This is a genomic window from Bradyrhizobium sp. Mp27 (genome assembly GCF_029953005.1).
GTDB lineage: Bacteria > Pseudomonadota > Alphaproteobacteria > Rhizobiales > Xanthobacteraceae > Bradyrhizobium > Bradyrhizobium barranii.
Window position 1 is genome coordinate 1 of record NZ_JASAUS010000074.1, and the last position, 42720, is coordinate 42720.

Annotated in this window: 48 protein-coding genes and 1 riboswitch; of the genes, 25 read left to right on the plus strand and 23 right to left on the minus strand. The window is 65.1% G+C overall.

Annotation, left to right across the window (positions count from 1 at the left end; translation table 11 throughout):
* Window positions 1–301: 301 nt before the first annotated feature.
* The 3 genes from QJT78_RS29890 to QJT78_RS29900 are packed head-to-tail and all read right to left on the minus strand — an operon-like array spanning window position 302 to window position 2979.
* Window positions 302–1690 (minus strand): ATP-binding protein, encoded by a 1389-nt coding sequence (locus QJT78_RS29890; protein ID WP_028151545.1) that lies wholly within the window; start codon window positions 1688–1690, stop codon window positions 302–304.
* Window positions 1691–1708: 18 nt separating this feature from the next.
* Window positions 1709–2440 (minus strand): response regulator transcription factor, encoded by a 732-nt coding sequence (locus QJT78_RS29895; RefSeq protein WP_028151546.1) that lies wholly within the window; start codon window positions 2438–2440, stop codon window positions 1709–1711.
* Complete coding sequence (locus QJT78_RS29900) at window positions 2437–2979, minus strand: MarR family transcriptional regulator (protein ID WP_028151547.1); 543 nt, start codon at window positions 2977–2979, stop codon at window positions 2437–2439. The genes QJT78_RS29895 and QJT78_RS29900 overlap by 4 nt, the downstream gene beginning before the upstream one ends.
* Window positions 2980–3315: 336 nt before the next feature.
* Here QJT78_RS29900 and QJT78_RS29905 point away from each other — a divergent pair, with 336 nt between their 5' ends.
* From QJT78_RS29905 to QJT78_RS29925, 5 genes are all read left to right on the plus strand, one after another.
* Window positions 3316–4398, plus strand: a complete 1083-nt coding sequence (locus tag QJT78_RS29905; RefSeq protein WP_028151548.1) for a branched-chain amino acid aminotransferase — start codon at window positions 3316–3318, stop codon at window positions 4396–4398.
* Between the two features lie 151 nt (window positions 4399–4549).
* A complete protein-coding gene (locus tag QJT78_RS29910) occupies window positions 4550–5074 on the plus strand; it encodes a DUF2314 domain-containing protein (RefSeq protein ID WP_028151549.1) in 525 nt (174 codons plus the stop codon).
* Between the two features lie 178 nt (window positions 5075–5252).
* Window positions 5253–6773 carry a histidine--tRNA ligase gene (gene hisS / locus QJT78_RS29915; RefSeq protein WP_028151550.1) on the plus strand — a complete coding sequence of 507 codons (1521 nt, stop codon included), beginning with the start codon at window positions 5253–5255 and terminating at the stop codon, window positions 6771–6773.
* A gap of 55 nt (window positions 6774–6828) precedes the next feature.
* Complete coding sequence (locus tag QJT78_RS29920) at window positions 6829–7077, plus strand: tautomerase family protein (protein WP_071909549.1); 249 nt, start codon at window positions 6829–6831, stop codon at window positions 7075–7077.
* Between the two features lie 169 nt (window positions 7078–7246).
* On the plus strand, window positions 7247–7651 hold the full coding sequence (locus tag QJT78_RS29925) for a hotdog domain-containing protein (protein WP_028151551.1): 405 nt from the start codon (window positions 7247–7249) through the stop codon (window positions 7649–7651).
* 136 nt (window positions 7652–7787) lie between these two features.
* On the opposite strand, the gene proC is transcribed toward QJT78_RS29925, so the two are convergent.
* Window positions 7788–8624, minus strand: coding sequence for a pyrroline-5-carboxylate reductase (gene proC, locus QJT78_RS29930; RefSeq protein WP_028151552.1), 837 nt, complete (start codon window positions 8622–8624; stop codon window positions 7788–7790).
* A 193-nt stretch (window positions 8625–8817) separates the two neighbouring features.
* A complete protein-coding gene (locus QJT78_RS29935; RefSeq protein WP_028151553.1) occupies window positions 8818–9318 on the minus strand; it encodes a YbjN domain-containing protein in 501 nt (166 codons plus the stop codon).
* Window positions 9319–9705: 387 nt separating this feature from the next.
* Window positions 9706–9881, plus strand: a riboswitch (FMN riboswitch).
* A gap of 74 nt (window positions 9882–9955) precedes the next feature.
* Between QJT78_RS29935 and QJT78_RS29940 the strand changes: the two genes are divergently transcribed.
* From QJT78_RS29940 to QJT78_RS29980, 9 genes are all read left to right on the plus strand, one after another.
* The gene (locus QJT78_RS29940) at window positions 9956–10513 is read left to right on the plus strand and encodes a 6,7-dimethyl-8-ribityllumazine synthase (RefSeq protein WP_014491991.1); all 558 of its coding nucleotides are present in this window, start codon (window positions 9956–9958) and stop codon (window positions 10511–10513) included.
* 101 nt (window positions 10514–10614) lie between these two features.
* Window positions 10615–11817 carry an MHYT domain-containing protein gene (locus QJT78_RS29945; RefSeq protein ID WP_028151554.1) on the plus strand — a complete coding sequence of 401 codons (1203 nt, stop codon included), beginning with the start codon at window positions 10615–10617 and terminating at the stop codon, window positions 11815–11817.
* A 345-nt stretch (window positions 11818–12162) separates the two neighbouring features.
* Entirely contained in the window at window positions 12163–13026 is an 864-nt protein-coding gene (locus QJT78_RS29950) for a xanthine dehydrogenase family protein subunit M (RefSeq protein ID WP_028151555.1), read from the plus strand.
* 13 nt (window positions 13027–13039) lie between these two features.
* A complete protein-coding gene (locus tag QJT78_RS29955) occupies window positions 13040–13540 on the plus strand; it encodes a (2Fe-2S)-binding protein (RefSeq protein WP_038943922.1) in 501 nt (166 codons plus the stop codon).
* Complete coding sequence (locus QJT78_RS29960; protein ID WP_038943923.1) at window positions 13537–15957, plus strand: aerobic carbon-monoxide dehydrogenase large subunit; 2421 nt, start codon at window positions 13537–13539, stop codon at window positions 15955–15957. The genes QJT78_RS29955 and QJT78_RS29960 overlap by 4 nt, the downstream gene beginning before the upstream one ends.
* A 2-nt stretch (window positions 15958–15959) precedes the next feature.
* Window positions 15960–16826 carry a MoxR family ATPase gene (locus QJT78_RS29965; protein ID WP_028151556.1) on the plus strand — a complete coding sequence of 289 codons (867 nt, stop codon included), beginning with the start codon at window positions 15960–15962 and terminating at the stop codon, window positions 16824–16826.
* Window positions 16823–18031, plus strand: a complete 1209-nt coding sequence (locus QJT78_RS29970) for a VWA domain-containing protein (RefSeq protein WP_028151557.1) — start codon at window positions 16823–16825, stop codon at window positions 18029–18031. The genes QJT78_RS29965 and QJT78_RS29970 overlap by 4 nt, the downstream gene beginning before the upstream one ends.
* A gap of 11 nt (window positions 18032–18042) precedes the next feature.
* Window positions 18043–18882, plus strand: a complete 840-nt coding sequence (locus QJT78_RS29975) for an XdhC/CoxI family protein (RefSeq protein ID WP_028151558.1) — start codon at window positions 18043–18045, stop codon at window positions 18880–18882.
* Between the two features lie 10 nt (window positions 18883–18892).
* Window positions 18893–19351 carry a carbon monoxide dehydrogenase subunit G gene (locus QJT78_RS29980; RefSeq protein WP_028151559.1) on the plus strand — a complete coding sequence of 153 codons (459 nt, stop codon included), beginning with the start codon at window positions 18893–18895 and terminating at the stop codon, window positions 19349–19351.
* Window positions 19352–19501: 150 nt separating this feature from the next.
* On the opposite strand, the gene QJT78_RS29985 is transcribed toward QJT78_RS29980, so the two are convergent.
* The 4 genes from QJT78_RS29985 to QJT78_RS30000 form a co-directional block, all read right to left on the minus strand.
* Complete coding sequence (locus QJT78_RS29985; RefSeq protein ID WP_038943925.1) at window positions 19502–20536, minus strand: ATP-grasp domain-containing protein; 1035 nt, start codon at window positions 20534–20536, stop codon at window positions 19502–19504.
* Window positions 20533–21561: a putative zinc-binding metallopeptidase gene (locus QJT78_RS29990; protein ID WP_028151561.1), complete on the minus strand. Its 1029-nt coding sequence runs from the start codon at window positions 21559–21561 to the stop codon at window positions 20533–20535. The genes QJT78_RS29985 and QJT78_RS29990 overlap by 4 nt, the downstream gene beginning before the upstream one ends.
* 260 nt (window positions 21562–21821) lie before the next feature.
* Window positions 21822–22775, minus strand: a complete 954-nt coding sequence (locus tag QJT78_RS29995) for a ribose-phosphate pyrophosphokinase (protein ID WP_028151562.1) — start codon at window positions 22773–22775, stop codon at window positions 21822–21824.
* 193 nt (window positions 22776–22968) lie between these two features.
* Window positions 22969–23583 (minus strand): hypothetical protein, encoded by a 615-nt coding sequence (locus QJT78_RS30000; protein WP_028151563.1) that lies wholly within the window; start codon window positions 23581–23583, stop codon window positions 22969–22971.
* 87 nt (window positions 23584–23670) lie between these two features.
* Here QJT78_RS30000 and QJT78_RS30005 point away from each other — a divergent pair, with 87 nt between their 5' ends.
* Window positions 23671–24243, plus strand: coding sequence for a hypothetical protein (locus QJT78_RS30005; RefSeq protein WP_038976096.1), 573 nt, complete (start codon window positions 23671–23673; stop codon window positions 24241–24243).
* Window positions 24244–24291: 48 nt separating this feature from the next.
* Here QJT78_RS30005 and pgeF read toward each other — a convergent pair whose 3' ends face one another.
* The 4 genes from pgeF to QJT78_RS30025 are packed head-to-tail and all read right to left on the minus strand — an operon-like array spanning window position 24292 to window position 27787.
* A complete protein-coding gene (gene pgeF, locus QJT78_RS30010) occupies window positions 24292–25059 on the minus strand; it encodes a peptidoglycan editing factor PgeF (protein ID WP_028151565.1) in 768 nt (255 codons plus the stop codon).
* A complete protein-coding gene (locus QJT78_RS30015) occupies window positions 25056–26174 on the minus strand; it encodes an SAM-dependent methyltransferase (RefSeq protein WP_028151566.1) in 1119 nt (372 codons plus the stop codon). The genes pgeF and QJT78_RS30015 overlap by 4 nt, the downstream gene beginning before the upstream one ends.
* Window positions 26175–26195: 21 nt before the next feature.
* Complete coding sequence (gene lgt / locus QJT78_RS30020; protein ID WP_028151567.1) at window positions 26196–27041, minus strand: prolipoprotein diacylglyceryl transferase; 846 nt, start codon at window positions 27039–27041, stop codon at window positions 26196–26198.
* 14 nt (window positions 27042–27055) lie between these two features.
* A complete protein-coding gene (locus tag QJT78_RS30025) occupies window positions 27056–27787 on the minus strand; it encodes a dienelactone hydrolase family protein (RefSeq protein WP_028151568.1) in 732 nt (243 codons plus the stop codon).
* Between the two features lie 167 nt (window positions 27788–27954).
* On the opposite strand from QJT78_RS30025, the gene QJT78_RS30030 reads away from it, so the two are divergent.
* From QJT78_RS30030 to ychF, 4 genes are all read left to right on the plus strand, one after another.
* A complete protein-coding gene (locus QJT78_RS30030; protein ID WP_028151569.1) occupies window positions 27955–28206 on the plus strand; it encodes an accessory factor UbiK family protein in 252 nt (83 codons plus the stop codon).
* A gap of 260 nt (window positions 28207–28466) precedes the next feature.
* Complete coding sequence (locus QJT78_RS30035) at window positions 28467–29183, plus strand: 50S ribosomal protein L25/general stress protein Ctc (RefSeq protein WP_028151570.1); 717 nt, start codon at window positions 28467–28469, stop codon at window positions 29181–29183.
* A gap of 61 nt (window positions 29184–29244) precedes the next feature.
* Window positions 29245–29850 carry an aminoacyl-tRNA hydrolase gene (gene pth / locus QJT78_RS30040; RefSeq protein ID WP_038943927.1) on the plus strand — a complete coding sequence of 202 codons (606 nt, stop codon included), beginning with the start codon at window positions 29245–29247 and terminating at the stop codon, window positions 29848–29850.
* A 54-nt stretch (window positions 29851–29904) separates the two neighbouring features.
* Complete coding sequence (gene ychF / locus QJT78_RS30045) at window positions 29905–31002, plus strand: redox-regulated ATPase YchF (RefSeq protein WP_028151572.1); 1098 nt, start codon at window positions 29905–29907, stop codon at window positions 31000–31002.
* Window positions 31003–31116: 114 nt separating this feature from the next.
* Here ychF and QJT78_RS30050 read toward each other — a convergent pair whose 3' ends face one another.
* On the minus strand, window positions 31117–31416 hold the full coding sequence (locus tag QJT78_RS30050) for a DUF4282 domain-containing protein (protein ID WP_028151573.1): 300 nt from the start codon (window positions 31414–31416) through the stop codon (window positions 31117–31119).
* Window positions 31417–31597: 181 nt separating this feature from the next.
* Between QJT78_RS30050 and QJT78_RS30055 the strand changes: the two genes are divergently transcribed.
* The 3 genes from QJT78_RS30055 (at window position 31598) to QJT78_RS30065 (ending at window position 32875) form a co-directional block, all read left to right on the plus strand.
* A complete protein-coding gene (locus tag QJT78_RS30055) occupies window positions 31598–32050 on the plus strand; it encodes a MaoC family dehydratase (RefSeq protein ID WP_028151574.1) in 453 nt (150 codons plus the stop codon).
* A complete protein-coding gene (locus tag QJT78_RS30060) occupies window positions 32050–32529 on the plus strand; it encodes a MaoC family dehydratase (protein ID WP_028151575.1) in 480 nt (159 codons plus the stop codon). The genes QJT78_RS30055 and QJT78_RS30060 overlap by 1 nt, the downstream gene beginning before the upstream one ends.
* A 199-nt stretch (window positions 32530–32728) precedes the next feature.
* Window positions 32729–32875, plus strand: coding sequence for a hypothetical protein (locus tag QJT78_RS30065; RefSeq protein ID WP_014492017.1), 147 nt, complete (start codon window positions 32729–32731; stop codon window positions 32873–32875).
* 42 nt (window positions 32876–32917) lie between these two features.
* On the opposite strand, the gene QJT78_RS30070 is transcribed toward QJT78_RS30065, so the two are convergent.
* The 5 genes from QJT78_RS30070 to QJT78_RS30090 form a co-directional block, all read right to left on the minus strand.
* Window positions 32918–33055 carry a hypothetical protein gene (locus QJT78_RS30070; RefSeq protein WP_014492018.1) on the minus strand — a complete coding sequence of 46 codons (138 nt, stop codon included), beginning with the start codon at window positions 33053–33055 and terminating at the stop codon, window positions 32918–32920.
* A 319-nt stretch (window positions 33056–33374) separates the two neighbouring features.
* Window positions 33375–33797, minus strand: a complete 423-nt coding sequence (locus QJT78_RS30075) for a hypothetical protein (RefSeq protein ID WP_014492019.1) — start codon at window positions 33795–33797, stop codon at window positions 33375–33377.
* A gap of 213 nt (window positions 33798–34010) precedes the next feature.
* Entirely contained in the window at window positions 34011–34934 is a 924-nt protein-coding gene (locus QJT78_RS30080; RefSeq protein WP_028151576.1) for a hypothetical protein, read from the minus strand.
* Window positions 34935–35317: 383 nt separating this feature from the next.
* Complete coding sequence (locus tag QJT78_RS30085; RefSeq protein ID WP_028151577.1) at window positions 35318–35758, minus strand: nuclear transport factor 2 family protein; 441 nt, start codon at window positions 35756–35758, stop codon at window positions 35318–35320.
* Between the two features lie 237 nt (window positions 35759–35995).
* Window positions 35996–36448 (minus strand): nuclear transport factor 2 family protein, encoded by a 453-nt coding sequence (locus QJT78_RS30090; protein WP_028151578.1) that lies wholly within the window; start codon window positions 36446–36448, stop codon window positions 35996–35998.
* A 293-nt stretch (window positions 36449–36741) separates the two neighbouring features.
* Between QJT78_RS30090 and QJT78_RS30095 the strand changes: the two genes are divergently transcribed.
* The 3 genes from QJT78_RS30095 (at window position 36742) to QJT78_RS30105 (ending at window position 37738) form a co-directional block, all read left to right on the plus strand.
* Window positions 36742–36981 (plus strand): hypothetical protein, encoded by a 240-nt coding sequence (locus QJT78_RS30095; protein WP_038943930.1) that lies wholly within the window; start codon window positions 36742–36744, stop codon window positions 36979–36981.
* 82 nt (window positions 36982–37063) lie between these two features.
* Window positions 37064–37243, plus strand: a complete 180-nt coding sequence (locus tag QJT78_RS30100) for a hypothetical protein (protein WP_028151580.1) — start codon at window positions 37064–37066, stop codon at window positions 37241–37243.
* A gap of 117 nt (window positions 37244–37360) precedes the next feature.
* Window positions 37361–37738 (plus strand): hypothetical protein, encoded by a 378-nt coding sequence (locus tag QJT78_RS30105; RefSeq protein WP_038943931.1) that lies wholly within the window; start codon window positions 37361–37363, stop codon window positions 37736–37738.
* A gap of 85 nt (window positions 37739–37823) precedes the next feature.
* Here the strand turns inward: QJT78_RS30105 and uvrB are convergent, their stop codons facing one another.
* From uvrB to QJT78_RS30125, 4 genes are all read right to left on the minus strand, one after another.
* A complete protein-coding gene (gene uvrB / locus QJT78_RS30110) occupies window positions 37824–40784 on the minus strand; it encodes an excinuclease ABC subunit UvrB (protein ID WP_080587016.1) in 2961 nt (986 codons plus the stop codon).
* A 92-nt stretch (window positions 40785–40876) separates the two neighbouring features.
* The gene (locus QJT78_RS30115) at window positions 40877–41107 is read right to left on the minus strand and encodes a hypothetical protein (RefSeq protein WP_028151582.1); all 231 of its coding nucleotides are present in this window, start codon (window positions 41105–41107) and stop codon (window positions 40877–40879) included.
* Window positions 41108–41161: 54 nt separating this feature from the next.
* The gene (locus QJT78_RS30120; protein WP_028151583.1) at window positions 41162–41389 is read right to left on the minus strand and encodes a hypothetical protein; all 228 of its coding nucleotides are present in this window, start codon (window positions 41387–41389) and stop codon (window positions 41162–41164) included.
* Between the two features lie 124 nt (window positions 41390–41513).
* Window positions 41514–42431 carry a LysR substrate-binding domain-containing protein gene (locus QJT78_RS30125; protein WP_028151584.1) on the minus strand — a complete coding sequence of 306 codons (918 nt, stop codon included), beginning with the start codon at window positions 42429–42431 and terminating at the stop codon, window positions 41514–41516.
* Between the last annotated feature and the right edge of the window lie 289 nt (window positions 42432–42720).

The window sequence follows — 42720 nt, forward strand, 5'->3', positions numbered from 1 at the left end:
GCGATGATATCCATGGTCACCCTTCCTTGCCTAATCGGGCTTCGCACTTTGCGGCCCAGGCGACTGTTCGGGTTCAATGGACTAACGGACGGGGCACCTCTCTCACCCACGCCCTGCAACGACCTGGGGGTTTGCGGGCTCCCGTCCGTCACCGCAACGTCTACAATAGCTGACCTGCGGCGCTTCGACTTACAAGGGGTATCTCTCCGCGCGTGACTCTCTCACTTCTGAATTCGCGGAAACAACCCCTCATCCGGCGCTACGCGCCACCTTCTCCCGCAAGGGGAGAAGGGAAGAGCAGCTACACCGGAATCCGGACGCTCGCCCTTAATCCCCCCATCGGGCTGTCGCCGAGGGTGATGTCGCCGCCATGTGAGCGTGCGATGTCGCGGGCGATGGCCAGCCCCAAGCCGGTGCCGCCTTCGTCCTGGTTGCGGGCGTTGTCGAGCCGCAGGAACGGCTTGAACACCTCTTCGCGCAAGTGCGCGGGAATGCCGGGGCCGTCGTCCTCGACCGTGACAGTCAAATAACGGTGATCGCGCTGGCCGTTGATGGCGATGCTCTTGCCGTAGCGCGCCGCGTTGGTGACGAGGTTGGCGAGGCAGCGCTTGAACGAGGCCGGCTTCACGGTCACCACGGGCAGGCCGTGGAACGCGACGGTCGCGGTGTGGCCGTGGCGCTCGGCGTCGCTGCGCAGCTCCTCGAGCGCCTGCGCCATGTCGGTCGGCTGCGACTGCTCGCCGGAATCGCCGCGGGCAAACGCAAGGTAGTCCTCCAGCATCATCGACATCTCGTCGACGTCCTTGCGCATGCCCTCGAGCTCTGGGTTGTCGCCGATCAGCGCCAGCTCGAGCTTGAACCGGGTCAGGATGGTGCGCAGATCGTGGCTGACGCCGGCAAGCATCGCGGTGCGCTGCTCCATCGTGCGCTCGATGCGTGACTTCATCTCGAGGAAGGCGACCGCCGCGCGCCGTACCTCGCGCGCGCCGCGCGGCCGGAAGTTCGGCGCCTCGCGGCCCTTGCCGAAACTCTCGGCGGCGTCCGCCAGCCGCAGGATCGGCTTGATCTGGTTGCGCAGGAACAGCACCGCGACGATCAGGAGGATCGAGGAGGTGCCGACCATCCAGAACAGGAAGATCTCCGAGTTCGAGGCATAGGCGGCGCTACGCTGCGCGAACACGCGCATCACGGCATCGTCGAGCTGGATCCGGATCTCGACGAGGTTGGAGCGGCCGACGGTGTCGATCCAGAACGAGCGTCCGATCTGGCGACCGAGCTGCACCGACAGCGTCTGGTCGAGCAGCGAGAAGAACGGCTTCGGCCCCGGCGGCGGCATGTCGCCGGCGGGGAGGAAGTCGACGACGAGGCCGAGGCGCTGCTGGGCGATGCGGCGGATCTCGTTGCGGTCCTTGTCCTGCGGATAGCCCTTGTAGACGTCGATCAGCGCGGCGATGTCCTGCACGACGGCAGCCGACAGGCGGCGCGTCACCGTGTTCCAGTGCCGCTCCATGAACACGAAGGCGACGACCGATTGCAGGATCACCATCGGCACGATCATGATGAGCAGCGCGCGCGCATACAGGCCGGTCGGCATCCAGCCCTTGAACGCGTTGCCCATCCAGCCATTGGCGGCGGAGACGCGGCCGGCGGCGCTCTTCAACAGCGTCAGGCCGGTATCGATCGTGCTCATCGGTCGCGCTTCACTGCTCTATGGCGAGGCCACCAGGCGGTAGCCGATACCGCGCACCGCCTGGAGGAACAGCGGATTGGCGGGATCGGTCTCGATCTTGCGCCTGAGGCGATTGATCTGCACGTCGACGGCGCGCTCGTTGACGCTGCCATTGCCGGTGAGCGCGCTGCGCGGCACGGTCTCGCCCGGCGTTTCCGAGAGAATCCGCAACATCTCGCGTTCGCGGTCGGTGAGGTGAATGACCTCCTCGCCCTGGCGCAGCTCGCCGCGATCGAGATGGTAGACGTAAGGGCCGAACGCGATCTTCTCCACCGCGGCGGTTTGCGGCGGCGGTGCGGCGCGCTTGAGGATGTTGTTGATGCGCAGCGCAAGCTCGCGCGGCTCGAACGGTTTTGCCACGTAATCGTCGGCGCCGATCTGCAGGCCTTCGATGCGGGCTTCGGCCTCGTGCCGCGCTGTCAGCATCACGATCGGCACCGAGGAGGAGGTCCGGATGAAGCGGGCGAGGTCGAAGCCGGTCTCGCCGGGCATCATGACGTCGAGGATCAGGAGATCGAAATGCAGGCCCATGAGCTTCGAGCGTGCATCGCCGGCGCTTGCGGCGGTGGTGACGCGATAGCCTTCGCTGGCGAGGAAGCGCGACAATAGATCGCGGATGCGGCGGTCGTCGTCGACCAGCAGCAGATGCGGCGCATCGTCGGCCGGTTCTGCCGGCGGGCGGGCGAGCGTGGCAGCCAACGGCACGTTCACTCCTTTCCGTCCTGATTGACGTTGGCGAAGATCGTCTCCAGCACCTTGTCCGGATCGTCGCGGTCGATCATCGCGCGCAGGAAACGCTTGACGGTCTCGGCATCCTGCGGCGCCAGCTCGGCGAGCGCCTTGGTGATCCGCGTGGTCTGGAGCCCGGCGAGCTTCTGCACCAGCGCCTCGCCCTTCGGCGTCGCGTAGAGCAGGCGCTGGCGGCGGTCATTGTCGCCGGTCTTCTGTACGATATAGCCCTCGTCCAGGAGCTGCTTGAGCACGCGGCCGAGCGACTGCTTGGTGATGCGCAGGACATCGAGAAGGTCGGCGACCTTGAGGCCGGGATAGCGATAGACGAAATGCATGACCCGGTGGTGGGCCCGGCCGAAGCCGAAAGCCTCCAGCTCCTGGTCGGGATCGCCGACGAAATCACGATAGGCGAAGAACAGCAGTTCGATGATATCCCAGCGCAAATTGCCTCCATCGCCTGCGGCCGGCCGCGGCTCGGCTGCGTCTTGAGAGGGAGTTGCGAAATTTATGTCAGGCATATTGACGTATCTTGGGTTCAATGTTACAAAACGATCAGCCCGCACGAAATTTTAGATCGCTTCGCGTCGGGTGGCAGTTCTAGGAGCGGCCGGAGAGAGCCAGACAGGCGGCGACGGCCGAAGCAGATCTACCGTGCGATTGTCGAGCGGCATTTCGGCAAAACATACTGGACTTCCGCGTTCCGCAAAAGCATGTCCTCGGCGACATGCTGGCCACGGAAACCGGCCGTAACAAGGCTGGCGGCGGTCCAGCCACAACCTAATCAAGCCAGCCGGGCCCAAACAGGGCAGGCGGGCGCCAAAACAGCGCCGCTACCGGCAGCGGGAGGCAAGGACATGAGTATGAAATTCGACATCCAGCCCGCATCCAATCCGACATCCGAGAAGGACCGCGTCGCCAAGCTGGTGGATCCGGGCTTCGGGCGGGTCTTCACCGATCACATGGCGATCGTCCGCTACAACCAGGCCAAGGGCGGCTGGTACGAAGCACGCGTCGAGGCGCGCGCCAACTTTCAGCTCGATCCGGCCGGCGCGGTCCTGCACTACGCGCAGGAAATCTTCGAAGGCCTCAAGGCCTACAAGCGTGACGACGGTGGTGTGAACCTGTTCCGCCCCGACGCCAATGCGCGCCGCTTCAAGGACTCCGCCGACCGCATGGCGATGGCGCAGCTGCCCGAGGACGTCTTCATCGAGGCGGTCGAGCAGGTCGTGCGCATCGACCGCGCCTGGATGCCGGGCGGCGAGGGCAGCCTCTATCTGCGCCCCTTCATGATCGCGAGCGAGACCTTCCTCGGCGTCAAGCCGTCGTCCGAATACATCTTCGCGGTGATCGCTTCGCCGGTCGGCTCCTATTTCAAGGGCGGACCTGCGCCGGTCTCGATTTGGGTCTCGGAGAACTACACCCGCGCCGCGATCGGCGGCACCGGCGCCGTCAAGTGCGGCGGCAATTACGCGGCCAGCCTGCGTGCGCAGGCCGAAGCGATCCAGCACGGTTGCGATCAGGTCGTCTTCCTCGACGCGGTCGAGCGCCGCTATATCGAGGAGCTCGGCGGCATGAACGTCTTCTTCGTGTTCGAGGACGGCTCGCTCTCGACGCCGCCGCTCGGCACGATCCTGCCCGGCATCACCCGCGACTCCATCATCGCGCTCGCGAAGGATGCCGGCAAGACGGTGCGCGAGGAGCCGTACTCGCTCGACCAGTGGCGCAAGGATGCGGCGAGCGGCAAGCTGAAGGAAGCGTTCGCCTGCGGCACCGCTGCCGTGATCTCGCCGATCGGCAAGGTGCGCTCAGTGAGCGGCGATTTCGAGATCGGCGGCGGCGCCGCCGGCCCCGTCGCCATGGGCCTGCGCAAGCAGCTCATCGACATCCAGTACGGCCGCACCAACGATCCGCACAACTGGATCAAAAAGGTGTTTTGATCGACATACTCGCTGCGCTCTTCCTCTCCCCTTGCTCCCACAAGGGGAGAGGGCAGAAGCGCAACGTTGTGTGGCTTATTGCGCACTGAACGCGCTGCTGCCGACACGCGACAAAGCCAGGAGACATCGAAGCATCCTGGACATCGCGAACATGGCAACACAACTCTCCCAGCCCCTGAAATGGGTCGTTCTCGCCGCAATCACCGGCGTCAGCGTTTTCGGCATTCTGACCATCGGGCCTGTGCCGGAGGTCGTAGCGCAAGACCGCTCACCGATCGTCGACGTGCGCACCACCGATCCCGAGATGAACACCGCGATCGCGCGCGCCCGCGGTACGCTCCCCACCTTCTGGGCGTCCTATGACGCGCCAAAGCCGTCGGAGACCGGGCACGCCTTGAAGGTGCGCTTTTCGACCCGCAGGGGCGGAGAGCATATCTGGATCGGCGACGTGAAGAAGCTGCCGAACGGCACCTATTCGGGCCTCTTCGCCAACGAGCCGCGCGATCTGCCGGGCAAGCGGGCCGGCGACGCGGTCAAGTTCAGCGAAGCGGACATTTCAGACTGGATGTTCATGCGCAACGGCAAGATCGTCGGCGGCGAAACCATCAAGCCGACGCTGAAGTCGCTGCCAAAGGCGGATGCGGATGCCCTGCGGGCCCGGATGGAGCAGCCGTAGAGGAAGGTAATGGGGCTCGGCCCCTAACCGCACACTCCGTCATGCCCGGGCTTGTCCCGGGCATCCACGTCTTTGGCGCCATCACCGTGGCACGTGGATGGCCGGGACAAGCCCGGCCATGACGAGTTCTGCGGATAGCCCGGTTGCCGCTTTGCGCGTCGGCTGGTAAACGCCGCGCATGGCCGAGAAACCCAAAAAACCCCAGAAACTGAAGGCGCGCCTGCCGCGCGGGCTCGAGGATCGCGATCCCGCCGCGATCCGGGCGACGCGCGAGATGGTCGAGAAGATCCGCGCCGTCTACGAGCTCTACGGGTTCGAGCCCGTGGAAACGCCGGCGATGGAATACACCGATGCGCTCGGCAAGTTCCTGCCCGACCAGGATCGTCCGAACGAGGGCGTGTTCTCGTTCCAGGACGACGACGAGCAGTGGATCAGCTTGCGCTACGATTTGACCGCGCCGCTCGCGCGTTACGTCGGCGAGCGCTACGGCACCGACGGTCTGGTCCTGCCCTACCGCAGCTACCGCGTCGGCTACGTGTTCCGCAACGAGAAGCCCGGCCCCGGCCGCTTCCGCCAGTTCATGCAGTTCGACGCCGACACGGTCGGCTCGGCGACGCCGGCGGCGGATGCCGAGATCTGCATGATGGCCGCGGACACGATGGAGGCGCTCGGCATTGCGCGCGGCTCCTATGTCGTGAAGGTCAACAACCGCAAAGTGCTCGACGGCGTGCTCGAAGCCATCGGGCTCGGCGGCGACGAGAACGCAGGCCGCAGGCTGACCGTGCTGCGCGCCATCGACAAGCTCGACAAGTTTTCCGCCGACGAAGTGCGCAAGCTGCTTGGCCCCGGACGCTGGGATGGCGGCGAAGAGGGCAAGGGCGACTTCACGAAGGGCGCCAATCTGAGCCCGGCAGAGGCTGACGTTGTTCTTGCCATCACCAAGCCGCGCGACGATTGGAAAGAGGCCGTCGCCGCGGCAGAGACTTATCTCGCCAAGAGCGAGGTCGGTCAGGCCGGCGTAAGCGAGCTGGAAGAAATTGCAAAACTGGTGACGGCGTCGGGTTACGGCGCAGATCGCATCAAGATCGATCCGTCCGTCGTGCGCGGCCTCGAATATTACACCGGCCCCGTTTACGAGGTTGAGCTGCTGCTCGAGACCAAGGACGAGAAGGGCCGCCCGGTGCGGTTCGGTTCGGTCGGCGGCGGCGGACGCTATGATGGTCTCGTCTCGCGCTTCCGCGGTGAGCCGGTGCCGGCGACCGGTTTCTCGATCGGCGTCTCGCGCCTCCAGGCCGCGCTGACGCTGCTCGGCAAGCTCGACACGCGGCCCGAGTTCGGCCCCGTCGTCGTCACCGTGTTCGATCGCGACCGCGTTGCCGACTACCAGAAGATGGTGGCGTCCCTGCGCGGTGCCGGCATCCGTGCCGAGCTCTATCTCGGCAATCCCAAGAACATGGGCAACCAGCTCAAATATGCCGACCGCCGCAACTCACCTTGCGTGATCATCCAGGGCTCGGATGAAAAGGCGCGCGGCGAGCTGCAGATCAAGGATCTGATCGAAGGCGCCAAGGCCGCCGCCGCGATCGCCTCCAACCAGGAGTGGCGCGAGAGCCGCCCGGCGCAGTTCTCGTGCAGCGAAGCCGACCTCGTCGCAAAGGTGCGCGAAGTCCTGGGCCGCCATGACGTAAAGTGGGGATAGCCATTCCGGAAGGCCGTCACGCCCGGGCTTGTCCCGGGCATCCACGTCTTGTTTGATGGCGACCGTCAATGGCCGGTGTTCGGCCGCAAGGGAGAGAACGATGCCTGAGATTACCGTCAGCATGGCCGAAGGCCGCACCGACGAGCAGAAGGCCGGCATGATGCGCGACATCACCCAGGCCCTGGTGAAGAATCTCGGCGTCGATGCCGATGCCGTCGTCATCCAGATCAACGAAGCCCCGCTCCGTCACAAGATGAAGGGCGGCAAGACCTTTGTTGAGCGCGCTGCGGCTGCGAAGAAATAGCGCCTGGCGGTTCGACTAACACAGGTGTCGTCCCCGCGAACGCGGGGACCCATAACCACAGGGCGTGGTGGTGGGGCGAGTTGGTAACTCCGAGTTTTCAAACTCGATCCTGTGGTTATGGGTCCCGGATCTGCGCTTCGCTTGTCCGGGACGACACTGAGCAAGCATCATGGACGCACGCGACTTCATCAAGGTCGGCATGAGCGCCGAGCGCACGCTGGTGGTGCCGGCTGAGCGGACGGTCGGGCATTTCGTGCCCGGCATGCCCATGGTCTATGCGACGCCGATGATGATCCTGGAGATGGAGATGACGTCAGGCGATGCGATCCGCGCCGCGCTTCAGCCGGGCTGGGTCACCGTCGGCACCGAAGTCGATATCCGCCACCTCGCAGCCGCTCTCGTCGGTGCGACCGTGCGGACCACCGCGAAGGTGGTCGCGGTCGAGCGCCGCGTCATCCGCTTCGAGGTCGAGGCATTCGAGGGCGCGCGCAGGCTCGGCGAGGGCCGCCATGCGCGTGGGCTCGTGAATGTCGAGATGTTCAACAAGCGGCTAGCCGCAGGCTCGAAACTGTAGTCGTAGGGTGGGCAAAGGCACGAAGCGCCGTGCCCACCATCTTTTCGGGATCGCGAACGAAGTTGGTGGGCACGCTTCCGCCTTCGCTCGTCGAGCTTCGGCGGACAAGCCGCTTTGCCCACCCTACGACACCTGCTTACTTCGCCAGCTCCTTCGACCGCTTTGTCGCGGCCGCGATTGCGCGGATCATCAGCTCGCGCAGGCCGGGCTCGCCCATCAACACGCCGAGTGCCGCGGCGGTGGTGCCGCCGGGCGAGGTGACGTTCTGGCGCAGCGTGGCGGAGGGAAGCTCCGACTGATGCAGAAGCTCGCCAGAGCCGGCGACGGTTTCGCGTGCAAGCTTCGTCGCCAGCGCTTCAGGCAGTCCGGCCTCGACGCCGGCGCGCGCGAGCTCTTCGGCGAGCAGGAACACATAGGCCGGCCCTGAGCCGGACACCGCGGTGACCGCATCCATCAGGGCCTCATCCTCGACCCATTCGACCGAGCCGGTGGCACGCAGCAGCGCATCGGCCACCGCGCGCTGCGTGGTGCTGACGTTCTTCGCCGCGACGGCGACCGTGATGCCGCGGCCGATCGCGGCCGGCGTATTCGGCATCGCGCGCACCACGGCGCCACCGCAGACCTCCTCGAGCGATGCGATTGTGGTTCCCGCCATGATCGAGACCACCGAGGTCTTGTCCGAGACGAATGGCTTCAGCCTGGCGCCGGCCTCGCGGATCATCTGCGGCTTCACCGCGACGACCAGAGCCTCGACCGTGCCGGCGGCCTCGACATCGGGATTGAGCGCAACGCCGTTGGCGGCAAGCGCGGTGATCTCAGGTGAGATGTGCGGATCGATCACCGCGACGCGACGCGGATCGAGCCCGCCCGAAAGCCATCCGGTCAGCATCGCGCCGCCCATCTTGCCGGCGCCGGCGAGGAGGATGGTGCCGGTGATGTTCTTGAGAGTGCTGCTGTCTGCCACTGTGGTCACCACAAACAAAGGTGTCGTCCCGGCGAAGGCCGGGACCCATAACCACAGGCGGTTCTAGTGGATGGAGGGCGGAGCAACAAGCATCGCGCGATACGGAGAAATCACGCGGTATGGGGTCCTGGATCTGCGCTCCGCTTGTCCGGAACGACGCCGAGGAGGGCGCGCGCGTCCCTCATCATCTTGGAGAGAGGCCTTACGCCTCTCCCACCGTGTCGAACATCGCCGCGTCCATCGCCTGCGCGGTGGTCTTGCCGGCCCACACCACGAACTGGAACGCGGGAAAGTAGCGCTCGCAGGCATGGATGGCGCCGGCGAGCATGGCTTCGCATTGCGCGGTCGAGGCGGTCAGCCCGCCCGGCAGCACCAGCGCCTGGCGGTGCATGATCATGCCGGTGTTGGTCCACAGGTCGAAATGGCCGACCCACAATTGCTCGTTGACCGCGGCGACCAGCCGTTGCACTTCGCCCCGCCGCGCAACCGGAATCTTCATGTCGAAGGCGCAGGCCAGATGCAGCGCCTCGATCTCGCCCATCCAGGTGAAGGAGATCTGATAGTCGGTCCATTGTCCCTTGGAGACAATCGTGAGCTCGTCTTCGCCGGAGCGTTCGAATGGCCAGTTGTTGCTGGCAGCGATGTCCTCGACCACCGCGAGCGGGTGATTTCTGGAATCGATAGTGCCTTCGAGCAGGGACATTCCGTCTCGACCTCTTGCCTTCTTGTTGTCTTTGATACGCACTCGGTCGGCCCGGCGCGCTCCCTCAACGTCGCTGTCGCGATCCCCTCGGATCAGCGCGAGCCTGTCGCGGATCAAGTGATGTGATTTGCGGAATCTGCGCAACTGGCTGCCGAGTCCGTCCACAAGCCAGGACTCGTTCGTCCACAGCTCATCTCCGCCACAATTCTTAACGAATGAGAACAAATCGGAATCGGATTCGCCGATGGCGCGCCAATCGTTAATTCCGCCGGGCGAGGCCACACCCGTCATGGCGGCATGGGACCATGCGGTTTTTCATGCGGAACGCGCTTGCTGCGGCCGCCGGGCGGCGTCATATTTCCGGTCAGGCCGTTCATCCCGGGCGGCCGATGTTCTCAGGGCGGGGTGAAAGTCCCCACCGGCGGTAAGGGTCGCAAGGCCCAAGCCCGCGAGCGCCTTCCCCCAGGAATCTTCCTGAAAAGGAATTTTGCCGAAGGGAAGGGTCAGCAGATTCGGTGCAACTCCGAAGCCGACGGTTAAAGTCCGGATGAAAGAGAACGGTCGGTGGCAGACGCATCGCGAGGTGCGGCTGCTTGTCGTTCCGTGTGCCCTGATTCTGGTCCTTTGAAGGAAAGCCATGAATCAGATGTTGCAAGACCCCCAAACCGAAACTTCCGAAGTCACCCAACCGCCGGTTCCGCAGGATCCGGCACCCGAGCATCCGCGCTTCGCGAAACCGCAGCGGGTGGCCTTCGTGCAGGCCTGCTGGCACCGCGACGTGGTGGAGGAGGCCCGCATCGCCTTCGTGAAGGAGGCAGCCGCGCGTCACCTCAATCATGTCGACGTGTTCGAGGTGCCGGGCTCGTTCGAGATCCCGCTGCATGCGCAAATCCTCGCCAAGACGCGGCGCTACACCGCGATCGTCGCGGCCGGCCTCGTCGTCGACGGCGGCATCTACCGCCACGAGTTCGTCGCCGACACCGTGATCAAGGCGCTGATGGACGTGCAGCTGCGCACCGAGGTGCCGGTGTTCTCGGCGGTGCTGACGCCGCAGCAATTCCACGAGACCGAGGTGCACTACGATTTCTTCCGCAGGCATTTTGCGATCAAGGGCGTCGAGGTCGCGGAAGCCTGCGCCAACACGCTGCTCGGGCTGGAGCGCCTGCGCGGCCAGGTCGCGGCGGGCATTGTGTAGCGGTCCACTCACACGCCGCTGATTGTCAATCCCGCCGCCGTCCCTATAAAGTCGGCGGCGGGAGGAGGCCGTGCCGTGGAGACGGGGCGGCCGACAAGATCATGTTCGAAGGACACGATCCCTATCTCGTCGCGCTCTCTGTGGCGATCGCGAGTCTGGGTGGCTATACCGGCTTTGCGCTTGCTGCTCGCATCCGCAACACGCCCGGCGTCAGCAACCGCGTTCTGCTCGCGGGTGCGGCTGCGTTTCTGGCCGTCGGCATCTGGACCATGCATTTCGTCGGCATGCTGGCCGCGCCGCTGCCGCCGGACACGGTCTATCTCGTTCTTCCCACCATCATCTCGTTCCTGATCTGCGCGCTGGTGGTCGGCATCTCCTTGTTCTTTGTCTCGATTGGCGAGCCATCCCTGAAGCGAGTGGCCTCGTCGGCCGTTTTGCTCGGCGTCGGCATCGCCATCATGCATTATGTCGGCATCCACGGCCTCGCCGGTCATTTCGGTATCGTCCACGACCGGACCATGGTGCTGCTCTCGGTCGTGGTCGCGATCGTCACCGCCTATGGCGGGTTGCGCGCCTTCCTGGCGCAGCAGGAGGGCGTTCGGCTGATCGTCAGCTCGATTGTTTTTGGCATCGCTGTCTCCGGCATGCATTACACGGCGATGCTCGGCATGCATTTCGAGCCGCTGACCGGCGCGGCGCATCACCATGTCGGCGGCGGCCTTGCCGCATCGCAGCAAATCCTGTCGATCATCGTTGCGGTCCTGTGCTTCGTCATCGCAGCCGGCTTCCTGCTGTCGCTGGTTCCCGATCAACGGCGTCAGATGTCGAACTCTGTTGCTGCCGAACCGGCTGCTTCGCCGGTCGCGGCCGCCGCCATCGAACTGATCGCTGCGCCGGCTGCAGCTCCGCGCCCGGTGGCCCCGCTCGGCGGTCTCGGCCAGCCGCCCCGCGCGCCGGTTCCCCGGTTGCCGGTCGAGAGCGCCGACGGCACGCACTTCATTGAGACAGCCAATGTCCGCAGCGTCCGGGCCGATGCGCATTACACCCGTGTTCACGACGGCACCCGCGAGCGAATGTGCCCCTGGTCGATCTCGGAGGCCGAGGCCCAGCTCGATCCCTCGCTGTTCCTGCGGGTGCACCGCAGCCATATCGTCGCGATCCCCCATGTCGCGCTGGTCCGGAAAGAGGGGGATGGCGCCGTACTCGAACTCGACGGCCCGTCGCCGCATCGGGTCCCGGTCAGCCGGGCCAAGATAGCCGAGGTGAAGGCAAGGCTGGGGCTGGCGAACCGGCGGCACGCGTAGAGTCGGGCCGCACGCTCTTTCTTACCCTCCCCTGGAGGAGGGGCGCTTCGCATGGAGCGGAGCGTAGTGCGGAGCGGAGTGGGGTGACGATCCCTCCGCGATGAATCCTGCCCGAGTGGAGAGACCACCTCGCCCGCGCTTCACGCGGTCGACCCTCCCCCTCCACGGGAGGTAAGTGGCCGCCCGCCATACGTCGCTACCCCTGACGCAATTCGTGCGTTCCCCGCCGCAACTCGTGCGAAATCCGCTGTTCCGTGCCCCAACGATTGCGGGCCGCCCCGCCGGGAGTGACCGTCCCCTCCAACGTCCGCGCCGTCACGCGCAAAGGACGACGAGGAGGAGATGATGATCCCAGGCTCATTCAGCTATCATCGGCCGGCGAGTGTCGCCGATGCCGTCAAGCTCTTGTCAGACCTTGGTGAGGATGCCCGGCCCCTGGCCGGCGGGCACAGCCTGGTGCCGATGATGAAGCTTCGGCTCGCCACCCCCGCCCATCTGATCGACCTGCACGGCATCGCCGCGCTGAAGGGCATCAGCCGCGACGGCAACAATCTGGTCATCGGCGCGATGACCACCCAGCACGAGTTGCTGGCCTCCGACGAAATCGCCAAGTCGATGCCGATCCTGCATGAAGCGGCACTGCTGATCGCCGACCCGCAGGTGCGCTACCGCGGCACGATCGGCGGCAATGTCGCCAATGGCGATCCCGGCAATGACATGCCGGCGCTGATGATGACCTTGGGGGCAAGCTATCGCCTCGAAGGCCCGGGTGGCTCCCGCGACGTCGCGGCAGCCGATTTCTACCAGGGTGCCTATTTCACCGCGCTCGAGCCTGGCGAAATCCTCACCTCAGTCTCGGTTCCCGTGCCGGCAGCCGGCCACGGCTACGCCTACGAAAAACTCAAGCGCAAGGTCGGCGACTACGCCACCGCAGCCGCCGCCGTCGTTCTCACCATGGCGAGCGGCAAGGTCGCGACCTGCGCGATCGGGCTCACCAACGTCCACGAGACGCCGCTGCTCGCTGCCGATGCCGCCAAGGCCGTGATCGGCACCAGCCTCGATGCGGCGACGTTGAAGAAGGCCGCCGCTGCGGCCGAAGCGATCATGGCACCGGCCGCGGATGCCCGCGGCCCGGTCGAATACCGAAAACATGTCGGCGGCATCATGGTGACGCGCGCGCTGCAGCGCGCCGCCGCTGTCGCGAAGTAAGGGAGGGAGATCGATGGCCAAAACACACGTCACCATGAAGGTGAACGGCGCCGAGGTCGAAGGCCTCGTCGAGCCGCGCACGCTGCTGGTGCATTTCATCCGCGAGAATCTGCAGATGACCGGCACCCATATCGGCTGCGAGACGACGCATTGCGGCGCCTGCACCGTCGATATCGACGGCATGTCGGTGAAGTCCTGCACCATGTTTGCGGTGCAGGCTGATGGCAGTGACATCACCACGGTCGAAGGCATGGCCAACGCCGACGGCACGCTGTCGGCCCTGCAGGAAGGCTTCCGCATGATGCACGGCCTGCAATGCGGCTTCTGCACGCCCGGCATGATCGTCCGCGCGCATCGGCTGCTGAAGGAAAATCCCTCGCCGAGCGAGCCGGAAATCCGAATGGGCATCTCCGGCAACATCTGCCGCTGCACCGGCTACCAGAACATCGTGAAAGCCATTCAATACGCCGCCGCAAAAATCAACGGGGTGGAATTCCAGGAGGCCGCAGAATGAACGACCTCACTCCCACGCGGGAACAACGCACCGCCGCACTCGAAGGCATGGGCTGCAAGCGCAAGCGCGTCGAGGACATCCGCTTCACGCAGGGCAAGGGCAATTACGTCGACGACGTCAAGCTGCCGGGCATGCTGCATGGCGACTTCGTCCGCTCGCCGCACCCGCATGCGAGCGTCAAGAAGATCGACGACAGCGAGGCGCTGAAGGTGCCCGGCGTGCTCGCGGTCATCACTGCCGAGACGCTGAAGACGGTGAATCTCGCCTGGATGCCGACCTTGGCCGGCGACGTGCAGATGGTTCTGGCCGACGGCAAGGTGCTGTTTCAGAATCAGGAGGTCGCCTTCGTTGTCGCCACCGACCGCTATGCGGCCGATGACGGCATCAACGCGGTCATCGTCGAATACGAGCCGCTGCCCCCGCTGGTCGATCCCTTCAAGGCGATGGACGCGAACGCGCCGGTGCTGCGCGAGGACCTCGTCGGCAAGATGTCCGGCGCGCATGGCCCGCGCAAGCATGACAACCACATCTTCGAGTGGACCGTCGGCGACAAGGAGCTGACCGACGCGGCCTTCAACAAGGCGGAGGTCAAGATCAAGGAGATGATCTCCTATCACCGCACACATCCGTCGCCGCTGGAGACCTGCCAGTGCGTCTGCTCCTTCGACAAGATCAAGGGTGAGTTGACGATCTACGGCACGTTCCAGGCCCCGCACGTGATCCGCACGGTGGTGGCACTGATCGCCAAGCTGCCGGAGCACAAGATCCACGTCATCGCGCCCGACATCGGCGGCGGTTTCGGCAACAAAGTCGGCGCCTATCCCGGTTATATCTGTGCAGCGGTGGCCTCCATCGTCACCGGCAAGCCGGTGAAATGGGTCGAGGACCGCATCGAGAACCTCACCGCGACCTCGTTCGCGCGCGACTATCACATGACAACCGAGATCGCCGCGACCAGGGACGGCAAGGTGACGGGCCTGCGTGTGCACGTGCTCGCCGACCACGGCGCGTTCGACGCCTGCGCCGATCCGTCGAAATGGCCGGCCGGCTTCTTCAACATCGTCACGGGATCCTATGACTTCCCGACCGCGCATCTGGCGGTGGACGGCGTCTACACCAACAAGGCCCCCGGCGGCGTCGCCTACCGTTGCTCGTTCCGCGTCACGGAGGCTGCCTATTGCATCGAGCGCGCCATGGATATTCTGGCGCAGAAGCTCAACATGGACCCCGCTGAACTCCGGCTGAAGAACTTCATCAAGCCGGAGCAGTTCCCCTATCACTCGGCGCTCGGCTGGGAATACGATTCCGGCGACTACCATACCGCCATGCGCAAGATGATGGAGACGACCGGTTACGCCGCGCTCCGGAAAGAGCAGGCGGAGAAGCGTGCCGCGTTCGCGCGGGGCGAGACCCGCGAGATCATGGGGCTCGGCATCTCCTTCTTCACCGAGATCGTCGGTGCCGGCCCGTCGAAGAACTGCGACATCCTCGGCATCGCGATGTTCGATTCCTGCGAGATCCGCATGCATCCGACCGGTGCGGGCATCGCGCGCATGGGTACCAAGAGCCAGGGCCAGGGTCACGAGACCACTTGGGCCCAGATCATCGCCACCGAGATCGGCATTCCCGCCGACAACATCATGGTGGAGGAGGGCAACACCGACACCGCGCCTTACGGGCTCGGCACCTACGGTTCGCGCTCGACACCGGTGGCGGGCGCCGCGATCGCGATGGCTGCGCGAAAGATCAAGGCCAAGGCGCAGATGATCGCGGCCTACAAGCTCGAGGTCCATGAGGACGATCTCGAATTTGACATCGACGGCTTCCGGGTGAAGGGCCTGCCGGAAAAATTCATGTCGATGAAGGATATCTGCTGGGCGGCCTACAATTCGGTCCCGCCGGGCATGGAGCCGGGGCTGGAGGCGGTCAGCTATTACGATCCGCCCAACATGACCTATCCGTTCGGCGCCTATCTCTGCGTGATGGACATCGACGTCGATACCGGCGTGTACAAGGTCCGGCGCTTTTACGCGCTCGACGATTGCGGCACCCGCATCAACCCGATGATCATCGAGGGCCAGGTGCATGGCGGCCTCACCGAGGCCTTCGCCATCGCGATGGGTCAGGAGATCCGCTACGACGAGGTCGGCAACGTCGTCACCGGCTCGTTCATGGACTTCTTCATGCCGACCGCGGTGGAGACACCGCATTGGGAGACCGACTTCACCGTCACCCCGTCGCCGCATCATCCGATCGGCGCCAAGGGTGTCGGCGAGAGCCCGAATGTCGGCGGCGTGCCGGCCTTCTCCAACGCCGTCAACGACGCGTTCTCGTTCCTTGGGAGCACGCACATCCAGATGCCTCATGATTTCTGGCGCAACTGGAAGGCTGCGAAGGATCTGGGAGCGGTGGCCTGACGATGAAGGGCCGTGACGAGATCGCGCAAGCCTTGGCCGCATCGGGCTATATCGCCGATGCGGACCTCGCGACTGCGATCTCGCTGATGCAATTGTTGCGGCGTCCGCTGCTGCTCGAAGGCGAAGCGGGCGTCGGCAAGACGGAAGTGGCGAAAGCACTCGCAAAAGTGCACGCGACCGAGCTGATCCGGCTGCAATGCTACGAGGGCCTCGATCAGTCCTCCGCGCTCTATGAGTGGAACTACCAGCGCCAGTTGCTGGCGATCCAGGCCCATCGCGGCGCCGACAGCATCGAGGACCAGGTCTTCTCGGAAAAATACCTGCTGGAGCGTCCGCTGCTTGCCGCGATCCGCCGCGCACAGGCGCCGGTGCTGCTGATCGACGAGATCGACCGCGCCGACGACGAGTTCGAGGCCTTCCTGCTGGAACTGCTTTCGGACTTCCAGGTCTCGATCCCCGAGCTCGGCACGATCGCGGCCGTCACGATCCCGCATGTCGTGCTGACCTCGAACGGCACGCGCGAGCTCTCCGACGCGTTGCGCCGGCGCTGCCTTTATCATTATGTCGACTATCCCGACGTTGACCGCGAGACCCGCATCATCCTGGCGCGCGTCATGGGCGCCAGCCCGTCGCTGTCGCTCCAGATCGCGCGCATGGTCGAGGGTGTGCGCAAGGAGGAGCTGCGAAAAGTCCCGGGCGTGGCGGAGACGCTGGATTGGGCGGCAGCTCTCGTCGGCCTCGACGTAACCAATCTTCATGACGCACCCGAGACTGTGCATGAGACGCTCGTCTGCCTGTTGAAGACTCACGAAGACCGCGCCCGTGTCACGCCAGAGGTGACGCAGCGCCTGCTGGGGAAGGTCGCATGAGTTGCTGTGGCTCCAGCCCCGGATATGATGACCTCAACGAGGTCTCGCGGCTCGTGTCCGCGAGGCTTGCCGCCTTCCTGCGCACGCTGCGCGAGGCCGGCTTTCGCGTCGGGCTCGCCGAAGGGCAGGACGCTGCGACGCTGATGTCATCGGGCTATGCGGCCCGGCCGGGTCTGCTGCGCGCGGCGTTCAAGCACCTGTTCTCGGCACGCAAATCCGACTGGGACAAGTTCGACGGGTTGTTCGACGCGTTCTGGCTCGGCAAGCGCGTGCGCTCACGGTCCCGCACGATTGGATCAACACCGGGCGCCAGCAATCCCTCGCTGAAGAGCTTGCAGGATGCCGCGGCGGAGCAGGGCAGTAACCAGTCCGCCGCCGACCAGCTTCCGTCCTCCGACGACGCGCCGGAAGGCCGCTCCGGCGAGGGCCGCATGGAAGGTGCTTCACGCGCGGACAATCTTGCCGAGGTCGATTTCCGAAAGCTGAGCGATCCAGACCAGGTCGCGCAGGCCCATGAGGCCGCAGCCCAACTCGCCAAGGCCATGCGCACGCGGCTGACCCGGCGCGATCTCGCGCGCCGGCGCGGCTACCGGCTTGATCTCCGCCGCACCATCCATCGCAACATCAGCCATGGCGGCGTTCCTATCAGCCTGGTGAAACGCCAGCGCAAGGACAAGCCATTGCGGCTCGTCGTGCTGCTCGATGCCTCGGGCTCGATGAGCATGTATACCGCCGTGTTCCTGCGCTTCATCCACGGTGTGCTCGACCAGTTCCGCGAGGCCGAGGCGTTCCTGTTCCACACGCGCCTCGCCTACGTCTCCGACGCGATGAAGGAGAAGGATGCCGGCCGCGCGCTCGACCGCCTCTCGATCATGGCGCAGGGCGCGGGCGGCGGCACCAGGATCGGCGAAAGCCTCCAGACCTTCAATCGCTGGCATGCTTCGCGCGTCATCCATTCGCGCAGCTGCGTGATGATCGTGTCCGATGGCTACGAGACCGGCGATGCCGCACTGCTCGGCCGCGAGATGGCGGCGTTGCACCGGCGCTGTCGCCGCATCGTCTGGCTCAACCCGATGATGGCGTGGGAAGGCTACACGCCCGAAGCGCGGGGGATAAGAGCCGCGTTGCCGCATGTCGATCTCTATGCGCCCGCGAATTCGCTGCAAAGCCTGCGTGCGCTCGAACCCTATCTGGCGAAGCTTTGAGGAGGCTTCCGATGAGCGCTCATGTCGAGGTGCTGGATGTAGTCGCACAGATGAAGGCCGCCGAGCGTGCCTTCGTGCTCGCGACGGTGGTGCGTACGGTGTCGGTGACCGCGGCGAAGGCTGGCGCCAAGGCGATCATCGCCGCCGACGGCACCATCGTCGCGGGTTGGATCGGCGGGGGCTGCGCCAAGGGCGCGGTGCTGAAGGCGGCGCGCGAGGCGCTCGCCGATGGCGAGCCACGCATGGTCTCGGTGCAGCCGGAGAATTTGCTGGCCGAACTCGGCGTCAGCGCGGGCGAGAGCCGCGACGGCATTCGCTTCGCCAGCAACATGTGCCCGAGCAAGGGCACGATGGACATCTTCGTCGAGCCCGTGCTGCCGCATCCCTCGCTCGTCATTCTCGGTGCAAGCCCCGTGGCGCTGTCGCTTGCGGCGCAGGCGCGCGTGCTCGGCTATCACGTTACCCTCGCTGCGCCCGCTGCCGATCTCACGGCGCAGCCGGATGCAGACGCGATTATCGACGGTTACCAGCTTGGCGAGCTCAACGACGCCAAGCGCTTCGTCGTGGTCTCGACGCAGGGCAAGGGCGACGAAGTGGCGTTGCGTGCGGCAGTCGCGACCAGGGCCGACTATCACGCCTTTGTCGGCAGCCGCCGCAAGATGGCTTCGCTCCGGGCAAAGCTGATTGCGGAAGGCGCCAGTAGCGCGGCGATCGACGATTTCAAGGCGCCGGCCGGGCTCGATCTCGGCGCGATCACGCCGGAGGAGATCGCAATGTCGATCCTCGCCGAGATCACCAGAGAACGCCGGCGCGGCCAGCGCGCCGCCAGTCAAACAGCAAGCAGAGAGTGAGACACCGATCATGCAGATGAACGACAGCCAGCGAATTCCCGCCTCACGCGAACAGGTGTGGGCGGCGCTGAACGATCCCGCTGTGCTGAAGCAGTGCATCCCCGGCTGCCAGTCGCTCGAGGTGACCGCGCCGAACGAGATGACCGCGACGGTGGTCTTCAAGGTCGGCCCGGTGAAGGCGACGTTCAGCGGCAAGGTGACGCTGTCCGATTTCGATCCGCCCAACTCCTATCGCATCTCGGGCGAGGGCTCCGGCGGCGTCGCCGGCTTCGCCAAGGGCGGCGCGCTGGTGCGGCTGGAATCCGAGAGTGCCGACGTGACGGTGTTGCATTACGAAGTCGATGCGCAGATCGGCGGCAAGCTCGCGCAGTTGGGAGCGCGGCTGATCAATTCGACCGCGACGAAGCTGGCGGGGGAGTTCTTCAAGTCATTTGCCGACGTGGTGAGCGCGAAGGCCGAGGCAGGCTAGCTGCCGTATGGTGGGCAAAGCGACTTGTCCGCCGTAGCTCGAAGAGCGAAGGCGGAAGCGTGCCCACCATTCTCTATCGCAAACAAAGACGGTGGGCACGGCGCTTCGCGCCTTTGCCCACCCTACGATATCCGCGCAAGCTGACCCTGCTCACCCCAACGACACCCCCGCCTTGGCCCGGCTGATCCCCAGCGTCAGGATGCGCTGCAGGAGATCCGGATATTTGAGCCCGGCATGTTGGGCCGCCGTGGCGAACTCCTGGCTCTTGGCGATCTCGGGGTTGGGATTGGCTTCGATGAAATACGGCGTGCCGTCGGCGGCGAGACGAAAATCGATGCGTGCGTAACCGTCGAGGCCAAGAGCCCGGTAAATGCGCTTCGCGGCGCGCTGGATGCGCGCGGTGACTTCGGGCGCGAGGTCCTTCGCCGGCCCGTCGACGATGCCGAGCTTCTCCTGATAGTCGGTGTCGTGCTTGGCTTTCTCCGTGGCGATGTGCCGCGATCTTCGCCCACCCATGCTGCCGAATTTCAGCTCCCAAACCGGCAGGACGCGCAGGCGGTTGTTGCCGAGCACGCCGACATAAAGCTCGCGCCCCTCGATGAACTGCTCGGCGATGGCGGCGGTTTCGCTCCGATCGTGGATGAAGGCGACGCGCTCCGCGAGCTTTTCGTCGGTATCGACGATGGAGGCCTGAGAAATGCCGGCAGATCCATCCATGTTCAGGCTCTTGACGATCAGCGGCAGCGCAAGATGCTTCGGCCGCCTGACCTTGCGTCGCATCGGGAAAACGGCGAAGGCCGGCACCGCGATGCGGCGGTGATGCACCAGCGTCTTGGACAGATCCTTGCCGCGCGCCAGGATCAGGCCGCGCGGGTTGCAGCCGGTGTAGGGGACTTTCATCAGTTCGAGATAGCTGGCGATGTGCTGGTCGTAGGCGACGTTGTAGTGGAATTCCTCCAGCAGCGTGAACACCACGTGCGGCTTGAACTCCTCGATCGCTTCGCGGACCGGCCTGATTTCCTCCTGCGCGCCGAGGGCGCGAACCTCGTGGCCGGCTGCACGCAAGGTGCTCACCACGTCGTATTCCGTCTTCCAGTTGTTGATTTCCTGCGGCGTGTATCCGTCGGAGGAGTCCGGAGGCATGAAGTCCGGATGCATCAGCACCAGAATGCGTGAGCGTCTCATAGCGCGATCCATTTGCGCCGAGACGGGCCAAACAGCGCGTGCATCGTCTTGGCGGTCACGAGGACGGTGAAATCGAGAACGAGCTTTTGTTCGGGGCCGACGGCGCGCAGATCGAGCTCACGGCAGCGGGAGATCATATCATCGAGCACGGCATCGAGCGTGAGCTGGTTCTCGCCCGTCCATCGCGCGACCAGCTGCCTGATCTGCGCGCGGTGCCGCCTGATCAGGGCGGAAGCCGGCTTTGAGCGGTGATGCCGTGGATCGGCTGAAAACAGCCGGGAGAGGTCGCGGTCGTAGGTCTTCGGCGGCGTGAAGGTGTAGAACGCCTGCTTCTTCTTGTAGTGCTCTTCGAGCGTCTGGCCGAGCCGGCCCAGCGTATCGACACGCTCTCGCGTCGTGATCAGAGGCCGCTTTCCCGCGATCTCGCTCATCAGCTCGTCGACATATTCGAGCTTCTTCAGTGCGGGCCAGCCGGCGTATCGCGTCCGCCAGTTCGAGCGCGGCCGCAGCCACACCGCAAAGGTCTCGGCGAAATCCTCGTCCGGATGGCTCTGCGCGTACCACAGCCGGAGATGCTGGACGTAGCGCCTGCTGGCAGGATTGGGCCGGTAGTAGCGCGGATAGTGTTTCGACGAGGGGCCGAACAGCTGCTGCCAGCGCCGGCGGCGCTGCAGCTGATAGCCGTGTTGGATGGCATGGCCGGCCTCGTGACGGAGGATGGCCATGCACTCGCGCCAGGTCCCGCCCTCGACGTCGAACATCATCTTCTTCTCGAGCTTCATCAGACGGGGATGGGCGAGATAGAAGGGGATGGCGATGCCCGGCACATCGCCCGGACTGAACCATTCGCTTGAGATCCATGTGTGCGGCCGCAGCCGGATGCCCCGCTCTTCGAGCTCCTCATGGAGCGTGCTGACGCAGTCCTCGAGCCAGGTGCCTTTGACCGTAACCCTCAGGCTGGAGAGGCGCTGCTTGAGCAACTCGTCATCCGACAGCTTCTCCCAGGCAAATTTCCGGCGCGGCATCAGGAATCCAAGGGGGCAGGGATGGCTCGGTATCCGGATGATGTCATGGGCGGCCGTTGGCAACAACCCGTGGGGGCCGCGTCGTAAGGGACGGACGGCGCTCGCGCTCCCTCGCCCCGCTTGCGGGGAGAGGGTGGGGTGAGGGGGAGTCTCCACGGGGGGCGGTGAGAGTGAGACTCGCGGAGAGTCCCTCTCACCCGGAATTCAGGCTTCGCTTGAATTCGGGCCTCTCCCCGCAGGCGGGGAGAGGCGAAGAAAAATCAGTCGAACAGGCTCGACACCGACTCTTCCGCCGCGGTGCGCGCGATGGCGTCCGAGATCAGGCTGGCGATCGGAAGCGTGCGGATGTTCGGAGCCTTGGTCACCGCCTCCGTCGGCAGGATCGAGTCGGTGATCACGAGCTCCTTCAGCTTCGAGCCCGCGATGCGGGCGGCCGCGCCGCCGGAGAGCACGCCGTGGGTGATGTAGGCGTAGACGTCCTTGGCGCCCTTGGCGATCAGCGCGTCGGCCGCGTTCACCAGCGTGCCGCCGGAGTCCACGATGTCGTCGATCAGGATGCAGGTGTAGCCGGCGACGTCGCCGATCACGTTCATGACCTCGGACTCGCCCGCCCTCTCGCGGCGCTTGTCGACGATCGCGAGCGGAGTGTTGATGCGCTTGGCAAGGCCACGTGCGCGCGCCACGCCGCCGACGTCGGGCGAGATCACCATCGTCTTGGAGAGGTCGAACTTGTCCTTGATGTCGCGCACCATCAACGGCGCCGCGTAGAGGTTGTCGGTCGGGATGTCGAAGAAGCCCTGGATCTGGCCGGCATGCAGGTCGAGCGTCATGACGCGGTCGACGCCGGCCTGCGTGATCAGGTTGGCGACGAGCTTGGCCGAGATCGGCGTACGCGAACCCGATTTGCGGTCCTGCCGGGCGTAGCCGAAATAGGGCAGCACCGCGGTGATGCGGCGTGCCGAGGAGCGGCGCAGCGCATCGGTGATGATCAGCAGTTCCATCAGATGGTCGTTGGCGGGGAACGAGGTCGACTGGATGACGAAGGCATCCGAGCCGCGGACGTTCTCCTGGATCTCGACGAAGATCTCCATGTCGGCGAAGCGCCGTACCACCGCCTTGGTCAGCGGCAGGTCGAGGCCCTGCGCGATGGCCTGCGCGAGAGCCGGGTTTGAGTTGCCGGCGACAAGCTTGATGGAGCCGTTCTTGGCCGACATGGACGCTTCCTCCCGCGCTTTGCTGGATACGACGTTCAACATCAGAGAATACCCACTGGAAGCACGGTTACGACGGGCGAGGAAATATCAGGCCGGGGGCTGCAATGGCAACCCGGGATGCTACGTTTTCCCTCCGAAATCCTGAGTCGGGCCAACGGTTTGGCCGCAACTTGGGGCCGTGGTTTCGCGGGGGTTATCGCTCGGCATAGCCGAGCGCCGAGGCCGGCATCTCGGCCGCCGGGGCCTCCGGGATCACGCTGGCCACCGCCGGTCCCCGTAAGCCGGGAACAGTGCCCGGCGCGTCCGGCGTGCCGTTGATCATGTTGGAAAGTCCGCTGAATCCGGCCTGGGCGATCTTTCGCAGCACGAGGTCGTCGGCGGCGCCCCAGGGATCGCGGCCGCCCTTGGCGGCGGTCAGTTCGTCGCCGGAGAGGCGCAACGCGCGCTGCTGGTTGGCGTCGTAGACGTCCCAGACCCAGGCGATCACGGTCTTGCCGCGCACGATTTGGGCGGAGAGGTAACTGCGCACGCGATAGGCAGCCGTCCCCTCGCGGGAGACGACGGACAGGCTGCGCAGCTTGGATTCGCTGTCGAGCACGCCGACCATGCGGTCGAACACCTGCGGGGGCGGCCCGTCGATCGATTCGAAGGCCACGGTCGCCCCGGAGCCGGCGCTGGGCGCCATCGCATAGGAGTTGGCGGCACCGCCGCCGCCGGCGCAGCCGCCAAGCGCGGTCGCTACGGCCAGCAGCATGACCGCCAGCGCGCGCGAACCCGCGCGGCCCAGGATGAATGACGCGTCCCTCATTATGGAGGGCAGCGATATCGTTAAAATCGATTAAGGTCTAGGGCAGGAAGGACACATCATTGGGCCGATCCGGCCGAGGAGTTGTCGATGAGGGGAGCGACTTTGGGGGCAATCGTTGCCTGCCTCATCGTGGGGCGGGCCGCGGCGGCAGAAAGTGCGGCCGAGGCAATCCGGGCTTTCGGACTGACCGGTACCTGGTCGGTTGATTGCAAACGGGATCCCTATCAGGCCTGTGAGAACAACCGCTGTGGCGCGCGATTGACGTACATCGCGTCGTCCTCCGGCGCGCCGACGATAAGGAATGTGATCGGGACGTTCACACCTGGGCAGGTAAGGACATTCATCAGCACGATCTATTCGGCGACGCGTATTGCCGACGACAAGATCAAGATCGTGTCGGTTCAGGACCCTCCACCCAGCACGACACTGATCTGGTGGCGTCAACCGGGCGAGGTTTGGGAGATCGTTCTGCTCAAGGTCGGCGACAAGTATCGGACCTTCTCCGCGCATCGCGACGATTGGAAGAAGATCGAGGTCGATGAAGGTTTCGAGGTCCGACCGCCGCCGCCGCCTCCACCAGCACAAATGTACGTTGATTTGCCGACTAAATGGCCTCGCGGAAAGAATGAAATGCCATTGTTCGAAAGATGCAGCGACTAACCTGATGGGTTGCGGCAAGAACAGGCAAGAACTCGACCGAATTCGTTCTTAATTCTCCAGCGCGATCGCGTGAATGTGGCGGCCGTAATCCGGCTCCTTGCGATGCACCGAGCGGCGATAGCTGAAGAAGCGCTCGTCGGCATAGGTGTCCAGACCAAGATCGTCGATCATCAGGATGCCGGCGGCTTCGAGCCGCTTCCGGATGAAGCCGGCGAGGTCGAACATCGCGTGTCCGGTGCGCACCGACGGGATGAAGAACATGGCGTTGTCCGCATCCGCCTCGATGAAGCGCGCCACGAACTCATTGCCGACCTCGTAGCTGTCCTGGCGGATCAAGGGGCCGATCGCGGCGATGATGCCGCTGCGCGTGGCGCCGAGCTTCTCCATCGCAGAGATCGTCTGTTCCAGCACGCCAGTCAGCGCGCCCTTCCAGCCGGCATGGGCGCCGCCGATCACGCGCGCGTTGGGATCGACGAACAGCACCGGCCCGCAATCGGCGGTGGAGACGCCGAGCGCGATGCCGGGCGTTTTCGTGACCAGCGCATCGCCTTTCGGCCGCGGTCCGCTCGGCCACGGCGCTTCGGCAACGAGGACATCGGGCGAATGGATCTGGTGCAGGCTGATGAAGCGCTCCGGGGCGACGCCGACATGCTCGGCCATGCGGCGGCGGTTCTCCGCGACATGCGCCGGATCGTCGTTGGAGCCGAGCCCGCCATTGAGCGCCGAATAGATCCCGCCCGAGACGCCGCCCTCGCGGGTGAAGAAGGCATGGCGCAGGCCGGGCACGGCCGACAGCAGCGACGAAGCAAGCGTCATGAGGCGCCTCCGGCCCGTTCGAGATCGCTGAGGCCGGCGATGCCGGTCAGCCGCGGTTCGGAGATGCCGAGCACCTTGAACATCGAGCCCATGCCGCTGCGCCCGGTATCGGTCAGGCGCTTGAGCGCCACCGAAATGTCGGTGGCGACGTCAGGCGTCGCCTTCTGCATCAGGGCGGCCGCGCGGGTCTCGATGCCGACGCGTTTGAGGAAATCACCCTGCGTCACCGGGCCGTGCACACGGGCGCCGACATCCTCGGCCGCGCGCGCCAGGGCCTGGAAGTCGACATGGGCGGTGACGTCGGCCTGGCCCGGCGCCTTCAGGGGATCGGTGAAGGTATGGCGCGCGATCGCCTGGAAGGTGTCGCCGGCATCGCTGCGCAGATGGCCGTAGTCGATGATCAGCGCCGCGCCGTCCTGGTCGCGCACGCGCGTGGCGAGCTTCATGATCTCGCCGTCGGGCCGCCATTCGAACACGGCGCCGACGGGCGCGGCGCGCACCAGAGGCGGCAGCAGCACGTCGAAGCGCGGCGTCGGGTCGGCGGCCGCGCCGAATTGAAGCTTGCCGTTGGGATCGATCTCGATCACGCGCTCGTGCCAGCCGTTCTCGCGCTTCACCATCTGGTGGATCGGCAGCACGTCGAAATATTCGTTGGCGAGGATGATGCTCGGGCCTTCCGGCACGTCGTCGATGCCGTCGTGCCAGGCGATGTTGCGCACGCCCGCCAGCGTCGCACTCTGCCGCTCGCGCAGCACGGGATTGACCTCGACCATGTGGACGTGAAGCGCCTGGTAGAGCGGCGGCAGCACGCGCAGTGCGCGCAGCGCATCCGCCATCATGGTGCCGCGGCCGGGGCCGAGCTCGATCAGCCGTAGGAATTGCGGCGAGCCCATCTGCTTCCACACCGAGGCGGTCCACAGCCCCAACAGCTCGCCGAACATCTGGCTGACCTCGGGCGCGGTGGTGAAGTCGCCTTCGCGCCCGAGCGGATCGCGCGAGACGTAATAGCCATAGCGCGGATGCATCAGGCACAGTTCCATGTACCGCCAGACCGGCATGGGCCCTGAGGATTTGATCAGCGCCTTGATCTCGTTGAGTAGCGGCTGTTCGGTCACGGTCTGTCTTCTCGAAAGGAATTAACTGATAGCCGCAGCCGGCTTCGGCGCGCCGCGCCTGATAGCCAATACAATAAGTATGAGGCCTACAATAAGCATCGGGATCGACAACAGCATGCCCATGGTTAATCCGCCCCAGAGGAAGCCGAGCTGGACGTCTGGCTCGCGGAAATGCTCGCCGGCGATGCGGGTCAGACCATAGATCAGGATGAAGGCGCCGAGGATCATGCCGGGCCGCTTCAGGGCGCCGAAACGGATCATGATCGCGAGCACGGTGAACAGCAGGATGCCCTCCATGCCGGCCTCATAGAGCTGGCTCGGATGGCGCGGCAGCTGCGTCGGATCGTTGGGGAAGATCATCGCCCAGGGCAGGCTGGGGTCGGTGGCGCGGCCCCACAATTCGCCATTGATGAAATTGGCAATGCGCCCGAGCAGCAGCCCGACCGGGGCGACTGCCGTGGTGATGTCGCCCAGCGACAGGATCGAGATGCGGTTGCGATAGGCAAACCACATCACCGCGACGACGCAGCCGAGGAAGCCGCCATGGAAGGACATGCCGCCCTCCCACAATTTGAAGATCGCGGCGGGGTGATCGATGAAGAAGGGCAGGTTGTAGAACAGCACGTAGCCGGTGCGGCCGCCGAGGATGATGCCGAGCGTGACCCACAGGATGAAGTCGTCGATCTGCACCAGCGACATCGGCGCGGGGCCGCTCCACAGGCGCTCTTTCTTCAGCAGCGAGCGCGCATAGAGCCAGCCGAACACGATGCCGCTGATATAGGCCAGCGCATACCAGCGGATCGCGAACGGACCGATCTCGATCGCGATCGGCTTGAAGGCGGGAAAGTCGATGAGCAGAAAGGGCATCAGGCCTTCTAGACTTAAACGAGATTGCGGCGATAGAGCGCCAGCAGACGCTCCCAATGCCGTTCGGCGGCGTCGCGGTCGTAGACCGGACGCTTGGGGAAGGCGAAGCCGTGATGCGTGCCGGGATAGATCTCGACCTCGGCCTTGGCGCCGCTCATGCCCTGCTTGACCTTCTCGATGACCTCGGCGGGCGCGTAGATGTCGGTCTCGGCGCAGGCGAAATAGAGCTCGGCCCTGGTCTTGCCGGCGGCGAGATGCGGGCTGTTGTCTTCGTCGGTCGCCAAATGCGTTCCGTAGATCGAGGCGGCGGCCTTGACGCGGTCGGCAAAGTGCGTGGCCGCGTTGACGGCGTAACGGCCGCTCATGCAATAGCCGACGGTACCGACGATTTTCGTATTGGCAGCCGCCTGGCCCTCGGCATAGGTGAGCAGGGCCCTGGTGTCCTCCATGATCATGAGAATGTTGAGCGAGGCCATGAGCTGGAACATGCGCTTGCGCTCGGGTGCATTCGGATCGGCCGGCAGCGCGCCGAGCTCCATCACGCCGGAGCGGTAATAGAGGTTCGGCAGCATCACGTAATAGCCGGAGGTGGCGAGCCGGCGCGCCATGTCGCGCAGCTCCTCGCGGATCGCCGGCGCATCCATGTAGAACAGGATGACCGGAAACGGCCCGCCGCGTTCGGGATGGGTGATGAAGGTTGCGGTGTGGCCGTCCTTGGTGGGAATCGCGATCTGCTGATCGATCATCTCGTGCGCCTTCTGATTCTTGTTATGCAGGGACGTTGAATACGATTGCAAGGAAACCGGGGGATGACAAGGATACCGCCGATCGGCCCTTGAACCGTTTCGCCCGGATTGCCATTGTCTTTTCGCGCGTTCGCGCAAAGTTTATCTGAGGCCGCCAGGAGACCGACATGACCCAGACCAACAACCGGTTTTTCGACGAGATCGGCCGCCTCATGAACGACGCCGCCGGTGCCGCCCAGGGCGTCAAGCGCGAGTTCGACACGGTGATGCGCACCCAGGCCGAGAAATTCCTGCGCGACATGGACCTGGTCAAGCGCGAGGAGTTCGAGGCGGTCAAGGACATGGCCCGCCTCGCCCGCGAGGAGAACGAGGCCCTGAAGGCGCGGATCGTGGCGCTGGAGGCAAAGCTGGGCGGGTAGCGCCGGCCCCCGTAGCCCGGATGGAGCGCAGCGCAATCCGGGAGCCGCACCCCAAGTTTCCCCGGATTTCGCTCCGCTCCATCCGGGCTACAAGGGTTTATCCGGTACCTTCCGGCAGCCCATTCTCCTTGTCATTTCCGCGTCTTCCGGGTAAAAGCCCGCCAAGTTCACGGCCCCCGCACCCCTGGAGGCTTGCTGTGAGCTATGCCATGGGCCGCGCTGCGGCCCATTAACTTTTGCAAAAACAAGGACTTAACGACATGGCGACGACCGTCAAGGAATTGAAGGCGACCGCACGTCCGAAGAGCGGCAAGGGGGCCGCCCGGGCAGAGCGTCGCGCCGGGAGAGTGCCCGGAGTGATCTATGGTAACAACCAGCCCCCGCTCCCGATCTCGGTTGACGATCGTGAATTGCGCCAGCGCATCCTCGCCGGCCGGTTCCTGACCACGCTGGTCGACGTCGAACTCGACGGCAAGAAGCACCGCGTGATTCCGCGCGACTACCACCTCGATCCGGTCAAGGATTTCCCGATCCATGTCGACTTCATGCGGCTCGGCGAAGGCGCCACGATCCGCATCAGCGTTCCCTTGCACGTCGTGAAGTCGGAAGCGTCCCCGGGCGTGAAGCGCGGCGGCACCGTCAACATCGTCGCTCACGCGATCGAGCTCGAATGCGGTGTCGAGAGCATCCCGCAGTACATCGAGGCCGACGTCGGCACGCTCGAAATCGGTCACTCGCTCCATCTGTCGGACGTCAAGCTGCCTGCCGGCGTGAAGGCGCTGACCCGCGAGGACGCGACCCTCGTCACCATCGTGCCGCCGTCCGGCTACGCCGAAGAGCAGAAGGCTGCGGCTGCGGCTGCAGCTCCGGGCGCTGCTGCGGCTGCTCCGGCGGCTGGCGCTGCTGCTCCGGCTGCGGGTGCTGCTGCTCCGGCTGCGGCTGCCAAGGCTCCCGCCGGCGGCGACAAGAAGAAGTAATCTCTCAAAGAGCTGGGCGCGCGGTCCTTGATCGCGCGCCGAGCGAGGGGCGCGCCGCGTCATGCGACTCTTTGTTGGGCTCGGCAATCCCGGCGCGAAATACGCACGTAACCGGCACAATATCGGCTTCATGGCCGTCGACGAGATCGCGCGGCGGCATGGCTTTGCGCCATGGCGCCGCCGCTTTCAGGGCGAGACCTCGGAAGGTGCGCTCGGCACTGAGCGGATCATCCTGCTCAAGCCGACCACCTACATGAATGACTCCGGCCGCAGCGTTCAGGAGGCGGCAAGCTTCTTCAAGATCGCGCCCGGCGACGTCACCGTGTTCCACGACGAGCTCGAACTGCCGCCGGGCAAGGTGCGGGTGAAGATCGGCGGCGGCATCGCCGGCCATAACGGCCTGCGCTCGATCTCCGCGCACATCGGCAACGACTATCGCCGGGTCCGGCTCGGCATCGGTCATCCCGGCGTCAAGGAACTGGTGCACGGCCACGTGCTGTCGGACTTCGCCAAGGCCGACAACGACTGGGTGGCGACGTTGTGCGAGGCGGTGGCCGAGCACGCGGCACTGGTCGCCAAAGGCACGGACGCGACCTTCGCCAACAGGGTGCATCTCGCCATGCAGGCGAAGGGCTTTTTGACCAAGGACGAGAACGGCAAGGAATAGGGCGCCGTTTTCTCGGTCAAGCCCGGCCATGACGAATACGGATAGAGGACGACCATGGGATTTAAATGCGGGATCGTCGGGTTGCCCAATGTCGGCAAGTCGACCTTGTTCAATGCGCTGACCGAGACGGCCGCGGCGCAGGCCGCGAACTATCCGTTCTGCACCATCGAGCCGAATGTCGGCGAAGTCGCCGTGCCCGATCCGCGGCTCGACAAGCTCTCGGCCATTGCCAAATCGGCGCAGATCATCCCGACCCGGCTGACCTTCGTCGACATCGCCGGCCTCGTGCGCGGCGCTTCCAAGGGTGAAGGCCTCGGCAACCAGTTCCTCGCCAACATCCGCGAGGTCGACGCCATCGCGCATGTCGTGCGCTGCTTCGAGGATTCCGACATCACGCATGTCGAGGGCAAGATCGCCCCGCTCGCCGACATCGAGACCATCGAGACCGAGCTGATGCTCGCCGACCTCGACAGCCTCGAGAAGCGCGTCGACAACCTCACGAAGAAAGCCAAGGGCAACGACAAGGACGCCAAGGAGCAGCTCGACCTCGTCAACCGCACGCTGGTGCTGCTGCGCGAGGGCAAGCCCGCCCGCCTCGTCGAGCGCAAGGCGGAGGAGGAGCGCGCCTTCGGGATGCTCGGCCTGCTGTCGTCGAAGCCCGTGCTCTACGTCTGCAACGTCGAGGAAGGCTCGGCCGCCACGGGCAATTCGTTCTCCAAAGCGGTGGAGGAGCAGGCGGCCAAGGAAGGCGCCGTTGCCGTCGTCATCTCCGCCAAGATCGAATCCGAGATCGCCACCATTTCACGCGAGGAGCGCGCCGACTTCCTGGAGACGCTGGGTCTCGAAGAAGCCGGCCTCGATCGGCTGATCCGCGCCGGCTACACCCTGCTCGACCTCATCACCTATTTCACGGTGGGCCCGAAGGAAGCGCGCGCCTGGACCATCTATCGCGGCACCAAGGCCCCGGGCGCGGCCGGCGTGATCCACACCGACTTCGAGAAGGGCTTCATCCGCGCCGAGACGATTGCGTATGAGGACTATGTCGCGCTGAACGGCGAAGCCGGTGCCCGCGATGCCGGCAAGCTGCGTCTCGAAGGCAAGGAATACGTCGTCGCCGACGGCGACGTGATGCATTTTAGATTCAATACGTAAGACGCGGAGAGCACTCTCGTAGGGTGGGCAAAGGCGCATCGCGCCGTGCCCACCATCTATCCAATATAGCGACAGAAGAGGTGGGCACGCTTCGCTTTGCCCACCCTACGGCACCTACGACCGCATCCCGCCGCCCTGGTCCCTTATCGCGCCGAGATGCTCGTTGATGCGGAAGACGATCAGGATCAGCTCCGCGGCGATGCGCGAGAACACGATGCCGACGACGATGCTCGCGATCGACGACAGCAGCACCAGGAAGCCGCCGAACGGGCTGATCGCCATCGTCGCGAGACCGGAGAAGATTCCGGAAAGGCCGAACAGGCAGATCAGCGCGATCACCAGCCAGTAGAAGGTCTTGATGATCGTCGGCGTGATGAAGCGGTCCCATTGAAACAGATCGCTGAATGAAAACATTGCTCCCCCCAAGGCAAATCGAGCCTTCAAATCGGGCCTTGCACGTGGATCCTGGCCCTCGGTTAATCCGACTCAAGACCAACGCCGGCGCCTCGAATGTAGCACGAGCCATGCGGGCCGGCGGGTTGAGATTGCCGCAAAGTGCGGCCACAATCTGTCATTCCCTCGAAGCTTTCCCAAGATGACCCTGACCTTCGAAGATTTCCCGCCCGGCCGGTTCGGAACATTCGGCCCGCGCCATGTCACCCGCGACGAGATCCTGGCTTTCGCCGCCGAGTTCGATCCGCAGCCGATGCACCTCGATGAGGAGGCCGCGGCCAAGAGCATGCTGCGCGGCCTGTCCGGCTCGGGCTGGCACCTCTGCTCGCTGATGATGCGGATGATGGCCGATGGCTTCATCACACGCGCCGCTTCGCTCGGCTCGCCCGGCGTCGACGAGGTGCGCTGGTTGTCGCCCTTGCGGCCCGGTGACGACCTCATGCTCGACGTCGACGTGCTGGAGGCGCGCACCTCGAAGAGCCGGCCGGAGCTCGGCATCGTCAAGTTCAAATGCACGGTGCGCAACGCCAGGGGCGAGGCGCTGTGCGAGATGACCTCGCCGATCCTGATCAAGCGGCGCGAGGGAGCAGTCTGATGCCCTTCTTCGAGGAGATCGAGATCGGCCACCGCAGCGAGATCGGCGCCTATACGTTCACGGCGGAGTCCATCAAGACGTTCGCCGCAAAGTTCGATCCGCAGCGCTTCCACCTCGACGAGGAGGAAGGCAAGAACTCGCTGTTCGGCGGCCTTGCGGCCTCGGGCTGGCATGTCGGCTCGGCCTGCATGAGCCTGCTTGTCGCCGATGGCCAGCGTCTGACGCGCGAGGCCGCTTCGCGCGGCGAGGAGGTCGCGGTGTGGGGGCCGTCGCCGGGCTTTCGCGACCTGCGCTGGATCAGGCCGGTGCTCGCCGGCGACACCGTCGCTTACGTCAACGAAGTCATCGAAAAGCGCAGCTCCGCCTCGCGCCCCGGCTGGGGCATTCTGACGGCCCGCACCACCGGCACCAACCAGCGCGGCGAGGAGGTCTATTCCATCACCGCCAGCGCCTTCGTGCCGATGCGGAACGGCGGTTAGACCTGTTCCAAGATGAACGGTCCAAATGTGTGCGCGAGTGTTGCCCGCGCGCTATGGACGCGATTCCGGGCGGCTGCCATAAGCCTGCTCAACATGGTGACCCGCGAAGCAGTTGGCGGAACCATCGAGTTGCTAACCAATTATGAACCTGTCGCTGTCTAATTGAAACGAATTGGGCAGAGAACAGGGGACGAGGACCATGGCAGACCGCGGCGCACTCAAGCTGGTGGGATTTATCTTTGCGACCGCGACGCTGGCAGTGATGCTGGTCGCCGGCATGGTGGTGAAGGGCTACGCCGATGGCGCCTACACCCTGGAAGCCTCGGCGATCGACGCGAGCCGTTAAGGGTCCGTTAACTCTTCGGGGCCGGACGCCCGGCCTCCGCCATCAGCGGCTATAGACGAACGCCAGCACCGCGATCGCGACCGCCAGCAATCCGACGAAGCGCAGCATGATCGTGCCGAACTGGTTCGGCGCGGGTCGCAGCGGGATAGGGTCCGTGTTGTCGGGCCGAATGCTTTCCATCTGAAATGTCCCCAGGCCCGGCCTCAAGGCTGCGGGCGCTTGGCATTGGTCGGCGCTGGGGCGCGGAGGGTTCAAAGTGAATGTTGTCGCCCGCGCGGCGCTCGCCAAACCCCCGCTGTCATGCCCCGCGAAGGCGGGGCATCCAGTACGCCGCGGCTTCTCGGCTCAATCACTGTCGTCTCTGGAATACTGGATCATCCGCTTTCGCGGGTGATGACACCTGGACAGGAGAGACGGAGTACCGCTTCACCCCCACGAATCAAAACCGCCGCGCCCCTTGCGGAACGCGGCGGCGGCTGGTGATGCTTGACGTGAGTGATCAGCTGTTGCGCAGGCCGTCGGCTGCGCGCTTCCACTGCGCGACGTTGTCGGCGATCATGCGGGTCGACTTCATCGCGGCCTGGCTGAGCTGGGCATAGCCGGAGATCTCGCGCTGGACGCGCTGGCCTTCGGCATGGAGCAGGTCGCGCAGGCTCTCGAGCTCGGAGATCAGGTTCTCGATCTCGGCGAGCGAGGTGCCGGCGACGCGCTGGATCAGCGAGTTGACGTTGGTGACGGTGGCTTCCGCGCTCGGATCGAGCGGCGGCGTGTCGGTGGTTCCCGATGCCGGCCGGCGCAGATAGGCGATGTCGTTACGGACGAAGTCGCGGATGCCGGCTTCAACTTCCGTCACTGCGGCGAGGTTGGTGTCGACCGTCTCGGTCTCGGTGGATTCGGTCTTTTCCGGACGCATGGCGTTCATCGTTATTCCCCTGTTCGCGTTGAGCGCGGCGCGAGTGTCCCCCGCACGACGAGTTCGGTCATCCGACTAGGGCGTCGGATTTTGACCGCAACTTGGCCGAGATACGGCAAGGGCGGACGATTCGGGGGCTTTGCCGTGGCGTATGGTTACGAGAGTCTGAACTGCTGGGAAAACGAACCTATCCCGGGATGATGGGAGAGGGGCGCTGGACTGCTACCAGCTCTTCTTGAAGCCCGCCGTCAGGCTCTTGTTGATCGCGCCCTGCGAGGTCTCGCCGACCGAGCCGGAGACGGTGACGTTGTCGAACAGTTTTTGCTCGGCGCCGACCTTGCGCAGCCATTTGTCGTCGGTGGTCGACAGCGACTGGCCGGCGGTGATGCTGGTGCCGGTGTCGGTGAGGGTGACCTTGGCGGTCTGATCGGTCTCGTAGTTGCGCGTGACGTGCCCGCCGATGCCGGGCATGGCGGTGGTGCCCTGCTGGTTGACGCTGTAGCCGTTCTGAAGCGTCAGCGACGTGTCGCTCGAGAGCGGCACCGACTTGATCAGCGACGCCCCGATCTTGCTCTGCTCTGCGCCGGGATCGACGCGGGCTTCCACCGCGGTCTTGTCCCAGATCGAGCCGGCGCCCGGCGCGGTCGCCGCCGCCCAGGCGCTGCCGGAGGATTGCGGCAGGCTGCCGCCATTGGTGGCTTTCTGCGCCAGCAGCTCGGACATCGTCCGCGGCTCGCTCGTCACCGTCATGTCGGCGCCGATGCGGGCGTCCCAGAACGAGGAGACCGACTGCTTCACCGTCACCGCCGAGGAGCCGTTGGCGTTCGCGTTCGACGACCAGTTCAGGCCGTCCTTGGCGGCGGCCTGGGCGCGTTTCTTGGCGGCCATGGCGTCGTTGCCGGTGCCGGCGTCGACCGCGAGTTGACTCCAGTCGAGCTTGTCGACGTCGATGCCCTTTAAAATGTCGGGGTCGTTGACGTCGGGGACCGCGGCGGTCTCTGTGGCTTCGGTCTCGGCCTGGTCGTCAGGCGCAGCCGCCGAGAAGGGCGGAATGATCTGCGCCGAGACCGTCAGAACCGAGCCCAAAATGAATGCCGCCGCCAGCACCGGCAGCCTGGTCCAGCCAAAACCTGTCGAGAATTCCATCGTCCTGCCCGCGAGCCCAGCGCATGCTTGCCGCCACTATAATGCGGCCTTCGGTGATGACCATGCGCCATTCGGTCCGCTCAACACTTGGTGATCTATCGTTGCGAAATTGTGGCGGCTCGCCTCGGCCGGAGCATGATCCGGACCCGAAGGGCCGCGCCAGCGCAATGTGTGCAGCGGTTTTCCCTCGCGACAAACGCGGAACGCGTTTGCGCGGAGATCATGCTCAAACCACCGGAATGGCGAACCAACGGGCCGCGCGAAAGGCGCGCGCCCGATGACGAGCTTCGCCACGACGGCATCCGGCGGGGCTGGAGGCCAGGACGCGGATCGGGCGAGCATCAATCATCGGTCCCGGCAAGCGGGGCCCGCTGGCGTCCCCCTCAGCCGACGCGGGTCATCTTCGGCAGATGAATGGCGCGGCCGAGTGCCTGTTCAACCAGATCGAAGGTGTCGACCAGCACGCGCATGCTGATCAGCTTGCCCGCCCTGAACTGGGCGAACTGCGCGACCCGCAAGCTAATCGGCTTGTCGGAATCCAGCGCGGTCAGTGAATAGCGCAGCATCGAGGCGGCGGAATCCACGCCGAGCATGATGCTCTCGCGGTCGAAGCGGCGGACATGAAAATTGTCGGCGAGCTGGCGAATGACGTCGAGCACGGCGTCCCGGCCCTGGCGCGCGCCGAGGAACGGAAACATGTCGATCGGGCCGTAGATCGCCCACTCGACGTCCTCGTCGATCAGGGTCTCGATGTCCCTGAAATCCCGGTCGTTCACCGCGCGATGCAACGCGCGCGAGAAACGCCAGAGGCTGTGCTCTGTCATTTGGGGGCGTCCTGAAGCTGGCTTGCAGAAAAACGGAAAACAGCCCCATGCACAGAAAAGGTGCCGGGGACGTTCAACTCATTCGTATACAAATAAAATAGGCGATTTCGGCCAAAACGCAATTCACGTTTTCGCAATGCACAATTGATGCGCTTTGTGAGATTTACAACAGAACCCCGTAATCTCCCGGTCTCTGCTTCACCTCTGCCCGTAAGAACGGGGGCGAGGGATGAAGGATCATCCCCCGTCCACCCGCGCGCCCACGATCAGCGGCCCGATCTCCCGCTCCAGCACCTGCTGCACCAGATCGTAGGAATCGATGATCTCGCGGATCTGCGCCACCAGTCCGCCCCGGAAGCTGTAGAACACAGCCATGTCGAACTGCACGACGCGATCGTTGCTGCGCTTCTTGAAGTAAGTGTGCATGTAGGTCGCGACCTCGTCGCCCTCGGCGAGGATGTGCGGCGCCTTGTAGCGGATTTCGGAATAGCGCGACCAGACCGTCTGCCACAGCTCGCGCAGCTCCTGCTTGCCGTGGCGCGGCGCCATGTGCGGCAGCACGTCGATCGGCGCGTGGGTGAGAAAGTCGACGTCGTCGGTGCAGCACGACAGCGCGGCCTCGATATCGCCGCGCGCAAAACTGTCCAGCAGATGCAGCACGCGTTGCCTGTTCAGCGATTCGACCGTCATGCCGCTCCCGCCCTCGTGGGGTGTCGATTGCAAACGCCAATGCGCGCTCTGCGGGTCCATCAATCCGCAAAAACAAAGGTGTCCGGATCATATGACGCGCCGATCCAAGGCCTGGTTCATGAAATGCAATTACTGGTTGTGTTTGTGGTCGCCTGCAAGAATTCGAGCGGGTTTTCGCGCCCCGCATGACGCCGCGTGCATACCGGCGGGTGCGTCCCGCCATGCACGGCGCACCGGAACCCGCGCCCGTCGGTGGTCGTTGAGACGCCGAAACCGATCCGGAGACATCGATCATGAAATCCCCGCTTCTCACCGTCGCCGCAGCACTGCTGATGCTGGGCGCGACCTCGGCCGCCAACGCCAAGGGCTGCATCAAGGGCGCCGTCGTCGTCGGCGGCGTCGCCGGCCACTATGCCGGCCATCACGGCGTCCTGGGCGCCGCCGCCGGCTGCCTCTACGGCAGGCATCACGCCAAGGAGCAGGAAAAGCAGCAGCAACAGCAGGGCCAGGTGAACGGGCAGGGGAAGCTGTAGAGGCCCGGAACCCCTTCTGTCCCGTTTGCCCCGATGGTAAGTTCCAGCTGCAAACGCTGGGGTTGAGTCGGGCGAGGGGACGATGGACGTCGGGAAGTTCTTGTGGGGCGTCGTCCTCGCAATCCTGTTCCTGTATTTCCTCGTTCGTTTTGTGATCAGCGCCTTCCGCACGCGAGGCGTCAAATACAATTGGCTCGGCGTCCTGCTGTCATTCACCACGGTCGGTTTGGCGATTTACCTCGTATTCTTCCGTCAGCTCTGAGGCTGTTCGACTGTCCGCTGTCGCGGGCGGAAGACCCGCCAAGGGCGTGACCCATCTCACATCACCCCCTCGCCCGGCGCGGCTAGCGTCATCGGCATGTCATCTGGGAGACGTGCCATGGTCGCCGCGAGAAAGTCCCGCCTGCACAACGCGCTCGAAGGCCTCGCGCTGACCGCGATCCTTCAGAGCTTCCCGACCTTCGCCGCCGGCGCCTTCCTGCTCAAGCTCGTCGGCAACCACGACCTCGTCGGCGACCCCGGCGTCGCCATCTTCGTCGCAATCGCCTCGCTCGCCCACGCGCTGCTCGCGGTGACCCTGGGCCCGAGCTTCCCCGCTGTCTTCAAGGCCGTCTACGAGCCAAATTTCTTCGAGGCCCATCTGTCGCTCGCCGACAAGATCACCGCATGGCGCACCCAGCCGGTCGCCTCGCTCCAGTTCGTGACCATCGTGCTGCTGCTGTCGGTGATGGCCGTGGTGACGGCGAGCGTGGGGTGACATCTCTCGCTCGTCATTCCGGGGCGCTGCAAAGCAGCGAGACCGGAATCCATAGCCGCGACTGGCGCGGATGAAGCTGCGCCGCCTACCTCTTCTTCCACCCACCCCGTCGTCCCGGCTGTCCACCCGTCGACTTCGGTGCCGGCCCGAACTCCGGCCCTGACTGCCTCGAGTCCGTCGGCTGGATGATCCGGCTGGTGCTGCCGAACGGCTTTGCCGGCAGGCTCAGGTTTTCGCGGTAGGGCAACGACTCCGGCCCATGCATCTCGTCGAGATGCGGCTTGTGCACCTTTGAGCCGCTGCCGCCGCCGCTGGCTTTCAGCGCGGAGCTCACGGTTTTCTTCTTCATCGCGCTGACGGGCAGGTTGGCGGCGTCGCCGTACTTCTTGGTGCCGGCGTAGGCGCCGGCCTTGCCCTGCACCGTGCGCTGCTTGACGGTGGGGTCGTCGACCACTGCGAGCTCGGTGGCGCGCAGGCGTTTGACTTCGTCGCGCAGGCGGGCGGCTTCCTCGAAGTTCAGATCGGCCGCGGCCTCGCGCATCCTTGTTTCGAGATCGGCGAGCACGGCTTCAAAGTTGTGGCCGATCGAGATGACGTCGTCGGTCATGTCGTGGCCGCCGACCTCGACCAGCACGTGGTCGCGCTCGTAGACGGAGTTGAGGATGTCGCCGATCTGCTTCTTCACGCTCTCCGGCGTGATGCCGTTGGCGGTGTTGTACTCGACCTGTTTTTCGCGACGCCGGTTGGTTTCCGCAATGGCGCGCTCCATCGAGCCCGTCATCTGGTCGGCATAGAGGATCACCTTGCCGTCGACGTTGCGCGCGGCGCGGCCGATGGTCTGAATCAAGGACGTTTCACTGCGCAAAAAGCCTTCCTTGTCGGCGTCGAGGATCGCGACCAGCGCGCATTCGGGAATGTCGAGGCCTTCGCGCAAGAGGTTGATGCCGACCAGCGCGTCGAACGCGCCGAGACGGAGGTCCCTGATGATCTCGATGCGCTCGATGGTGTCGATATCGGAGTGCATGTAGCGGACGCGGATGCCCTGCTCGTGCAGATATTCGGTGAGGTCCTCCGCCATGCGCTTTGTCAGCACGGTGATCAGCGAGCGATAGCCGGCCTGGGCGGTGGCGCGGACCTCGCCGACGAGATCGTCGACCTGGGTGCGGGCGGGCCGGATGTTGACGGGCGGATCGATCAGGCCCGTCGGGCGGATCACCTGCTCGACGAACACGCCGCCGCTCTCGTTCAACTCCCAGCCGCCGGGTGTCGCCGACACCGCAACCGTCTGCGGCCGCATCATGTCCCATTCCTCGAAGCGGAGCGGGCGGTTGTCCATGCACGACGGCAAGCGGAAGCCGTATTCGGCCAGCGTCGCCTTGCGGCGGAAGTCGCCGCGGAACATGCCGCCGATCTGCGGCACCGTGACGTGGCTCTCGTCGGCGAACACCAGCGCGTTGTCGGGGACGTATTCGAACAGCGTCGGCGGCGGCTCGCCGGGCAGGCGCCCGGTGAGATAGCGCGAATAGTTCTCGATGCCGGCGCAGCTTCCGGTCGCCTCCATCATCTCGAGATCGAAGGTGGTGCGCTGCTCCAGCCGCTGCGCTTCCAGCAGGCGGCCCTGGTCGTGCAGCTGGTCAAGCCGCTGCTTCAGCTCCGATTTGATCGACTTGATCGCCTGCACCAGCGTCGGGCGCGGCGTCACGTAGTGCGAGTTGGCGTACATCTTGATGAATTCGAGCTCGTCCTGCTTGTGGCCGGTGAGCGGATCGAACTCCTCGATGGTCTCGATGGTGTCGCCGAACAGGTTTACGCGCCAGGCCCGGTCCTCATAGTGCGCCGGGAAGATGTCGATGACGTCGCCGCGGACGCGAAACGTGCCGCGGGTAAAATCGGCCTGGGTGCGCTTGTACTGGAGGGCGACGAGGTCGGCGATGAGCTGGCGCTGGTCGATGCGCTCGCCCTTCTTCAGCGCGAAGGTCATCGCGGTGTAGGTTTCGACCGAGCCGATACCGTAGATGCAGGACACCGACGCCACGATGATGACGTCGTCGCGTTCGAGCAGCGCGCGCGTCGCCGAGTGGCGCATGCGGTCGATCTGCTCGTTGATCGAAGAATCCTTTTCGATGTAGGTGTCCGTGCGCGGAACGTAGGCTTCCGGCTGGTAGTAATCGTAATACGAGACGAAATACTCGACCGCGTTGTCGGGGAAGAAACTCCTAAACTCGCCGTAGAGCTGGGCGGCGAGCGTCTTGTTCGGCGCCAGGATGATGGCGGGCCGCTGCGTCGCCTCGATCACCTTGGCCATGGTGTAGGTCTTGCCGGAGCCGGTGACGCCGAGCAGCACTTGGCTGCGGTCGTTGCGCTGGATGCCCTCGACCAGCTCGGCGATCGCGGTCGGCTGGTCGCCGCGCGGCTGGTAGGGCGATTTGATCTCGAAGCGTACGCCGCCTTCGGATTTTTCCGGGCGCGGCGGCCGGTGCGGGGTCCACACCTTGGTGGAGCCGTCGTCCTTGCGAAATTCCGGCCGGCCCTCGCGGATCAGCGATTCCAGCGCGTCGGCGGTGGCCTTGACGCCGAGCGCCTCCATCTTGGTGCGCGGCGGACGCGCCAGCGCCTCGGCATCGTCCTCCTCGGTAGGAAGCCCGAGCTGCCGCGCCAGTTCCGGATCGAGCGTCGGGATCGTGGCGGCCGTGCCGTAATTGGCCTGCGGCGCCTCATCGAAACCGCCGCTCTCCGAAGCGCGCGCCCCCGCTGGCTGCGGATTGGGCCGCAGCGGCATCGGCTTGGTGTTGTCCTGCGGAAACTCCTTCGGCGTCGAGGCACGTGCGCGATGCGCGGCAGCCTCGCCCCCGGCGCGGCGGTCGCGCGAATTGTCCGGCGGCGGCTGCAGCCCGGTGCCCGATCCCAGCCCGGCATCGCCGCGATTGATCGCGGGATTCAGAAGTTCGGCCAGCGCCGGCCCGATCGGCTGGACGTCAGGCCGATGTGCCTTCGAGTTCGGGGTCTTGGATTTGGGGGATTTCGGGGGAGCAGGTTTCTTCGCCATGCCCCGAATATGGGACGAGTCAGCGCTTCAGAAAAGAGCGAAGGTACGTCCGTGCTCAGGCTGCTGACAGCAGGTTGGCAGCAGCACGAGGCTTACGCCGCCGGCGGCGGGGCCTCGTCGTCGTTGCTCGCGCGGCGCGGCTCGAGGATGTCGAGATGGATCCCGCCGCAATCGGTGCAGCGCATGGTCCAGTACTCGCATCCGGCGCGGCCGCCGATCACGCGAAGCACCGCGAGATCGCCGTCGCATTCGGGACATTTCGACAGCACATTGCGGGCATAAATCCTCGGCCGCGGCGTGTCTTCGAATTCGATGACTGACATGACCGGTTCCCCCTTTATGCTGCGCGGTCCCTTGGTTCGCCTGGAGTCCCGCGCTTATTCGTCGTCGTGGTCATCGGCCCGCCGGCGGAAGCGGTCGATGTGGTGCTTGGCGTCGGCGATGGCCGCGTTCTGGTCGGGCCAGGCGAAACCGACTTCCATGGCCGGAAACAGCACGCCATCGATGGCGAGGGGGCTGAGATCGGCGCGGCGGATGCGGGCATGCCAGAGGCCCTTGCCAGCCTCGAAGGATTCGATGTCAAAACCGTCGTACATGGTCGTCATTGTAGTCCCCAAATGTTCCGTAAGTGTCTTGTTGAAGGGTCAGAGGACCACGTTTGGCGCGTTCAGTATGTGAAGCCATTCACAAGCGGTCGGCTTTTTTGCCCAGGGCCTCGTTGAACGGGCGTCAGTTCCGTGGCGCGGCGCGGCCGATCCGCCTGGCGGGGCGTGCGGCGGGCTCCGAGGCCGCCCGCATGATCCAGCGCCGGAACGCGGCGAAGTCGCGCTGCTCGGTCTGAAAACTGCGATACAGCAGGTACCAGCGCATGCCCTTAGGAACCGAGAGATCGAACGGCGCGACCAGCCGGCCGGCGGCGAGATCGTCGTCGATATAGGGCCGGATGCCCATGGCGATGCCGAGGCCGTCGGCGGCGGCCTGGAGCGCCTGGCCGTAGAACTGGAATTCCGGTCCGCGCGCATTGATGCGGGTGAGGTTCGCGGCCTTGAGCCAGATCGGCCAATCCTCCGGCGAATGCGTGACGCGGATCAGGCCTGGCCCTTTGAGGTCGGCGGGCCGCTTCAGGCCGGTGGCGAGGCGAGGCACGCAGACCGGGGTGAGGTCGCCGGCGAATAGCGGCTCGGCGACCAGGCCGGGCCAGTCGCCGGTGCCGAGCTTGATGCCGCAGCTCCAGTCCTCGCCGAATGGGACCTCAGCACCACCGGTGGTGAAGCGCACCTCGATGTCGGGCTCCTCGCTGCGAAACTCCGACAGGCGCGGGATCAGCCAGCGCATCGCAAAGGTGTGGCCGACGCCGATGGTAAGCACGCGGACGCTGGAGGGCGCCGTCACCTGCGCGGTGAGGCTGGCCAGTGCGTCGAAGATCGGCGTGAGCCCGCTTTGATAGGCGCGGCCTGCCTGCGTCAGCACGAGCTTGTTGGCCTTGCGCTCGAACAGCGCGACGCCGAGACGTTCCTCCAGCAGATGCACCATGCGGCTGACGGCCGCCGCCGACACGCTGAGCTCGAGCCCGGCCGCGGCAAAGCTGCCGGTCCGCGCCGCCGCCTCGAATGCCTTGATGCCGTTGAGAAACAGCAGCCGCCGCAAATGACCCACCCTCAGGAAAGCTGATGCAAGGCCAAGATAACTCAGTTTGCGAAGCCGGGGCAAGCGAGGCACGTTCTTCGTCGCCTCTCCCCGCGTGCGGGGAGAGGCCGACACCCGAAGCGTGGCGGGTGAGGGGGAGTCTCCACGAGTCAAACTGGCGCCGTCCCCGCGGAGAGTCCCCCTTGTAAGTCGAAGCGCCGCAGGTCAGCTATTGTAGACGTTGCGGTGACGGACGGGAGCCCGCAAACCCCCAGGTCGTTGCAGGCCGTGGGTGAGAGAGGTGCCCCGT

Coding starts and splice junctions, on each gene's coding strand:
- QJT78_RS29890 (WP_028151545.1), bottom strand. CDS start 1,690: ATGAGCACGATCGATACCGGCCTGACGCTGTTGAAGAGCGCCGCCGGC.
- QJT78_RS29900 (WP_028151547.1), bottom strand. CDS start 2,979: ATGCCTGACATAAATTTCGCAACTCCCTCTCAAGACGCAGCCGAGCCG.
- QJT78_RS29905 (WP_028151548.1), top strand. CDS start 3,316: ATGAGTATGAAATTCGACATCCAGCCCGCATCCAATCCGACATCCGAG.
- QJT78_RS29910 (WP_028151549.1), top strand. CDS start 4,550: ATGGCAACACAACTCTCCCAGCCCCTGAAATGGGTCGTTCTCGCCGCA.
- hisS (WP_028151550.1), top strand. CDS start 5,253: ATGGCCGAGAAACCCAAAAAACCCCAGAAACTGAAGGCGCGCCTGCCG.
- QJT78_RS29920 (WP_071909549.1), top strand. CDS start 6,829: ATGGCGACCGTCAATGGCCGGTGTTCGGCCGCAAGGGAGAGAACGATG.
- QJT78_RS29925 (WP_028151551.1), top strand. CDS start 7,247: ATGGACGCACGCGACTTCATCAAGGTCGGCATGAGCGCCGAGCGCACG.
- QJT78_RS29935 (WP_028151553.1), bottom strand. CDS start 9,318: ATGTCCCTGCTCGAAGGCACTATCGATTCCAGAAATCACCCGCTCGCG.
- QJT78_RS29940 (WP_014491991.1), top strand. CDS start 9,956: ATGAATCAGATGTTGCAAGACCCCCAAACCGAAACTTCCGAAGTCACC.
- QJT78_RS29945 (WP_028151554.1), top strand. CDS start 10,615: ATGTTCGAAGGACACGATCCCTATCTCGTCGCGCTCTCTGTGGCGATC.
- QJT78_RS29950 (WP_028151555.1), top strand. CDS start 12,163: ATGATCCCAGGCTCATTCAGCTATCATCGGCCGGCGAGTGTCGCCGAT.
- QJT78_RS29955 (WP_038943922.1), top strand. CDS start 13,040: ATGGCCAAAACACACGTCACCATGAAGGTGAACGGCGCCGAGGTCGAA.
- QJT78_RS29960 (WP_038943923.1), top strand. CDS start 13,537: ATGAACGACCTCACTCCCACGCGGGAACAACGCACCGCCGCACTCGAA.
- QJT78_RS29965 (WP_028151556.1), top strand. CDS start 15,960: ATGAAGGGCCGTGACGAGATCGCGCAAGCCTTGGCCGCATCGGGCTAT.
- QJT78_RS29970 (WP_028151557.1), top strand. CDS start 16,823: ATGAGTTGCTGTGGCTCCAGCCCCGGATATGATGACCTCAACGAGGTC.
- QJT78_RS29975 (WP_028151558.1), top strand. CDS start 18,043: ATGAGCGCTCATGTCGAGGTGCTGGATGTAGTCGCACAGATGAAGGCC.
- QJT78_RS29980 (WP_028151559.1), top strand. CDS start 18,893: ATGCAGATGAACGACAGCCAGCGAATTCCCGCCTCACGCGAACAGGTG.
- QJT78_RS29985 (WP_038943925.1), bottom strand. CDS start 20,536: ATGAGACGCTCACGCATTCTGGTGCTGATGCATCCGGACTTCATGCCT.
- QJT78_RS29990 (WP_028151561.1), bottom strand. CDS start 21,561: ATGCCGCGCCGGAAATTTGCCTGGGAGAAGCTGTCGGATGACGAGTTG.
- QJT78_RS29995 (WP_028151562.1), bottom strand. CDS start 22,775: ATGTCGGCCAAGAACGGCTCCATCAAGCTTGTCGCCGGCAACTCAAAC.
- QJT78_RS30000 (WP_028151563.1), bottom strand. CDS start 23,583: ATGAGGGACGCGTCATTCATCCTGGGCCGCGCGGGTTCGCGCGCGCTG.
- QJT78_RS30005 (WP_038976096.1), top strand. CDS start 23,671: ATGAGGGGAGCGACTTTGGGGGCAATCGTTGCCTGCCTCATCGTGGGG.
- pgeF (WP_028151565.1), bottom strand. CDS start 25,059: ATGACGCTTGCTTCGTCGCTGCTGTCGGCCGTGCCCGGCCTGCGCCAT.
- lgt (WP_028151567.1), bottom strand. CDS start 27,041: ATGCCCTTTCTGCTCATCGACTTTCCCGCCTTCAAGCCGATCGCGATC.
- QJT78_RS30025 (WP_028151568.1), bottom strand. CDS start 27,787: ATGATCGATCAGCAGATCGCGATTCCCACCAAGGACGGCCACACCGCA.
- QJT78_RS30030 (WP_028151569.1), top strand. CDS start 27,955: ATGACCCAGACCAACAACCGGTTTTTCGACGAGATCGGCCGCCTCATG.
- QJT78_RS30035 (WP_028151570.1), top strand. CDS start 28,467: ATGGCGACGACCGTCAAGGAATTGAAGGCGACCGCACGTCCGAAGAGC.
- pth (WP_038943927.1), top strand. CDS start 29,245: ATGCGACTCTTTGTTGGGCTCGGCAATCCCGGCGCGAAATACGCACGT.
- ychF (WP_028151572.1), top strand. CDS start 29,905: ATGGGATTTAAATGCGGGATCGTCGGGTTGCCCAATGTCGGCAAGTCG.
- QJT78_RS30050 (WP_028151573.1), bottom strand. CDS start 31,416: ATGTTTTCATTCAGCGATCTGTTTCAATGGGACCGCTTCATCACGCCG.
- QJT78_RS30055 (WP_028151574.1), top strand. CDS start 31,598: ATGACCCTGACCTTCGAAGATTTCCCGCCCGGCCGGTTCGGAACATTC.
- QJT78_RS30060 (WP_028151575.1), top strand. CDS start 32,050: ATGCCCTTCTTCGAGGAGATCGAGATCGGCCACCGCAGCGAGATCGGC.
- QJT78_RS30065 (WP_014492017.1), top strand. CDS start 32,729: ATGGCAGACCGCGGCGCACTCAAGCTGGTGGGATTTATCTTTGCGACC.
- QJT78_RS30070 (WP_014492018.1), bottom strand. CDS start 33,055: ATGGAAAGCATTCGGCCCGACAACACGGACCCTATCCCGCTGCGACCC.
- QJT78_RS30075 (WP_014492019.1), bottom strand. CDS start 33,797: ATGAACGCCATGCGTCCGGAAAAGACCGAATCCACCGAGACCGAGACG.
- QJT78_RS30080 (WP_028151576.1), bottom strand. CDS start 34,934: ATGGAATTCTCGACAGGTTTTGGCTGGACCAGGCTGCCGGTGCTGGCG.
- QJT78_RS30085 (WP_028151577.1), bottom strand. CDS start 35,758: ATGACAGAGCACAGCCTCTGGCGTTTCTCGCGCGCGTTGCATCGCGCG.
- QJT78_RS30090 (WP_028151578.1), bottom strand. CDS start 36,448: ATGACGGTCGAATCGCTGAACAGGCAACGCGTGCTGCATCTGCTGGAC.
- QJT78_RS30095 (WP_038943930.1), top strand. CDS start 36,742: ATGAAATCCCCGCTTCTCACCGTCGCCGCAGCACTGCTGATGCTGGGC.
- QJT78_RS30100 (WP_028151580.1), top strand. CDS start 37,064: ATGGACGTCGGGAAGTTCTTGTGGGGCGTCGTCCTCGCAATCCTGTTC.
- QJT78_RS30105 (WP_038943931.1), top strand. CDS start 37,361: ATGGTCGCCGCGAGAAAGTCCCGCCTGCACAACGCGCTCGAAGGCCTC.
- uvrB (WP_080587016.1), bottom strand. CDS start 40,784: ATGGCGAAGAAACCTGCTCCCCCGAAATCCCCCAAATCCAAGACCCCG.
- QJT78_RS30115 (WP_028151582.1), bottom strand. CDS start 41,107: ATGTCAGTCATCGAATTCGAAGACACGCCGCGGCCGAGGATTTATGCC.
- QJT78_RS30120 (WP_028151583.1), bottom strand. CDS start 41,389: ATGACGACCATGTACGACGGTTTTGACATCGAATCCTTCGAGGCTGGC.